At 43.7% G+C, this 57671-nt stretch carries 40 protein-coding genes and 2 pseudogenes (1 of these 42 running past the window's edge); 24 read left to right on the plus strand and 18 right to left on the minus strand.

The genetic code is table 11. From position 1 onward, the window contains the following. Nucleotides 1-346: 346 nt before the first annotated feature. A complete protein-coding gene (locus tag BTW00_RS11900; RefSeq protein ID WP_058025844.1) occupies nt 347-1246 on the plus strand; it encodes a LysR family transcriptional regulator in 900 nt (299 codons plus the stop codon). Between the two features lie 108 nt (nt 1247-1354). Here BTW00_RS11900 and BTW00_RS11905 read toward each other — a convergent pair whose 3' ends face one another. Both BTW00_RS11905 and BTW00_RS11910 read right to left on the minus strand, forming a co-directional pair. Beyond that, nucleotides 1355-2536 (minus strand): aspartate aminotransferase family protein, encoded by a 1182-nt coding sequence (locus BTW00_RS11905; protein WP_075107584.1) that lies wholly within the window; start codon nt 2534-2536, stop codon nt 1355-1357. A 41-nt stretch (nt 2537-2577) separates the two neighbouring features. Further along, nucleotides 2578-2769 carry a DNA gyrase inhibitor YacG gene (locus BTW00_RS11910; protein ID WP_058025847.1) on the minus strand — a complete coding sequence of 64 codons (192 nt, stop codon included), beginning with the start codon at nt 2767-2769 and terminating at the stop codon, nt 2578-2580. Between the two features lie 182 nt (nt 2770-2951). On the opposite strand from BTW00_RS11910, the gene BTW00_RS11915 reads away from it, so the two are divergent. Beyond that, complete coding sequence (locus tag BTW00_RS11915; protein ID WP_075107585.1) at nt 2952-3608, plus strand: DUF938 domain-containing protein; 657 nt, start codon at nt 2952-2954, stop codon at nt 3606-3608. A gap of 156 nt (nt 3609-3764) precedes the next feature. Here the strand turns inward: BTW00_RS11915 and BTW00_RS11920 are convergent, their stop codons facing one another. Together BTW00_RS11920 and purD are read right to left on the minus strand one after the other, a co-directional pair. Further along, on the minus strand, nt 3765-5159 hold the full coding sequence (locus BTW00_RS11920) for an AarF/ABC1/UbiB kinase family protein (RefSeq protein ID WP_075107586.1): 1395 nt from the start codon (nt 5157-5159) through the stop codon (nt 3765-3767). 388 nt (nt 5160-5547) lie between these two features. Continuing rightward, a complete protein-coding gene (gene purD / locus BTW00_RS11925) occupies nt 5548-6861 on the minus strand; it encodes a phosphoribosylamine--glycine ligase (protein WP_075107621.1) in 1314 nt (437 codons plus the stop codon). Nucleotides 6862-7422: 561 nt separating this feature from the next. On the opposite strand from purD, the gene BTW00_RS11935 reads away from it, so the two are divergent. Beyond that, nucleotides 7423-12267: an NAD-glutamate dehydrogenase gene (locus BTW00_RS11935; protein WP_075107588.1), complete on the plus strand. Its 4845-nt coding sequence runs from the start codon at nt 7423-7425 to the stop codon at nt 12265-12267. 135 nt (nt 12268-12402) lie between these two features. On the opposite strand, the gene BTW00_RS11940 is transcribed toward BTW00_RS11935, so the two are convergent. From BTW00_RS11940 to BTW00_RS11965, 6 genes are all read right to left on the minus strand, one after another. Next, nucleotides 12403-16278, minus strand: a complete 3876-nt coding sequence (locus tag BTW00_RS11940) for an SbcC/MukB-like Walker B domain-containing protein (protein WP_075107589.1) — start codon at nt 16276-16278, stop codon at nt 12403-12405. Nucleotides 16279-16364: 86 nt separating this feature from the next. Continuing rightward, on the minus strand, nt 16365-17936 hold the full coding sequence (locus tag BTW00_RS11945; protein ID WP_075107590.1) for an exonuclease SbcCD subunit D C-terminal domain-containing protein: 1572 nt from the start codon (nt 17934-17936) through the stop codon (nt 16365-16367). Between the two features lie 153 nt (nt 17937-18089). Then, the gene (gene cysG / locus BTW00_RS11950) at nt 18090-19718 is read right to left on the minus strand and encodes a siroheme synthase CysG (protein ID WP_075107591.1); all 1629 of its coding nucleotides are present in this window, start codon (nt 19716-19718) and stop codon (nt 18090-18092) included. Between the two features lie 536 nt (nt 19719-20254). Then, entirely contained in the window at nt 20255-20893 is a 639-nt protein-coding gene (locus BTW00_RS11955) for a phosphoadenosine phosphosulfate reductase family protein (RefSeq protein ID WP_075107592.1), read from the minus strand. 58 nt (nt 20894-20951) lie between these two features. Beyond that, the gene (locus BTW00_RS11960) at nt 20952-21542 is read right to left on the minus strand and encodes a DUF934 domain-containing protein (protein ID WP_075107593.1); all 591 of its coding nucleotides are present in this window, start codon (nt 21540-21542) and stop codon (nt 20952-20954) included. After that, nucleotides 21535-23220, minus strand: coding sequence for a nitrite/sulfite reductase (locus BTW00_RS11965; protein ID WP_075107594.1), 1686 nt, complete (start codon nt 23218-23220; stop codon nt 21535-21537). The genes BTW00_RS11960 and BTW00_RS11965 overlap by 8 nt, the downstream gene beginning before the upstream one ends. A 355-nt stretch (nt 23221-23575) precedes the next feature. On the opposite strand from BTW00_RS11965, the gene sat reads away from it, so the two are divergent. Then, nucleotides 23576-24844: a sulfate adenylyltransferase gene (gene sat / locus BTW00_RS11970; protein WP_143506607.1), complete on the plus strand. Its 1269-nt coding sequence runs from the start codon at nt 23576-23578 to the stop codon at nt 24842-24844. Nucleotides 24845-24984: 140 nt separating this feature from the next. Here the strand turns inward: sat and BTW00_RS11975 are convergent, their stop codons facing one another. After that, nucleotides 24985-25503: a hypothetical protein gene (locus BTW00_RS11975; RefSeq protein ID WP_075107595.1), complete on the minus strand. Its 519-nt coding sequence runs from the start codon at nt 25501-25503 to the stop codon at nt 24985-24987. Nucleotides 25504-25869: 366 nt separating this feature from the next. Between BTW00_RS11975 and BTW00_RS11980 the strand changes: the two genes are divergently transcribed. The 5 genes and pseudogenes from BTW00_RS11980 to BTW00_RS12000 form a co-directional block, all read left to right on the plus strand. Then, complete coding sequence (locus BTW00_RS11980) at nt 25870-26997, plus strand: sulfate ABC transporter substrate-binding protein (RefSeq protein WP_083603647.1); 1128 nt, start codon at nt 25870-25872, stop codon at nt 26995-26997. Between the two features lie 268 nt (nt 26998-27265). After that, nucleotides 27266-28357 (plus strand): sulfate ABC transporter substrate-binding protein, encoded by a 1092-nt coding sequence (locus tag BTW00_RS11985; RefSeq protein ID WP_075107624.1) that lies wholly within the window; start codon nt 27266-27268, stop codon nt 28355-28357. Between the two features lie 223 nt (nt 28358-28580). Further along, nucleotides 28581-29465, plus strand: a complete 885-nt coding sequence (cysT, locus tag BTW00_RS11990; RefSeq protein WP_075107596.1) for a sulfate ABC transporter permease subunit CysT — start codon at nt 28581-28583, stop codon at nt 29463-29465. A 1-nt stretch (nt 29466) separates the two neighbouring features. Continuing rightward, nucleotides 29467-30405: a sulfate ABC transporter permease subunit CysW gene (cysW, locus tag BTW00_RS11995; RefSeq protein ID WP_075107597.1), complete on the plus strand. Its 939-nt coding sequence runs from the start codon at nt 29467-29469 to the stop codon at nt 30403-30405. Nucleotides 30406-30502: 97 nt separating this feature from the next. Beyond that, nucleotides 30503-31222: pseudogene (locus BTW00_RS12000) on the plus strand (sulfate/molybdate ABC transporter ATP-binding protein); the annotation flags it as partial. A gap of 130 nt (nt 31223-31352) precedes the next feature. On the opposite strand, the gene BTW00_RS12005 reads toward BTW00_RS12000, so the two are convergent. After that, nucleotides 31353-31682 (minus strand): helix-turn-helix transcriptional regulator, encoded by a 330-nt coding sequence (locus BTW00_RS12005; RefSeq protein WP_075107599.1) that lies wholly within the window; start codon nt 31680-31682, stop codon nt 31353-31355. 306 nt (nt 31683-31988) lie between these two features. Between BTW00_RS12005 and BTW00_RS12010 the strand changes: the two genes are divergently transcribed. From BTW00_RS12010 to bfr (BTW00_RS12020), 3 genes are all read left to right on the plus strand, one after another. Further along, nucleotides 31989-32180: a bacterioferritin-associated ferredoxin gene (locus BTW00_RS12010; RefSeq protein ID WP_075107600.1), complete on the plus strand. Its 192-nt coding sequence runs from the start codon at nt 31989-31991 to the stop codon at nt 32178-32180. 377 nt (nt 32181-32557) lie between these two features. After that, a complete protein-coding gene (gene bfr / locus BTW00_RS12015; protein WP_075107601.1) occupies nt 32558-33046 on the plus strand; it encodes a bacterioferritin in 489 nt (162 codons plus the stop codon). A gap of 62 nt (nt 33047-33108) precedes the next feature. Further along, nucleotides 33109-33591 carry a bacterioferritin gene (gene bfr, locus BTW00_RS12020; protein ID WP_075107602.1) on the plus strand — a complete coding sequence of 161 codons (483 nt, stop codon included), beginning with the start codon at nt 33109-33111 and terminating at the stop codon, nt 33589-33591. A 156-nt stretch (nt 33592-33747) separates the two neighbouring features. Here the strand turns inward: bfr (BTW00_RS12020) and BTW00_RS12025 are convergent, their stop codons facing one another. Beyond that, complete coding sequence (locus BTW00_RS12025) at nt 33748-35124, minus strand: DHA2 family efflux MFS transporter permease subunit (RefSeq protein WP_075107603.1); 1377 nt, start codon at nt 35122-35124, stop codon at nt 33748-33750. Nucleotides 35125-35484: 360 nt separating this feature from the next. On the opposite strand from BTW00_RS12025, the gene yghU reads away from it, so the two are divergent. From yghU to uvrA, 5 genes are all read left to right on the plus strand, one after another. Then, nucleotides 35485-36324, plus strand: coding sequence for a glutathione-dependent disulfide-bond oxidoreductase (gene yghU / locus BTW00_RS12030; protein WP_075107604.1), 840 nt, complete (start codon nt 35485-35487; stop codon nt 36322-36324). Nucleotides 36325-36567: 243 nt separating this feature from the next. Beyond that, nucleotides 36568-37653, plus strand: a complete 1086-nt coding sequence (locus BTW00_RS12035) for a DUF1176 domain-containing protein (protein ID WP_083603648.1) — start codon at nt 36568-36570, stop codon at nt 37651-37653. 565 nt (nt 37654-38218) lie between these two features. Continuing rightward, nucleotides 38219-39883, plus strand: coding sequence for a DEAD/DEAH box helicase (locus BTW00_RS12040; protein ID WP_075107605.1), 1665 nt, complete (start codon nt 38219-38221; stop codon nt 39881-39883). A gap of 263 nt (nt 39884-40146) precedes the next feature. Then, nucleotides 40147-41391 carry a DUF819 domain-containing protein gene (locus BTW00_RS12045; protein WP_075107606.1) on the plus strand — a complete coding sequence of 415 codons (1245 nt, stop codon included), beginning with the start codon at nt 40147-40149 and terminating at the stop codon, nt 41389-41391. Nucleotides 41392-41625: 234 nt separating this feature from the next. Continuing rightward, nucleotides 41626-44193 (plus strand): excinuclease ABC subunit UvrA, encoded by a 2568-nt coding sequence (gene uvrA, locus BTW00_RS12050; protein ID WP_075107607.1) that lies wholly within the window; start codon nt 41626-41628, stop codon nt 44191-44193. Nucleotides 44194-44243: 50 nt separating this feature from the next. Here uvrA and BTW00_RS12055 read toward each other — a convergent pair whose 3' ends face one another. The 3 genes and pseudogenes from BTW00_RS12055 to BTW00_RS14275 all read right to left on the minus strand — a co-directional run. Then, complete coding sequence (locus BTW00_RS12055; RefSeq protein ID WP_075107608.1) at nt 44244-44984, minus strand: peptidase; 741 nt, start codon at nt 44982-44984, stop codon at nt 44244-44246. A gap of 42 nt (nt 44985-45026) precedes the next feature. Next, entirely contained in the window at nt 45027-45812 is a 786-nt protein-coding gene (locus tag BTW00_RS12060) for a transglutaminase family protein (protein WP_075107609.1), read from the minus strand. Nucleotides 45813-46665: 853 nt separating this feature from the next. Continuing rightward, nucleotides 46666-48222 (minus strand): annotated as a pseudogene (locus BTW00_RS14275) (circularly permuted type 2 ATP-grasp protein); the annotation flags it as partial. Nucleotides 48223-48521: 299 nt separating this feature from the next. Between BTW00_RS14275 and BTW00_RS12070 the strand changes: the two are divergent. The 3 genes from BTW00_RS12070 (at nt 48522) to BTW00_RS12085 (ending at nt 52085) form a co-directional block, all read left to right on the plus strand. Next, the gene (locus tag BTW00_RS12070; RefSeq protein ID WP_075107611.1) at nt 48522-49160 is read left to right on the plus strand and encodes a GDSL-type esterase/lipase family protein; all 639 of its coding nucleotides are present in this window, start codon (nt 48522-48524) and stop codon (nt 49158-49160) included. Between the two features lie 256 nt (nt 49161-49416). Continuing rightward, complete coding sequence (locus BTW00_RS12080; RefSeq protein ID WP_075107612.1) at nt 49417-51168, plus strand: autotransporter domain-containing protein; 1752 nt, start codon at nt 49417-49419, stop codon at nt 51166-51168. Between the two features lie 161 nt (nt 51169-51329). Then, nucleotides 51330-52085, plus strand: coding sequence for a zinc-dependent peptidase (locus tag BTW00_RS12085; RefSeq protein WP_075107613.1), 756 nt, complete (start codon nt 51330-51332; stop codon nt 52083-52085). A 127-nt stretch (nt 52086-52212) separates the two neighbouring features. Here BTW00_RS12085 and BTW00_RS12090 read toward each other — a convergent pair whose 3' ends face one another. After that, nucleotides 52213-52881, minus strand: coding sequence for a hypothetical protein (locus BTW00_RS12090; protein ID WP_075107614.1), 669 nt, complete (start codon nt 52879-52881; stop codon nt 52213-52215). Nucleotides 52882-53092: 211 nt separating this feature from the next. Between BTW00_RS12090 and BTW00_RS12095 the strand changes: the two genes are divergently transcribed. Continuing rightward, nucleotides 53093-53578, plus strand: coding sequence for a hypothetical protein (locus tag BTW00_RS12095; protein WP_075107615.1), 486 nt, complete (start codon nt 53093-53095; stop codon nt 53576-53578). Between the two features lie 631 nt (nt 53579-54209). Here the strand turns inward: BTW00_RS12095 and BTW00_RS12100 are convergent. Beyond that, nucleotides 54210-54572, minus strand: coding sequence for a hypothetical protein (locus BTW00_RS12100; protein ID WP_075107616.1), 363 nt, complete (start codon nt 54570-54572; stop codon nt 54210-54212). 400 nt (nt 54573-54972) lie between these two features. Between BTW00_RS12100 and otsB the strand changes: the two genes are divergently transcribed. The 3 genes in view from otsB to BTW00_RS12115 are tightly spaced (at most 21 nt apart) and all read left to right on the plus strand, a layout consistent with a single transcriptional unit that may run on beyond the window. After that, on the plus strand, nt 54973-55860 hold the full coding sequence (gene otsB, locus BTW00_RS12105; RefSeq protein WP_256714070.1) for a trehalose-phosphatase: 888 nt from the start codon (nt 54973-54975) through the stop codon (nt 55858-55860). 21 nt (nt 55861-55881) lie between these two features. After that, nucleotides 55882-57444, plus strand: coding sequence for a trehalose-6-phosphate synthase (locus tag BTW00_RS12110; protein WP_075107618.1), 1563 nt, complete (start codon nt 55882-55884; stop codon nt 57442-57444). Nucleotides 57445-57463: 19 nt separating this feature from the next. After that, nucleotides 57464-57671 carry the beginning of an acyl-CoA dehydrogenase family protein gene (locus BTW00_RS12115; protein ID WP_178379305.1) on the plus strand. Its footprint extends 878 nt past the window's final position, so 208 of the gene's 1086 nt are visible here — the first part of the coding sequence; its start codon is at nt 57464-57466; its stop codon lies off the right edge, out of view.

The following is a 57671-nucleotide window of genomic DNA, read 5'->3' on the forward strand; positions in this document are numbered from 1 at the left end:
GGGCTGATGCTAAAATTGCCCCATACTGCGTTACAAATCTCGCTAAGGCATCTGCATTATCGTCGCTTTGTGCCTTGTCTGGAACAATTTTAGCGATCAGCAGTGCCTATTTGCGAATGTTCAACACGCCCTAACCTCATTTAAAAATATAGATATGTTTTAGCAGTGGTTTTATATAAAATATCAAGGTGATATTGTGCTATCGCCTTGATATTTTTTTTGTTTTTATTGAATAAGCAATTTGCTTCCTTAAAAAATGAAAAATATTTAATAACGATAATATAAATTAAAATTCGTTATAATGGTTAAGTTATATTAAAAACTGAAATGAAGTTTAGGTGAGAATATGTTGGATAATTTACGCGGTATGGCTGTGTTCGCCAGTGTGGTCGGACACGGCTCTTTTAGTGGTTCTGCTCGCGAGCTTGGTATTACCACCAGTGCAGTCAGTCAGCAAATTCGTTCACTAGAGAATGAGCTTGGCGTTGTGCTATTGCATCGCTCAACTCGTAAGCTCAGCTTAACGGAAGCTGGTGAGAGCTTCTATGAGTCTGCAAAAGATGTGGTCAGCGCGGCTGAGCAAGGTCGAATCAAAGTTAATCAATTGCGTGATGAGCTAGCAGGTAGTCTACGGGTATCGACGACGCCTGAGCTTGGCGTGAATCATATATTGCCAGCGCTCTCCACATGGATGGCGGCACACGATGATTTGAGCGTGACCTATCTTGCAGACAACCACTATATCGATATGATTGATGAGCGTATCGACATCGCCATTCGCATGAGTCCATCGATTAATGACGCAAGCCTAAGTAGCCATCCTCTCACCGATGTGCGCCAGTTACTCGTGGCTTCACCCCAATATCTGCGTCAGCATCCTAAGATTAATACACCAAAAGATTTGGCTGATCATCAGCTCATTTGTATCGAAATCATGAAAGATGCCAATCAAGTCGATATGATCAAGACGGAAACGAACAAAAAAACGCGTGTGAAAATGAACTCGCGTATCTATACCAATAACGTTTTTATGGCGACAACGTTGGCAAAAGAAGGCCATGGGTTGGTTAGAATGATGGAGATGGACATCAAAAAAGAGCTTGAGAGTGGAGAGTTGGTAGAGGTATTGACTGGTTATCAGTTGCCGAGCTTTGTACTATATGCCGTTACCTTAAACCGCGACCAACAACCAGCTAAAATTACTCGTTGCCTAGAAGTACTGAAGAAATATTTTCATGCCAACTAAGTGTTGTTTAGACTAGATATTGGTTGTTTCAATGATCGGTCAGCAAAAAGCCTATGGATAGAGTTGTCCATAGGCTTTTTTATTACATGCTACATATTCAAGCAAGCTTTAGAATGTTGGCTTTAATAAGTTGATCAAGCGTTCAGCGACTTGTGTGCTTTCATCACGGCTCATATTGAGCGGCGGTAGCAAACGTACCACATGGCCACCTGTCACATTGATGATAAGTTTTTGCTCGTCACGGGCACGATCTACCAATTGGCTACAATCCATGTCTTCAGGTAGCGCAATACCAATCATCATACCGGCACCGCGGCTACTTACGCCGTGTTGTCCTAGTGCATTGACGAGACTTTCTCGGATAAACAATCCTTCCGTCACCGCATTCTCCATAATGTCGCTATTTGCAAGTACATCGTACACGCTATGTACCACGCGACTGGCTAATGGCGTACCACCGTAAGTAGAGCCATGACTCCCTGCACCAAACAAACCAGTAGCACGGCCTCGTACCATACAAGCGCCGACTGGAAATCCATTTCCCAAGCCTTTGGCAGTGGTTAATACATCAGGGCGCGCATTGCTATGCTGATAGGCAAAATATTTGCCAGTACGACCATTGCCGGTTTGCACCTCATCAAGCATGAATAACCAGTTGTGAGCGTCACATTCTGCTTGTAGCTCTTCTAAATAGGTAAAGCCATTGGCCGCAGTATTAAGACCACCTTCACCTTGGATCGGCTCTACAAAAATGGCGCAGATGTCCTCATGGTCTAAAGCCGCTTGCTTTACCGCGGCAATATCATCAAATGGCACACGGATAAAGTCGTCATCTAGTGTATAAAACCCTTCGCGGGCTTTTGGGTTAGCAGTGGCCGATAGTGATAGCAATGTACGGCCGTGGAATGACTGCTCCATCACGATAACTTTTGGGCGTGCAAAGCCTTGTTGCGACGCATACAGGCGTGCAAGTTTTAATGCGGCTTCATTTGCTTCAGCGCCACTATTGGCAAAAAACACACTATCCATTTGAGCTGACGTACATAGTATCTCTCCTGCGCGCTCTTGCCAGTCAATACCGAACAAGTTGCTGGTATGAACCAAGGTCGCTGCCTGCTGTTGAATAGCGTCAGTCACTTGTGGATGGCAGTGTCCTAGTCCACATACCGCGATACCAGTTAAGGCATCTAAGTATGGCGTATCGTCTTTTGTGTAGAGCCAACTGCCTGCACCGCGGGTAAAGCTGATGGGTTGACGATTATAAGTGGGCATTAGGTAAGTAGCAGACATGTAAAACATCCTTGGTATAATAAATTGAGTAAAGGGGTAGGTTATAGCTCGTCAGAAAAAGGTGTGGTTTCTGCAGGTAACGTGTAGTCTTCATTTGCCCAAGCACCTAAGTCGATCAGCTTACAGCGACCACTACAAAATGGCTTATATTTGTTGTCTTGCCAAGCAGTTTGAGTGCCACAACGTGGGCAAGGGTAGGTTTTGGGTGCAGTGTTGGTATTAGAGTCAGTCATAATAAAGGTGGGAGTATCCTTGATGTTATTAGTATCATTTGCGCACGATAGTTATTTATTATCATATAAATTGTGATGAATTGAGGAGTACTAGTTTTCGTTATATTACTATTCAATTAGATTGGCTATATAATAGCATGGGGCAGAATAATGACAAAAGACAAATGCTTTAAGGATAGTAGATGACAGACAATATCGAGTTCACACATCAGCAAGCGCGTGCCTTTCAACCACAACGACTCTCCGCACCGCGCGACTTTATGATTCCAAAAATCATCAGTGATAATAAAGACGAAAAGCCGTTAATCTTGGAGATTGGAGCAGGGAAGGGCAAGCATGCACTTAGCTTTGCCCTGCAAAATCCTGATAAGCATTTGATCGCCATTGAGCGCACACGCAATAAGTTTGATGCTTTCTCAAAGCTGGCTACACTGCAAGACCTATCGAACCTAGATGCGATCCATGCAGATGCGTTTGCTTGGACGGTGCATGCGCTAAAACCCAATAGTGTGGCTAAAATATTTATTCTTTATCCCAACCCTGAACAGCATAATCCCAATCAGCAATGGCTAAATATGCCCTTTTTTGAGTTTCTACTATCTCGCTTGCAAGTAGGGGGGGAGATAATACTGGTCACCAATATTCAATCCTATATGGACAATGCAGAGCATCAAGCAGCTAAGCTTTGGTGCCTACCAAATACTCGCTACCGAGTGCCTGTCGACAGCCAGCGTACGCATTTTGAAGTGAAGTACCTAGCGCGGCAAGAGGTATGCTGGGAGTTAAGCATCCGTAAGCCAAAATGGTATAAAACAAGGTTTGATAATTGGCAAGCTTAATAATAGACGAAAAATAGCCTAAGTAATAAAAAATATAGTTAAAAGTGTGTCATTACAATATAATACGAAGATTAAATATAAAATAGCCTAAGCAAAAAAACGTAAATCAAAAAAAGCCGTCACTAAAGGACGGCCAAAATTCCGCACTATTAAAAACTATAAATAAGGTTTGACCAAGGTACTAGGGTTGGTATGTGCGTCAAGCACTGTTAAAAAAGTATATGCACCAATAAATTTGCGGCTAATAAACATGAATTCTTTTGGAGGAAGGTTAAATTCAAAAGATTGCATCGCACGAGTAGCTTTAGTGGATAAGCGTGAATGCAATTTGCTATTGGCCCAAATATAGCGATTTTGCTCATCCAAACAATCTGTAGGGATGTCATCGTTTTTCTCAGGATCACTGAATGGCTCGGTAGCCAATAGGAACAATGAGGCAATATCAGAGCGTACTTTATCACTCATACTATCGAAGAAATCATAACCCGTCATCGCTAGAGTCATCGCCTGATGGTTGTGGTGATATCCTGCCCTCAATAGTCCACGGGCAATCGTAAGCAAATTACTGTCAAATTGACGAATTGCACCAAAATCTAGCAAAACAAGTTTATCGATATCGTCTGTATTTTCACTAACTCGAACTAAATAGTTACCAAAATTAGGGTCCGTCTGCATTTCGCCCCAGACAAAAATCTCTTGCATCATAATTTCGATGGCAGCTTGACCAATTGCACTGCGGCGCTCCTGAGGCAACAGCTGTAGTGCTTCAGACACGACAGTGATACCTGGCTCATATGACATACATAGCAGACGTTTTTTTGAGTAGTTACGATTAATTTTAGGCACGATATAACGTGGATCATTGCTTAGACGATCGTAGAAACGCTCTGTTGTTGCTGCTTCTGCTTCATAATCGACTTCATGGTGGAGTAGGTCCCGTATTTCCTCAAACCAAGCATCGAGAGCGCGCGTTTGGGGGACGATGTTACTTACCTTTAGTAGTCGCTTAAATAGGGCGAGATCAGAGTTGATGGCATCGGCCACCCCCGGATACTGAATTTTCAACACGACTTGTTCACCAGTTGCTAATACTGTCGCCCGATGGACTTGGGCAAGAGAAGCCGTTCCAATAGGAACAGGGTCAACATCGAGCTCATTTAGTTTTTCACCCAATAGCTGGCGCAATGTTTGCTCAATTGTCGGCCAGGTAAGCGTCGCCGTATCATCATTGAGCGTTTGCAAGGCACGCGTAATCTCTGGTGGCAATATATGTTCACCATAGATGGCTAGCATTTGACCAATTTTGACAACTGAACCTTTCAATTTACCAAGCTCTGATGCCAGATAACTCGCTTGAGCTTCCATAAATGCTTGGTTACGTGCGGTCCGTGCTTCTTTATTCAAAAACATGCCAGACACACTATTACCCGCCCAACGACGACCAATATTTAAGGAGGTTTTAGCAATCGACATGCGGCGATCAAACCCTGAGGTTTTTAGACTATCGATTGATTGCTTATTGTTAGAAGGTTTAGACGTATCATTTGCCATAAATATAATCATTCATCCAGTTGGTATTGATTTGCGGGTTCGAGACCTACAATACAAGGGAGATGTGATGCACGGGTATAAAATTGTATCATATAAAGTGCATGGGTTTTATGAGCGCACACAGGCTGTTGATAGTTACTTTGTAAGTCAAAATAATTGCGTGATATTTTACCGATTTAATGTTGAGAGTTGTGCTCATGTCTGGTCTATCGTTAAGCCGCCATCTCATTTTTTATGAGCATTTCATCAAAAATAGACACAAAAATGACTGTCAAAAAATAAGACCTAGCATGCATGATGCTAGGTCAAATAATGTATAGCGTATCAGTCATATTTGCTTAATCAGACATATGGAGTGAAAAATTCACGTTATCTGACAAGGATTAACTCACCAAGCATTTTCACGAGCAATGGCATGATGCCCGATATCACGGCGATATTGCGCACCATCAAAGCTAATCGCAGCAGTGACTGCTAGTGCTGCTTGCTGAGCTTCAGAAATATTATTTGCTAAAGCAGTCACGCACAATACACGACCACCGTTAGTCACAATTTCGTTCTCATTGTCATTCGAGAATGCCGTACCAGCATGAAATACTTTAACCGCATTATCGTTCGTAGTGTCCAGCTCTGGCAAGCCAGCAATCACATCGCCTTTCGATGATGTTTCAGGATAGCCTTTCGATGCAACTACGATACCTAGAGCAGGGCGGTTGTCCCATTTGGCTTCGCTAGGCAGTTGACCTGCCAACCCTTGTGCAACCAAGTCTACCATTGATGTCTGCAGGCGCATCAAAATAGGCTGCGTCTCTGGGTCACCAAATCGGCAATTGAATTCGATAACATAAGGGTCGCCTGCTTTATCAATCATAAGACCAGCATATAAAAATCCAGTATAAGGGTGTCCTGCGTCTTTCATCGCATCAACCACTGGCTGAATGACTTGTGACATCACTTTGTCATGTACTGATTGAGTGACGACTGGCGCAGGTGAGTAAGCACCCATGCCACCCGTGTTAGGGCCTGTATCCCCTTCAAAAGCACGCTTGTGATCTTGGCTGGTTGCCATTGGTAAGATGTTGTCACCATCAATCATGCAAATAAAGCTGGCCTCTTCACCTTCTAAGAACTGCTCAATGACCACACGGCTACCAGCATCTCCAAATTTGTTGTCCGCGAGCATGTCATCGATTGCATCATGCGCCTGCTCAATCGTCTCAGCGACGATCACGCCCTTACCAGCAGCAAGCCCATCGGCTTTGATAACGATCGGTGCGCCTTGCTCATCAACATAAGCTTTGGCAGCGGTAGCATCTGTAAACCCTTGATAAGATGCCGTTGGAATATTATTTTGCTCCATGAACTCTTTGGCAAAAGTTTTTGAGCCTTCTAACTGCGCACAGTAGGCAGTTGGGCCCCATGCTTTGATATCTGCATCACGGCACGCATCCACAATGCCAGTCACCAAAGGGGCTTCTGGCCCAACAATGACCATGTCGATATCGTTATTTTGGCAAAAGGTAATGACAGCATCGTGCTCACCAGCATCAGTCGGTGCTAAGACCACATTTTGGCATTTAGGTTCAAGGGCAGTACCCGCATTACCAGGAGCGACATAAACGTTTTTGACGTTGTCATCTTTTGCACACTGCCATGCCAGCGCGTGTTCACGACCACCTGAACCAATTACCAAAATATTCATCATACCTTTTGCCCTTAGCAATAACGTTAATAATGAGCGAGTCGCTCGCTCGTAGATATATCGGCATATTCTAACAAAAAAACAGGGCGGATTACTATGAGTATCCACTTGCCAGCGCCTAAACTTGAATATTAGGGCATTCAGCATCATTGTCTCATTAGCAAAGGTTATCGACATATCACTGATTCATGAAATGATGTTGTACGCTTTAGCTCGCGCCGCAGGTGCGTTAAACTTCACTATATTGATGGCATTAAATCCTGATGGCTACATATTCATAAAAATAAGAGTAAAAAAGGAGAAAATCTTTAGACGTCATAATAAAAGAATAAGTCGCGTGACTGGATATATTGCCATTGCATCACAAGTTATAGTCGAACCACTATTAAAGTGTTACAGCGTTAGACTCGTTTAGCCTACTACTGTAGTACTTGCACTCGTCTGCCTTGTACCACTTTTAATATTGATTGACTATATAAAGCCCTATATGCAATGACGGTAATTAACACAGATTGATAAACATAAATAGATAAACCAAACCTATAAAAAGGACGAAGGACAATGCCAAACTCCCTCAGTATCGCAAAAGAGCGCATTAGCCAGATAAGCGATATTGCTACCAGTTATGTACAAAAAGACAAATCGCTATTTGATCATTTTATCCATAGCTACTATGAGCCGCTGCATCAAGAAACTGCAGAGGCGATCAGTAATGCTGATTTGGCGGGCATGGCGCTACATCACTTTACATTGCTCAAAGCCTATGATTGCAGCAAACCACAACTGGCAGTATTGAATCCCTTAGCAGAAGAGCAGCACTTTCATAGCTCACACACGGTCATTCAGATCGTGGCATATGATAGACCATTTTTAGTCGATACGATCTTGATGAGCCTTGAAGCTGAAGGTATCGATGTGCATCGTACTTACAATATCATCGTAAGTGTTAAACGTGATGAGGACGGCCAGATTACTTATGTTGAAGGCGCACATGAAAGTGCCACTTCTCATATGTCGTTGATTCATTGTGAAATTGCTTATCAAGATAATGAAAACTTGGAAGCATTACAACAAATGCTTATGTCTAAAATTGACACGCTTGATACCGTCGTTGGCGACTGGAAACAAATGCGTGCTCAGTTAAATGACATTAAAGCTGAGCTGTCTAACAAACCACTTCCAGAAGTGTTCTACTCACAACAAGAAATCCAAGCATTTTTAGATTGGATATTAGATGACCACTTTATCTTCTTAGGTTATCGCGAGTACCGCTTAGAAGGCGGTCACGAAATCGAAGTCACCGAACCTACTAATTTGGATTTATTTGCCATTGGTAATAGCGGTCTTGGTCTATTGCGCGGTTCTGAAGAAGACAAGCTATCAGAGAGCTTCAACCAACTGCCTAAAGGATTAAAGCAGCTACTGACCGAGCCACGTGTGTTGATGCTATCTAAATCCAGCCGTGTATCGCCGATACATCGTTCAGTATATATGGACTTTTTGGGTATTCATAAGTTTGATGATAATGGCAAATTGGTTGGTGAATATCGTTTCATCGGTCTATTAACATCGCAAGCCTATCAGCTGACCGTACAGCAAATACCGCTACTACGCGAAAAAGCCAACCAGATTATGGCCATGGCAGATTTACCACGCGATGGCCATGCGCATCATAAAATGATGCATGTGATTAATACCTTGCCACGTGATGATCTGTTCCAAGCCAGCGTCGAAGAGCTGTACCCAATTGTCTCAGGTATTAGCCAATTACAAGACAAAAAGAGCTTACGCTTATTTAGCCGTATCGACCATTACCAACGTTTTGTCTCGTGCTTAGTTTATATTCCACGTGATAAGTTCAACACTGAGCTACGCATCAAAGTACAAAACGTTCTAAAAGATGCTTATAACGGTCTGTCTTCAGGTTTTACCACTGAATTCAATGAATCTGCGCACGCCCGCGTCCATGTCCATGTGCGCACAGTGCCAGGTCAAGTGAATGACGTTAATATCGCAACACTTGAAGCCAAATTGTCAGCACTTATGCAGTCATGGGATGACAATTATCAAAAAATGCTGCTTGATAATGTGGGTGAGCAACAAGCCAACGCTTTGACTCGTCGCTTTTTAGACTATATTCCTGCTGCGTACCAAGAGCGTTTTGATGCTCGTACCGCAGTCGAAGATACGAAGCGTCTGGCGGGACTGACCGCAGAAAACCCAATGATTTGGCATTTATACCAGTCGACAGGCGATGCACGTAACCAACTTCACCTAAAGCTATACGGTCGCGAGCAGCCTGTTATCCTATCAAAAGTGCTACCAATACTTGAAAACTTTGGTGTATCGGTTATCTCAGCACAGACTTATGAGTTTGATTTGCCAGAGCAGCCAATTTGGATGCAAGAGTACGAGCTGACGCTAGAGCATGTCGATACGGTCAATATGCAAGTCGTGCGTGGTCAGTTCGAAGATAGCCTCAAGCAAATTTGGGCAGGCCGTGTTGAGAGCGATTCGTTCAATGAGTTGGTACTAACGACCAAGCTCGACACTTACGATGTCGTCGTATTACGTGCGCTGTCTCGCTATATGCTACAAGCTCGTGCGCCATTCTCTAGCGCCTATATCCAGCAAACTGTTGTTAAAAACAGTGATATCAGTGTGGCATTGGGCAGCTTGTTTGATGCGCGCATGAATCCTGAATATAGTGATGAGACGCGCCAAGAAAAAACAACCAAATTCCAAGAGCAGATCACAGCCGCACTCGCAGATGTGGATAGCCTAGACGAAGATCGTATCTTGCGCTGGTATTTAGATTTGATCAATGCGATGGTACGTACCAACTTCTATCAAGTAGATAGCGACGGTCAACGCAAAGATCGTTTGTCGTTTAAGTTCTTGGCAGCAGACATTCCAAACCTGCCAAAACCAAAGCCAATGTTTGAGATATTTGTGTATTCACCGCGCGTTGAAGCGGTGCATCTACGTGGTGGCAAAGTCGCCCGTGGTGGTCTGCGCTGGTCAGATCGTATGGAAGATTTCCGTACCGAAGTACTTGGCCTTGTCAAAGCACAGATGGTCAAAAACGCAGTAATCGTTCCTGTTGGCTCTAAAGGCGGCTTTATTGTCAAAACCAAAAGTATGGCTGATGGTCGTGAGGCGTTCCAAGCAGAAGGCATTGCCTGCTATCAAACGTTCTTACGCGGTATGCTTGATGTCACAGACAACATTGTAGATGGCAACATCGTCCCGCCAGCCAACACAGTACGTCATGATGAAGATGATCCGTACTTGGTTGTCGCAGCGGACAAAGGCACAGCGACTTTCTCTGATATCGCCAACGCGCTCGCAGCAGAGTACAACTTCTGGCTGGATGATGCCTTTGCTTCAGGTGGTTCAGTAGGTTATGACCATAAAGCAATGGGTATTACAGCGCGCGGTGGTTGGGAGTCGGTCAAACGTCACTTCCGTATGCGCGGTATGGATATCCAAAACCGTGATGACTTTACCGTGGTCGGTATTGGTGACATGAGTGGGGATGTATTCGGTAATGGTATGCTGCTCTCAACGCATACTAAGCTCGTTGCTGCCTTTAACCACCTGCATATCTTTATTGATCCTAATCCAGACACGGCGGCCTCATACGCTGAGCGCGCACGCTTGTTTGAGCTACCGCGCTCATCATGGGCAGATTATAACGACTCCTTAATCAGTCAAGGTGGTGGGATATTCTCACGCCAAGACAAGACTATCGCTATCAGTCCTGAGATGAAATCGCTCTTTGATATCAGTGCAGACAGCCTTGCACCGAATGATTTGATTAGCGCGTTACTACGTGCACATGTCGATCTCATCTGGAATGGTGGTATCGGTACTTATGTCAAAAGTGCGAACGAGACGCATGCCGATGTTGGCGATCGTGCGAATGATTCGCTACGTATCGATGGTAATGAGCTACGCGCAGCTGTCGTTGGTGAAGGTGGTAACTTAGGTCTAACCCAGCAAGGTCGTATCGAATATGCTCAAACGGGCGGACGCATATATACAGATGCCATCGATAACTCAGGCGGTGTGAACTGCTCGGATCATGAAGTCAATATCAAAATCTTACTTGGCAAAGTGGTCGAGCAAGGCGACATGACGCTGAAGCAACGTAATGAATTGCTTGAGAGTATGACTGACACCGTAGCAGAATTGGTACTACGTCAGAACTACTTGCAACCACAAGCCATTGAGCTGAGCCATATTCGTGCCGCAGCCAATCTAAGTGATCACCAGCGCTTTATTCAGATGTTAGAGGGTGAAGGGCGTCTGGATCGTGCGATTGAGTATCTACCATCAGACGAAGAGATTACGAAGCGTCAAAAAGCGGATACTGGTCTGACCAACCCTGAGCTCGCAGTCGTCTTGGCTTATGGCAAAATGTGGGTCTATGACAATCTGTTATCATCTGATTTACCAGATGATCCGTACTTCATTAATGAGCTACGTAAATACTTCCCAGATGAGCTTGCGTCACGCTTCTTTGATGAGATGACTGAGCACCGTTTGCATCGTGAAATCATCAGCACTTATTTGACCAACAGTGTGGTCAACCGCTTAGGTATTGAAGCGCTATTCCGTCTGTTTGAGGAAACTGATCAATCACTAGCGACTATCGTGCGTGGTTATGCGATTAGCCGTGATGTATTCAACGTATCGCGCGCTTGGCAAGCATTAGAAGCACTAGATAACCAAGTTGAAGCAACACTACTGCTGAATCTTGAGCTGCGTCTACGTGATGCGCTTGAGCGCGGTGTGGTCTGGTTCATCAACGCCTTCGGTCAAAACTTGCAAGTTGCTGATATGATTAGCCGCTTTAGTGAAAGTGTTGAAAAACTCACTAAGCCAAGTGGTTTTATCGAGCAGCAGTTTGCACAGTATCTGCAAGAAGACACCGAGCGTTTGATGCAAAAAGATCTGTCTGACAACGATGCTACTTTATTTGCAATGCTACCGTATCATGTCGATGCGCTGGATGCTGCATTGCTGGCTGAGCAATATGAGCGTCCTGTTGATGAGATTGCAACCCTATACTTTGAAGCCTATCAAGTGTTGCAGTTAGATTGGATGATGGACAATATTGCCAATTTACCGCAGCAAGACTACTGGGATCGCCGTGCACGCCATGCGTTAGTGAACGAGTTGTCACGTGGCTTGCGCCTACTAATGGATGCGGTACTGTCTAAACCAGATGCCAAGCAAGCATTTAGTGAATGGAAAGCAAGACACGTCGATCAGCTTGCAGCAGTCACGACAGAGATGAATAAGTTAGATGAGCTGCATAGCAACGATGAAGAAGGTCAAATTGGTCTGTCAACGCTGTCAGTATTGATGAGTGAGCTGAGTGGTTTAGTCACTAAATAATTAGTTATTCAGTAAGAAATAAATATCTGTATGTTCAAAAAAACCACCGTTCTTAATGTTCGGTGGTTTTTTATTGTCTAAACGAAATCGTTTAATCGAAAGTAGAGTAGAAAGTAGCACACTGACTAGCTTAAATTACGAGGCTTTTTCACTGACAACTTTGTGACATCCTTGACCACTAATTCGGCTAAATCCGCCCGAGAGCTTTTCGACCTTAATTTGGGTTAAGATACGATCTTTTAGCGCCTGTACATGGGATATCACTCCGATTAATTTTCCTTCTTGCTGCAAATTGGTCAACGTATCTAGCGCAATATCTAAAGACTCTTCATCCAAGGTACCAAAACCTTCATCTAAAAATAGCGAGTCCACGCGAATATTTTGGCTGGCCATTTGTGATAGCCCCAGTGCTAGAGCAAGACTGATAATAAACCCTTCACCACCTGAGAGATTTTTGGTACTACGAATCTCACCGCCTTGATAATTGTCAATGATGTTGAGCTCAAGCGGGCTATTGTCATCACGAGCCAGCAGGTAGCGATCACTCATCTTTTGCAGCTGAGTATTGGCATGATTAACCATCAGATCAAAAGTGAGGCCTTGAGCAAAGGTACGATACTTTTTGCCATCAGACGAGCCAATCAATTTATGTAGCTGTTGCCACACTTGTAACTTATCCTTTTGGGCATTGATGGCATCAATTTGCAGCTGTTGGGTGCTTTTCTTATCCTCATTGTCTCGTAACTGCTGACTGATTGCACCAATAGATTCAATGCAGCTATTAAACTTCTCTTGGACTTGCGCTTGCTGCTGGATAAGCGTTTCTTTATCGTCTGTTGTCAGCGGATTAGCTTGCTTATCTTCTAATGCTTTCTCGGTTTCTTTCAATAAGGATTGTGCTTGCTTGAGTGCATAATCAATATGTTCTTGCTGCTGTTTGAGTGCATTACGCTCATCCATAGGTAAGCGCGCCGCCAAAAAATCGGGTTCTGCGTAAAAACTTGAGGAGGCAAGTGCCGTTTGGAACTGGTTTTCTAGAACCTGCACGGTATCAGCTGCTGCTTTGATTTGCTGCGTGATCTGCTCTCGTTGGTCTTTTAGCTGCTTGAGCGTGTATTCAGCACTGTCTAGTTGTCTTTGGGCAACGGACTGATCGGTTTTCGCTTGTTCTAACGCCTCGCGCAAACGCTGCTCTTCTGCATCGGGATCTTTGTCGGCGAAGACATTGATTCTGTGTGTTTGTAGCTGCTCAAGCGCCTTTATTTTTTCAATCACGAGTTGAACCAGACTATCAAGCTCCTGTTGGTCTTTATCCAACTGGGTTTGTTTGGTATCGATCTGTATTTCTAGACCGCCTAGTTCTGTCACTAGCTTTTGCTGATGCTCTTTATAATTATTAAGCTCATTTTTTATGGTTATAAGCGCTGCGTGTTGCTGACGCAATGTTGTGATATGCGTATGATAATCCGCCTCGTTTAGGATAACTTGGCTATCAATACTTTCCATCAGGGGATGTAAAGTTGGCTTCGAGGCGCGTATCTGCGCGATTTCGTTTGACTGAAACGTGCCAGCGGCGTATCTTTCTAAGAGCTGAATGATGTCATTTTTAAGGGTGGTTAATTCAGAGAAATTATCGTGAATGTGTTTATCTGTATTATCTATACTCACGGATGTTATTTTGATATTCGTCTCAATCCCATTAATATCGCTTGCCAGCTTATGCTGCTGTTGTGCTAATGCGCTAATGTCCTCGCGCATGGTAGCGAGCTTCTCGCCAAGCCTCTGATAATTGGACAGCGTGCCTTTAAGTGATGCTTTACGTTCGGTCAATTGATGTTGAGTGCTCTTTAACACCGGTATTATATCTACATGTGTCTCAAGTTGCTGCAATGGTTGTATCATTGCCGCGATAAAAGGTGAGTAGTTTTCCTTCAGGACTAAACTCACTGACTGCTTGATATCAGCTGCTAGTTTTTGTGCTTGATCTTGTAGTAGGTTTTTCTGATTTTGCTGTCGCTCAAGCTGCTGCTGTTTGGTTGCTCGACTGATACGATGTACAGATAAGGTGTTTTCCAAATCGGATATAGTGGTGTCCAGCTCTATCATTTGTTGCTGAATCTGATCTGCTTCGGTATCTGATATCAAATGCGGGTGGTTTGCGCCATAAGGATGCTCAAGCGATCCGCACAGCGGGCACGGATGACCGTCTTTTAGATCAGCAATGTGGCTTTCTAGAGTGGCTACTTTTTGTAGTAGATATAACTGTGTTTGTTTGTCTTGCCGCTTGTCTTTAGTGGATTGGATAGTGGATGCTTTATTAGTAATGATATCAGCCAGCACTACCAAATCGTCTTGTATTACTGGTAGCTCAGTGTCTATATCTTTGATCTGTGCGCGAAGCTCATTGAGCTTATCTGCTTTTGACTCTATTTGTTCAAGCTGACGATCGAGGCCATCTATCTGTTCTTGTTCGCTGCGTATCTCAGGTAGAGACTGTCTTTCACTTAATTCGGCTTGCTTTTGTTGTAATTCCTCGATCTGAGCTTGCAGAGCTTTTTCTTTAGCCGCTTGATCCTTTTGTAGTGGATACAAGGTTCTAAGATGGCTTTGATACTGGTCTGTATTGTGTTTTTGGTTGGCCTTGTTGATATTTAAATCAGCATTGTCTTGGAGCAGTGCTTTTAACCTGGTGCAATAACTCTTAAAATTAGCAATATCGCCGTCGATGTCATTTAAGTCATTTGCACTATCAAGATTGCGCTCTATATCTGCTAATTGGGATTTATTTTGTACTGCTTGTTGTTGATGGTGATCAATCTCTAGGCGTAAGCGCTGAGTATGGTCCGATAAAGTATTCTCCCTTTGCTGCGCTTCTTTTAATCCCTGCGTTTGCTGCGTAATGTCGATATCTAGTCTACGCGCTTCTCTAATATTAGGTAAGGTGGATCGCAGCGCTTCATCAGCGGCTTGTACGCGAGTTTTTACGGTATCTAGCAGCACGTTCGCTTGGTGTAAGTTATTCTGTGTTTGCGGCAGCGTATCGTTAATTCCTTGCTGTTCATTTTGTAAACGTTTTAGATTATTGCGGTCAGAGGCAAGCTTTCCGTATTGACTATCAATCTCCAACGCCTTATTGGCAGCGGTTAAGCGTCTAGCGTCATGGATAAAGTCTTGCTGAGCCTGCTGAGCCTGCGCTAGATCATTTTGATAAGTATTCAGTTTTTCTTTCGATTCTGTGACGCTATCTAGCCACTTTATCTTTTCGACCAAATCTTGAATTTCTCGCTGCTGCGTACTCTGGGTGCTTTGATATGACTGCAAATCGGCTCTTAACTGACCTTCTTCTTCGGTATCTAAAAGTGCCAAGCCATCTAAACCATATTGCAGTTTACTCAATATCTCTTCTTCAGTGCGCTTCTTATTATGAACATGTGTTGAAATGGTGGCATAAATATCAGTACCTGTAATTTTTTCTAAAATATCGGCACGCTCGTCAGCTTTTGCCTTCAAAAAAGCTGAAAAACTGCCCTGAGCCAGCAATATAGAGCGAGTGAACTGCTGAAAGTCCATCCGAGTCAGTTCAATTATTTTATTTTTGGTATGTTTTAGCGTGCTCTCTAATAGCTCATCTTTTTTTGACGAGTCATCAACGTTTATCTTAGCAATTTCATGAGTTGCGTCTTGCAGATTGCCATCTGCCTTATTATAAGCACGGCGCTGTCCCCAACGGCAGCGGTACTGCTCACCATTTAAATCAATCACGACTTCAGCGAAGCATTCCGCTGTTTGCCGCGTCATTACTTCATTGCTGCTTTTGCTGATACTGTTGATCCTTGGTGTTTCACCATATAGCGCCAGACAAATCGCATCCAATATGGTGGTCTTGCCAGCGCCAGTCTGTCCTGTGATCGCAAAGATACCTTCATTGGTAAAAGCGGTGTCAGCAAAATCAATGTGCCATTCACCTTTGAGAGAATTGAGGTTTTTGAGTCTGAGTTCGATTAGGCGCATGGATATATCTTATTATTAGTGATAGCAGCAACTGCAAAAATTTAGAAAGATAGAAAATAGAAGTGCGATAATGATTCACACTTATATTATTCTGCCTGTTTGTCCTCATGATGTAAGTGATAAAGTATCTGACCATAGGCATCACGCAACGAGTCTTTTTGAGAATCAGCCACCTCATTAATCGTCAAGCAGCGCTCAAATACTTCCATCTCATTCAAGTCTTGCAAATTCTCCGAGGTTTGCTGTTGGTTAAGCACTTTATTATAAGTGCGGGTGTTCTTAATCTTTAATACCTCACATGTCAGCCCATCTACCATCGCTTGTACTTGCTCACGTAAGTCACTGACAATCTCGTCACCCGTATAGACCACCTCTAACCAAACAGAATCCGTTGGTGTGAGTGATTTTATCGTTTGTGAGATTGTGGTTAGGTCACCAGATATCTGCGCTAGCTGTTGGAACTTTGGAATGGGTAGGGAAACTACTTGCATCTGATTGTGGTCATCATGATGCAAAACTTCGTTAGAAGTAATGGAGTCGTTAGGCTTGGGTTTATGCTGTTTTTGATCGTCAGTGTTCGCTTGAAGAGCCGCTGTTGTTATCTCATGATTATCAGCTGGCGCGGCAAATCCAAATAAGTCATCCATATAGGCAGTGGCTTGACTCGCTATTTTCTTAGCAGTCTTTTCTGCTGATTTTTCAACCTTAGTAACCGTATTAGATAGATGAGGTACAACGCTATCAGATGTGATGTTTACTTCTATGATTTCATTATCAACATTAGCTATAGCGCCAAACTGTACCAGCAATACCTGTTTTTGCTGTTTTGCCTCCCCAAAGCCCATTGCAATGGGTGAGCCTGAGTAGCGAATACTCTCACGACCGCCAACGCGCTGTGGCACGTGCAAATGCCCAAGGGCGACATAGTCAAATCCCTCATCAAACATATCAGCGGAGATTTTGCCAAGTGAGCCAACATAGAGATCGCGCACGCCGTCATCATCGGTTGTTTTGCCACCAGCGGCGAATAGATGACCTGTGGCAATGATAGGGATATGCCGTTGATGTACCTCGATTAATTTGGCCTGCTGTTCTCTAGCAATCGCTGCTACTTCATCATAGTGGGCGCGAATACCTTTGATAACATTGGCGTCTTTGCTATCCGCAGACTCGCCAGCGCTACTGCTACGTACATCACGGTCGCGCAGGTAGGGTACAGCGGCGATAATGCAATGAGGATTGTTATCATCATCACCTAAGACCAATACCTCATCTTCTAAATCATCACAAGCAGTCCCAATCACATGGACATTCAAAAATTTGAGCACATTGCTTGGCGCATCCAAAAACGTCGGTGAGTCATGATTGCCTGCGACAATGACCACATGCTGACAGCAGGAACGTGAGACCTTACCCAAAAACTCATAATATAGCGCTTGGGCTTTATTGCTGGGCGTCATGGTATCAAAGATGTCACCTGCAACAATCAATATATCTACTTGCTGTGCGCTAATGGTGTCTTTTAGCCACTGCAAAAATGCCTCAAACTCTTCATAACGCAGACGACCATAAAGCCTGCGCCCCAAGTGCCAATCGGACGTGTGCAATATTTTTAAAGGTCTAACAGAGATATATTTAGAAGCAATAGATAGGGGCATAGTTTGGCTTATCATTAAACGTCAGAACATTAATTAGGTAGCTTCCATTCTAGCAAGAATCGTTGAGATTTTCTCTGTTGCCAAAAGAAAACCCTACCAATAGATAATTGACAGGGTCGCTTTGCGGTACAGGTAATAATAAAACACAGAAGATTAATCGATGATGAGCTGCTCTAGATCGTCCCCTGAATTTGTCGCAAGATTTGCAATCATCGATAGCGCATGAGCTTGTTGATCTATGGGCTGTTTGACTGCTTCACCTCTTGAGCCTTCACGTAACCAGTTTTTAGCTATGTCATCGCTGCTTTGGTTGTGCTGCTGATTCTGTAAATTGTACCAAGCCAAATCATGATGCAAGCTGACCACGTCGCCCATAATAAGCAGGGCAGGCGTCGGCAGCTGAGCGGTTTCTTGCTGACTGACGATGCTGGCAAGCGTACCTGTTAGGACTTGCTGATTGGGCATACTGGCATTAGAGACAATGGCAATTGGCGTATCAGCGCTACGACCAGCGTCAACCAAACCTTCAGTCAAGCGCGCCAGCGAATGCAGACCCATATAAAATACCACCGTCTCATCGGTGTTCAAGAAGTTTTTAAAGTTGTTGTTGGGCGTGCCTGCCTTCAAGAATCCTGTCACAAAACGTACGGACTGTGAGTGGTCACGGTGAGTTAAGGGTATGCCAGCATAGCTAGCAGCGGCATTGGCAGCGGTGATCCCTGGTACGACCTGATACGGCACACCATGAGCGCGCAGGCTTTCAATTTCTTCACCGCCACGACCAAAGATAAATGGATCGCCACCTTTTAATCGAACCACACGCCGACCTTCTTTGGCGCTGTTGACCAACAACTCATTGATGCCAAGCTGGGCGACCGTATGGTTGCTGCGTTTTTTACCGACAAACACTTTGTCCGCATCACGGCGGCAAAGATCCAGCACTTGTGGCGATACCAAGGCGTCATAGTAGACAATATCTGCTTGCTGCATCAATCGTAATGCTTTGAACGTCAAAAGCTCTGGATCACCAGGGCCTGCGCCAACGATATAGACTTCGCCTACGGAGGGTAATTTTTTTTCTGACTCGTCTGACAGAGTAGGCGTTGTATTTTCCGCAGCATCAGGGTGGGCTTTATTATGAATAGCAGCGGCAGTGCTATCTAAATCCGCTTGTAGCTTGGCAGCTGCTTCTGTTTCATTACCGGCAAACATCAGCTGGCTGACTTGACCTTCAAACGCACGCTCCCAAAATTGACGACGTCCAGTCAGCGTTGGTATTTTGGACTTTACCTCACTGCGAAAATCCCCTGCCAACTTGGCCAATTTACCATAGCCTTGCGGGATTAAGGTTTCAAGGCGTGCTCTTAATAGACGCGCCAATACAGGCGCTTTACCATTTGATGAAATGCCGATGACAATAGGGTTACGATCAATAATGGCTGGAAAGATAAAATCGCACAATGGCGGCGTATCGACCACATTGACCGGGATATTTAGCTCAGTCGCATCTGCGTGAATCTCATGGTTAAGCGTTTCATCGTCAGTCGCGGCAATGATCACGCGAGCGCCCGACATATAGGATTTGTGATAGTTTTTTTCAATCAACTCGTGCTTATTGTTACTCAGTAACTCTCGTATTTCGTGGCTGATATCAGGCGCAAGAATCGTAATGCACGCGCCAGCACGGCTGAGCAAGTCCGCTTTACGCAGTGCCACTTCGCCGCCGCCCACGATGAGCACTTTACGGCCTTCTAATTTAAAAAATAGCGGGAAGGTGTTCATAGTGTCACCATATATTGAATTATTTATTATAAAAGTAGAAAAGATATAAAGAATGCCGCCATTATGAGGTATCACAGACACACTCTCACCTAATGAATTGGCATTAGTATATTCATTTTTGAAATATTAATTGATATTTTTCTAGCTAATAGGAATAGATTAAATGACTTTTTTAAATCAATAAATTATCTAATACACGCTAACATATCCCAAAACATCGAATCGTCAAAGATATTACAGATAACAATCAAGATACCATCTTTGTAAAAGCTGATGTAACACAAAAGAGTGATATTCAAGCCGTAGTTGATAATGCTGTTGAGCTAGAAGAAGATTTTTACGATAAATTGATGGCGATTAATGTCAAAGCGCCTTATCTGGCTTCCAAAATAGTGATTCCGCATTTATCAAGCAAGGTGGCGGCGCTATTATTTAGGTCGCAAATAGCTTTAGTAGTTGCAAATATGATCGTCAATCATAAAAAAGCCCTCTCTTAAATTAAAGAAAGGGCTTTTTTCATTCAGAAAACACTAAAATTACAGCTGCGTGTGCAGACCGCACTCACGGCTTTCTTCTACTTTAGTTGGATCAAAGTAGTCATGCTCGTTTGGCAAGTTGTGCTCATCTAAGTACACATCCAAATCTGCATCGGTTTTTTCAAACAATGGTGCTACTTTCAATACACCGTCTTTTGATAAGCTAAGTACATCAAGCCCTTGACGGAACTCGGTTTGGTCTTTACGAATCGCGTTAAACCATACGTCAGGCTTTAGCTCGTCTAGTGCACGGCGGAATGGCTCAAGTTTCACTTGTTCAGTGAACTCGCCATGTTGCGGGTTGTCAATGCCTGGGATGCCATTCATGGTGGCGTCACGATGGGCAGCGGTTTGTTTTGGAATATACGTCACGACGTTGAGATCAAGATCACGAATCAATTTGTTGGCAAATTGATAGGTCGCATCGGTGTTATAGCCTGAATCTACCCACAATACCGTGATGTCAGGGCGCTGCTTGGCAACCAAATGCAAGATCGCTGACTCATAAGGACGGAAGTTGGTGGTGATGATTGGGTTTTTGGCTTGCGTCAATGCCCACTCAACGATTTGCTCAGGTGATTTACCTTGCAAATCTTGGTTTGCTTGGTCGATATCTAGGTTTGGGTGTAATTGGCTCATAATACATTCCTTAATAATTGTTAATATAAAAATAGCGATTTGATAGTGAATAATAAAATCAGTTTTTTGAGAACATCGGTAATGCTGAAGCGTCTCGACCATCATAGCTACTGGCTAGGGCAGTGAAGGCTTGGCTAATATCAGATTTAGCATCATGCTCATTGAGTACAAAGCTAGTAGCACCAGCGCGCAGCAAATAAGCGATTTGATCACGACCAAACGCGCCTGCCATGCGAATATCACCTTCATAACCAAGCTGACGCAGGGTCTGTGCAAAACTAAAACCGCGACCATCCACAAAACTTGGGACATGAATGACGATCACATCTTGCGTCAATAAAAAGTCTTTTACATCAGTCAGATCATCAGCATCGGTGTTGGATGTGATCCACACACCCAATCGGCTGCTGTGCTGCTTGAGGATATCCAATACTTGCGCGAGCAAACCGTTTGCCAGTTTGCCATCAGCATTTAATAAATCTGCTAGTGGGACAAGTACATCAACTTTTTCTTGTTTGTGTAACAGCTCAAGCAAGGTCAGGCTTGATAACGCGATACCGTCAGGCAGCTGCGCTGTCGCTAGCGCTTGCCAAGTATCTTCGCCACTGATGTCTGCGCCATGGCTATCGAGCACATGATGATTAGCCATAGACCTTCTCCTTAAAGGGGGCGATACCAACGCGGTCAATCACGTCACCAAAACCCTCAACATCTTGTTCGTTAGTGCCGCGTATATCGAGATACACATCTAAAATGGTTTGTAAGGTGCTGGCCACATCATCCGCTGGCACCGCTTTTCCTAAGATTTTGCCCAATTTGGCGTCATTACTAGAGTTACCACCAAGGCTAATCTGATACCAGTGCTCGCCTTTTTTGTCCACACCCAAGATACCGATATCACCTGTGTGATGGTGGGCGCAGGCATTCATGCAGCCTGACATGTTCAGGCGAATATCACCAAGATCATACAAGTAATCTAAATCATCAAACTGCTTTTCGATTTGCTCAGCAATATTGTGGGTGGTAGCATTGGCCAGCGAGCAATAATCCCAACCTGGGCAGACAATCATGTCGGTTAGGGTGTTGATATTGGCGCGTGCTAAATGCAAATCTGATAGCTGCTGCCACAATTCATAAAGCTCATTGGTTTGCACATCAGCGAATACCAGATTTTGCTGATACGTACCGCGCAACTCACCAAAGCTATAACGATCAGACAAATCGGCAAGCGCATCCATTTGCGCATCACTCAAGTCACCTGATGGCACATAACGACCGTCCACCAGTCCGGCTTTTAAAGAGATTACGACCGCACGGTAACCGTCCACCTTATGTGCCACAGTATTCTGGTTATACCAGTTGGCAAAGTCTTTATCAGCGTTTAGTTGTTGTTGTAGCTCAGACTGTACTGCGAGCGCATCAAATGACTGATAATCAGGCATGCTGAAATAGCTGGCAGCGGTGTCAAAATTCTCTTCAGTCAAAGTAAGCGGACCGTCTTTGGTGTGTACTTCCCACTCAGCTTCTACCAGTTTGGCAAACTGATCGCCGCCTAAGCTGTCGACCAAAATTTTAATACGGGCTTTGTACTTGTTATCACGGCGACCATGCAAGTTATAGACGCGCAAAATGGCATCAAGATAGCTGAGTAAATGCTCACGAGGTAAAAACTTGCGAATCGTTTTACCAATAATAGGCGTACGTCCTAAGCCACCACCAACGATCACTTCAAAGCCAAGCTCGCCTGCGTCATTGGTAACGACGTGCAGACCCACATCATGTACTTGCGTTGCCGCACGATCCGCTTCGGTACCGATCACTGCAATTTTAAATTTACGTGGTAAAAAAGCAAACTCAGGATGAAAGGTTGACCACTGACGGATAATCTCACAATAAGGGCGTGGGTCAGCGATTTCTTCCTTATGGATACCCGCATAAGGATCCGTTGTGGTGTTACGAATACAGTTGCCTGAGGTTTGGATGGCATGCATCTGTACCGTTGCCAATTCTGCCAAAATGTCTGGCACTTCTTCTAGTTTTGGCCAGTTCAGCTGAATATTGGTACGGGTGGTCATGTGCCCATAACCTTTATCATACTTACGGGTAATCTCAGCCAATTTGCGTAGCTGATAGCTGGCAAGCAAGCCGTAAGGAATGGCGATACGGAGCATAGGCGCATAACGCTGGATATACAAGCCGTTTTGCAATCGCAGTGGCAAAAACTGCTCTTCTGGCAGCTCACCTGCCAAAAATCGTGCGGTTTGGTCGCGAAATTGGGCAACTCGTTCGTCTACTAACGTCTGGTCAGCGTAATTATATTGATACATGACGTAATCTCAGTTTTGTTTTTAGTCTTAAAAGCAGCGATGGCAGCAATCTAATATCTGTGCTCGTAGGTGATAGACTTTACCACAAATCGCAATTTAAACAATTCAGGGTCACATCATATAAGCTTCTATCTATAAACATAAATTCCTTTCAGACATATCCATATCCAAACACAGCATAAATTTTCATAACGAAAGTTAGGTAGCCTATGCTTATCAAATTTAACGCCTGATCACTAGTACGCTACTTCTTATCTATCGACGGTTTTCTGCTCAGTTTTGTATATTTAATCACTTTCGTATTTTTGCTCATCTCTTCCAACCATTCTTTCTAATAAGAGGTTTTAATAACGATATGTCTCAGACCCAGATTCAGACCCAAAGCCAAACTCAATCCCAATCAAAGCTGGTTCCACCACATGGCAGTGCCGAGCTTAAACCACTGTTGTTAGAAGGCGAAGCACGCGAGCAAGCACTAGAGCTTGCCAGCACCTTACCAACCATTACCTTAAGCTCACGCGAGCGTGGTGATCTGATCATGTTCGGTATTGGCGGCTTTACACCATTAAATGGTTTTATGAATAAAGCCAATTGGCAAGGTGTGGTTGATAACATGCGCTTGCAAAGTGGGGATAATAAAGGTTTGTTTTGGCCCATTCCGATCACCTTGTCTGCACCAAAAGCGACGGCGGATAGTTTGAGTCAAGGCGACAAAGTGGCATTGGTCGCACAAGATGGCGAAGTTATGGGCATCTTAACAGTAGAAGAGACCTATACCATTGATAAAGAACACGAGTGTCAGCAAGTATTTACCACCACAGATCCAGAGCATCCAGGCGTCCAGCAAGTGTTGGATCAAGATGAGGTCAATATTGCAGGTAGCGTAGAAGTACTGAGCGAAGGCGAGTTCCCAACGCGTTATCCTGGTATCTATAAAACGCCCGCGCAAACACGTCAAATCTTTGAAGAGAAAAACTGGAAGACTGTGGCGGCTTTCCAAACGCGTAACCCGATGCACCGCTCACATGAATATCTGGCCAAAATCGCAATTGAGATCTGCGATGGTGTGATGATTCATTCATTGCTCGGCGCACTAAAACCAGGTGACATTCCAGCAGAAGTACGTCAAGAAGCCATCAAAACCTTGATTGATAATTACTTCAAGCAAGACACGGTGATTCAAGCAGGTTATCCATTAGATATGCGCTATGCTGGTCCACGTGAAGCCTTATTGCACGCGTTATTCCGCCAAAACTATGGCTGTAGTCATCTGATCGTTGGTCGCGACCATGCTGGTGTGGGCGATTACTATGGCGCGTTTGATGCGCAAACCATTTTTGAACAGGTTGGCAAAGACGATCTCATCACCCAGCCGCTAAAAATTGGCTGGACGTTCTGGTGTAATGCTTGTAATGCGATGGCATCTGACAAGACTTGCCCGCATGACGCGTCTGAACACGTTAAAGTATCAGGTACCAAGCTGCGTAAAGCGCTGTCAGAAGACATGGAAGTACCAGAGAACTTTAGCCGTCCAGAAGTGCTTGAGATACTACGTAACTACTACGGTAGCATCGCTCGTGAAGAACGTGCTGAAATCAAACTCACGGGCGCCTCTGCGGTGTAAACCCTAGCGTGTCAGCATAAAAAAGTGCCAGCGTAAAAAATCAGTGCTACATTAATAATAAAAAAGGTGTCAGACTTATGGTCTGGCACCTTTTTGTTTTTATCATTTTTAGCATCTCTCACCGCAGTTAGCGTGAGCTATCAAACCTCTAAATCTTCTGTCAGCTTTTGATATTCTCCCGCAAGTGAGCCACCGCCTGAGCAAAAATAATTCAGCGCATACGTATCTGGGCTATCAATCGTCAGCATATTGTCTTTAAATTGAAAAAAGACGGTGCTGTCATTTGCCTGTGCCTGAAAAATTGTACCGTGTGCCGCGTCTTGCCCCATTAATATCGCCTTACCATCAAACTGACAAGTCTGTTTTTTGATATCGCTACGTGAGCGAACTTTTATATCGATTTGTTGATCACTCTCTGCACGCACCATGACGCCAACCCAGTCATAGCCTTGTGCGCGTTTGTCATAATCTGCAGAAGCATAATCACCAGAAATATAGTCTTTCATAACATCCACTGGAATTGAATGAACCGCTACAGCATTGTTCGCAGAACTCTTCACCGCGGGCGTCACATTATGACAACCCGTTACGGCAGCTAGGGTAGTGGCTATCAATGTTAATGCTGCAATAGAATGAAAGCGATGGGACGAAAGAGTCATAAAAAGGCCTTTGGTTAAATAAGACGGTAAAATGGATATAGTATTGGCGCTTGGGCCCTACCATATAGAATGAGGGTACAGCCTAGCTAAATTATAGCCTATTTAATAAGCCTGCCTGCAATGATTTACCTCACGTTTCCCATAATTTCCTAAAAGCACATGCTAAGTGCTTATGCCAACATCAAGACTTGATAAGCGGATTCGTCACTAAGCGTTTGCTATTTGTGCTGCTAGCATAGCTTTCATCATCCGAAAACCGAAATCAACAGAGTAAAAGTCAAAAGAACCAAGCTCAAATGATTGTAAGCCCTATGATGATGATCAGAATTTTAACAAAACGCTTCTACCACCTTTATCGAGAGCATCATGCAAAAAAAATTCCAAAAATTCCGCATGGCTAGCATCCAGCCAACCAATAATAAACATATAAAAGCGCGGGTACTTACCACTAGCGGCATGCTCGCAGCAGCGATCATGATGACAGGCTGTAGCCCAACCGAAGGGACGCAAAACGAGGCAGTAAACAACGCTAATGGTGAGACGCAGGATGTCAATCTACTCAATGTCTCCTATGATGTGTCTCGCGACTTTTATAAAGAATATAACGCGCTATTTAGCACTGACTATCAAAAAGCCCATCCAAACAGCAAAGTAAATATCAATCAGTCGCATGGCGGCTCTAGTAAGCAGGCGCTCTCTGTTGCCAATGGTTTGCAAGCAGATGTGGTCACCTTTAACCAAGAGAGCGATATGAATCTGTTGGTGGAAAAAGGTCTGGTCGCTTCTGACTGGCAGCAAGCACTACCAAATAATGCCGTGCCGTACACCAGCACTATGGTGCTACTGGTTCGTGCTGGCAATCCAAAAAACATTCAGGATTGGTCAGATTTAGCCCGTAACGATATCGATGTGGTCACGCCCAATCCCAAGACCAGTGGTACAGCGCGTTATGCCTTTTTGGGGGCTTACGGCTATGGCTTGCACCAATTCAAAGAAAGCAGCAGTGACAACCCAGTTCAAACCAATGACTTTATCAAAAAGCTGTTGGCAAACGTGGTCACTTATGACAATGGCGCACGTGCTGCGACGACCAGTTTTACCCAGCGCGGCCTAGGTGATGTACTCATCACCACCGAAAATGAGGCGAATTTGGCCGCTCAGCAATTTGCCATGGGTCAGGTCGATATTGTCTATCCCAGTTACTCGATTACGATTGCCAACCCAGTAGCAGTCGTCACGGCAGTGACTGATAAAGTGGGCAAGACCGAAGCGGCAAGTGCCTATCTAAAAGGATTGTGGGACAAGCCTGCACAAGAGCTGATGGCAAAAATGTATATGCGTCCGAGTGATGAGCAAATACTTGTCGCCCACAAGGACACATTACCTGATATTGAAACGTTTGAACCTGTGGCTGTCTTTGGCTCGTGGGCAGAGATTATGGATGCCTTTTTTGTAGATGGCGGCCGTTTTGATCAGCTGGCAAGTACTAAGTAGTGGTTAATTTTTAGTTTATAGAACTATCTATCTTAGCTGCTTTCAATGAAACGCGGACAAGATAGATAGGGCACATGCCAGTATTAAAACCATCAATAAACAAACAGTCAGTTATACATATAGATTCTTTTAACAACTTATTGATATATCTGGCTTTGTTTACTGGTTATTCCCTTTTGGCAATAACATACGCATATTCATCATTAAACATAATAAGATGGCGCTGTTAGCATACTTGCATTACACAACAGACATCTTTGAGGTATTTATGACAGACGTAGCTCGTTATCAACAGAAAAGTAAAGCTCTTAGTGCCTTGAGTATTGCTGGCGTTGCTTTGACATTGGGTCTAGCTGGTTGTAGCAACAGTGAAACTACTGAGGCCGCAGCTGATGGTTCAGCGACGAATGAAGGGCAAAATATCGAGCTGCTTAATGTCTCATACGATGTGGCACGTGACTTCTATAAAGACTACAACCCATTATTTGTGGAACACTACAAAGCTGAAAACCCAAACAGCAATATCTTAATCAAACAATCACATGGCGGCTCAAGCAAACAGGCATTGTCTGTTGCCAACGGTCTACAAGCCGATGTTGCCACCATGAACCAAGGGTCTGATATTGAGCTGCTTGAGAAAAAAGGCTTGGTTGAGTCAGATTGGGAAAGCAAATTCCCAGACAACGCGGTTCCGTTTACCAGCACGATCGTATTCTTGGTGCGTAAAGACAATCCAAAAAATATCAAAGACTGGGAAGACTTGACCAAAGAAGGTGTTGAGATTGTCATGGCCAATCCAAAAGTGACGGGTAACGGTCGTTACGCGTTCTTAGGTGCATACGGTTATGGTCTACATGCTTTTAATCAAGATGAAACAAAAGCTAAAGGCTACGTAAAAGACATGCTAAAAAATGTCAAAGTCTATGAAAACGGCGGACGTGCCGCGACAACGACTTTCGTACAGCGCGGTATTGGTGATGTGTTGGTCACGTTTGAAAACGAAGCCAACCTTGCAGCGACTGATTTTGGTGCTGGTCAAGTAGACATCGTTTATCCAAAATACTCAATCAAATCAGAAAGCCCTGTGGCAGTTGTGAAGACGGTAACAGATAAAAAAGGCACTACAGACGCTGCCAAAGCGTATCTTGATTACTTATGGAGTGAGCCTGCTCAGCAGCTAGCGGCCAATCTATATCTACGTCCTAGTGTTAAGAGCGTGCTTGACAAAAATGGTGATAAATTACCGCCTGTTGAGACTTTCCGCCCGAACGATGCCTTTGGCACATGGGATGAGATCATGAGCACTTACTTCAGTGATGGTGGTGTGTTTGACCAATTAGCAATTAACGCGCCTCAGTAATCGCGAGCTAAGTACTTAGATTAGCTACTGCGCTAACTACTGAAACGGATTAACTTAGTTAATCGTGCAGTCAGTCATGAAGCACCCCGTAAAGGACATGGTCGTACGCACTATGTCCTTTATATCATAAGCCGACCAATAATAATTTTGATAACAATGGTAATAATGGTCTTACAGTGAGCACCCTCGCTAAGTACCATCAGTTAGGCAATAGGACATCACTATGAGTGCAACATCTTCTTCTGCCAGTAAGCCCGGCAACAAAAAAGGTTGGCTGACCCGTTTGCGTCAGCGCAATGTGCTACCTGGGTTCGGTCTGAGCATGGGTATTACTGTCTTTAGCTTGTCGTTATTGGTGGTGCTGCCGTTTGCCATGATGGCTTATACCACGACGCAGATGGGTTGGACGGGCTTTTGGGAAACCATCACCCAGCCGCAAGTCACTGCTGCAATTAAGCTCAGCTTATGGATGTCATTTTTAGCGATGCTGACCAATATGGTCTTTGGTACACTGGTTGCGTGGGTACTTGTCCGCTATGAGTTTTGGGGTAAGTCGTTAATTAATGCCTTGGTTGATTTGCCATTTGCACTACCAACCGCCGTTACAGGTATCTCGCTTGCGACGCTATATGCGCCTAATGGCTTGATTGGTCAATGGTTTGCCAAGTTCGATATTCAGGTCGCCTTTACGCCGATAGGTATTTGGCTAGCATTGGTTGTGGTGAGCTTTCCCTTTATCGTCCGTGCAGTACAGCCAGTACTGGCAGAGCTATCAGTTGAGTTTGAAGAAGCCGCCGCCGTATTAGGTGCCAATCGCTTAACCACTTTTCGTAAAGTGATTTTGCCAGAACTACTGCCTGCACTACTAATGGGTGCAGGTATGATGTTTGCCCGTGCTACTGGCGAGTATGGCTCCGTTATTTTTATCGCAGGTAATATTCCGATGCAGTCTGAGATTTTGCCGCTCATCATTATCAGTAAACTTGAGCAGTTCGATGTTCAAGGTGCTTCTGCGGTTGCGCTGTTTATGCTACTTATATCGTTTGTGATTTTATTGACCATCAATATCATGCAGTGGAAACTGTCGCGCCGCGTAGGAGCTCGCTAATATGCAAATATCTAATAGCTACGACTACCAAAGCAACGCTGCGACCAAAGACACGCCATGGATACGCCGTACCTTTATTGTGATCGCTGTGCTGTTTATGGTCCTAATGCTGGTGGTGCCATTATTGGCTGTGTTTTATGAGGCTTTTAAAAACGGCTGGCAGTTATATCTTGCGTCATTGGTTGACCCTGAGGCCTTACAAGCGATCAAACTGACATTGATCACAGCGGCGATTGTTTTACCGATCAACATGGTCATGGGTATTGCGATTGCGTGGTTGGTCACACGCTATCAGTTTAAAGGTAAGCAGCTGGTCACCACCTTACTTGATTTACCATTTTCTGTCTCGCCCGTCGTTGCCGGTTTGATGTTTGTGCTGCTATTTGGTCTGAACTCTACAATTGGTGGCTGGCTTGAGAGCATGGGTTTTCAGGTCATCTATGCGGTGCCTGGTATTATTCTGGCGACGCTATTTGTGACCTTTCCGTTTGTGGCACGTGAGCTGATACCATTGATGCAGACACAAGGCGACTCTGAGGAACAGGCCGCATTAACCTTGGGCGCGACTGGTTGGCAGACCTTTTGGCATGTGACATTGCCTAATATTAAATGGGCGCTGCTATATGGTTTGATTTTGACCAATGCACGTGCGATGGGCGAGTTTGGTGCGGTCAGTGTGGTATCTGGTCACATTCGCGGTGAGACCAATACCATGCCGCTATTGGTTGAGATTGCCTATAATGATTATAACTTTACCGCTGCATTTGCCTTATCGAGCTTACTTGCCGCACTTGCCCTAGTGACGCTACTGATTCAGCAAGTCATGACCAAAATACAAGAGCGAAAATTTGCTAAGTCTGAACGTTTGGCGGCTGCCCCTGAGCTACCAGTGAGTGCCAATGCGACGACGTCAACGGCTGAGAGTGCTAGTAAGCTATAAGTTGTTTGGGTAAGTATTCAGGATTGTTCAATCATATTGACACAGTCGTTAAGACATCAGTCTCAATACGACAAAAGATATTATAAGAGATACCATTATGAGCATTGAGATTCGCAACGTTAATAAAAAATTTGGTGACTTTACGGCTTTAGACAATATCAATATTACTGTGCCAACTGGCAAGCTGACGACCTTGCTAGGTCCATCAGGCTGCGGTAAGACCACATTGCTACGTATCATTGCGGGTCTGGAATATGCCGACTCTGGACAGGTACTGTTTGATGAGATGGATGTCACCAATACGCCAGTACAGAAGCGTCATATTGGCTTTATGTTTCAGCATTACGCGTTGTTCCGTCATAAGAACATCGCAGATAACGTTGCCTTTGGATTGACGTTACTACCAAAAAATGAACGTCCTAGCAAAGCGGATATCGATAAGCGCGTGGCAGAGCTGTTAGATCTGGTACAGCTCCCACAAGTTGCCAATGCGTATCCGCACCAACTATCAGGTGGTCAGCGTCAGCGTATCGCGCTAGCACGGGCACTTGCGGTCAAGCCAAAGCTGCTATTGCTGGATGAGCCCTTTGGTGCGTTAGATGCCAAAGTGCGTAAAGAGCTGCGCACTTGGCTAAAGAATATCCACCACGAGCTTGGTATCACAAGTATCATGGTGACCCATGATCAAGAAGAAGCCCGCGCCGTCTCTGACGAGATTGTCGTCATGAATCAAGGTAGAGTAGAGCAGGTAGGAACGTCAGAGGAGCTGATACACCAGCCAGCCAATGCCTTCATCAGCGACTTCTTAGATTTGGCTTAGCGGCTCAGCTTTTATCTCATTGTCATCCATAACTGATGAGCCAAAAAAAATCCTACTTAGGTAGGATTTTTTTTGGCTTGTTGAATCATACAGAATGCAATTAACTACACTTATCTATCTATAACATTTAAGCAAGTCTCGATTCATCTTTATCTGAATCACTTGGAGAGAGTTGATCATAAGTGATATTCAAGATGTCTTGACACCATTCTGGTAAGTCATCAGCGACTTCGTACCACATCCATGTACCGTCACGTACACAGCTTAAGATACCCAGTTTTTTCAAATGGTTCAAATGACGCGATATCGTTGGTTGCGGTTGATCAAGCATGTCTACCAAATCACCCACGCAACGTGCTTCTTTTTTAAAGAGAATTTGAAATATTTTTAGGCGTGTTGGATCAGATAAGACTTTGAACAAATCGATAGGTCGTATCGTAAAATTATTATCAGACATAGGAAAATTCCAATGGACTTCGTTTATAGGGGTTCAATATAATAGCAGTTATTTAGAAAATCGATTAAAAAATAAGCAAAATTACAGTTCATCGTTAATTTACTACCTTCTACAATATTCGGTTACATGGACGCTTATATCCACTTACATAGATGAGTGGTGCGAAATACAACTGTACCATCACACCAAAAAATGTTCCGAATGTTATTGAAAATGATAACAATTATCGTTATTATACTGCATGTAATCAGCGTGATACTAAGCAAGTAGTCGCTATCAAATAGTGGTAATCAGAGGAGCCAATCCATGTACGTATGTATCTGTAATAACGTCAAAGAAAAGCAAATCAAGGCAGCCATTGCTTCTGGTGTAGATACCCTTGATGGTCTAAAAGACACTCTCGACGTTGCAACTTGCTGTGGATGCTGTGAGCCTATGGTCAATGATTACTTAGACGAACATCACGCAGCACTCGATGTCTTAGCGTATGCAGTATAACTACTTTCAGCTTAGTCGATCTTATCTCTAATCCAACCAAATATATTCAATATATTGCATCTATTCTTTTATTATACATAAGGAGTAGGTAGCAGGCGTCCATATAACCTCATCGATACGCCAACATCGCTGCTATCAATATGTATCAAGTATCGTAACTGACAACTGTAGCTAATTACAATTCTCAATTAGCATCTTATTCTTAGTTCACAACATTACATGCCACGTGACGACTGTATGCTACTATATCTGTCAAAGATTGTAAGACGTTTTATTGATTTGACCCTTTACTGATCAGTTTACCGATTCCGCTGTCTTTATATGTAAAAATGTGGATATATAATGGTCTGTAAAAAACAAATAGAGGAGTGTACATTATGATAGGCAGTCAAAAAGTCATTGATTATTTGAATTTCTTGTTAGGCGGCGAGCTGGCGGCACGTGACCAGTATTTTATTCACTCAGAGATGTATGCTGAATGGCATTATGGCAAATTGTACGATCGTATCCATCATGAAATGGAAGACGAAACACTACACGCACAAGCAATTATCCGTCGTATCTTAATGCTAAGTGGTACGCCAAAAATGACGGTTGATACGATCAATATCGGCAGCACTGTCCCTGAGATGTTGCAAATTGATCTTGATTTAGAATACAAAGTACAAAAACATCTAAAAGAAGGCATTGCGCTTTGTGAAGCAGAGCACGACTATGTCACACGTGAGATGCTTGTTGAGCAGCTAAAAGATACTGAAGAAGACCATGCGCATTGGCTTGAACAACAGTTACGCTTAATTGACATGATTGGTCTGCCTAATTATCTACAGACCCAGATGGCTGAAGTCACTCCTAATCTTGTTTGATATCATCATAGATACGAATAAAAACTATAGTATTTAATATAAATAAGAAAGGGAGAGAGATTATGAAAGGGGATAAAGAGGTCATTCGTGCATTAAACAAGGTACTTGGTCAATCATTAATTGCGATTAACCAGTATTTCTTGCACGCGCGTATCGTCCGTCATTGGGGCTTAGAAGCGCTTAACGACTCACTTTATAAGCAGTCTATCGCTGAGATGAAATGGTCAGATGATTTGATTGCGCGTATCTTGCTGTTAGGTGGTTTACCTAACTTACAGGAATTGGGTAAGGTATTGGTCGGCGAGGATGTGCCAGAAGTTATTGATTGCAACTTGCGTTTAGAAAAACAAAAATTCAGTATCATTACGGATGCGATTACCCTATGCGAGACAAAGTCTGACTATGTGTCTCGTCACCTACTGGTTACGCTAAAAGATGGTAATGAAGAATACCAGGATTGGCTAGAGACGCAAGAAGATTTGATAGAAAGTATGGGTGCAGAACGCTATATTCAATCACAAATCAGTAATGATGACGAGCCATAAATAATTTGTCTTAATTAGCATTCGTCTCAATCAGCAATGAAACAAACTTGCCAGTGTGTGATTGGTTTTTAACCAAAATACACGCTGGCTTTTTACGTTTAGAAACCACTAAAGGTTTATATGCGGCAATCAGCTTTTAAGTATTTACCGAGGTAGTTAGTACAGACCGCGACCATCCTCTGGCTTTAGCCGTAAAAAACCCAGCCCTGAGAGAATAGTAAAGCCGCCCAGCACCCAATAAGTGACCTGAAAAGCAAGTAAGGTATCTACTTGAAACCGCTCACGTAACAAGTTGAGCAGTGCGGCACCAAAGGCAATACCCAATCCGATTGCCATTTGCTGATTGACGGCCATTAAGCTGTTGCCACTACTGGTCTGTGCCCCTTGTAGATCGCCGATAGTTATGGTATTCATGGCACTGAACTGGATTGAGTTACAAACACCAATCACAATCAGCACCGGAATCATCCATGGCCACTGCGCCGCATCTGAGAACAGTCCTAGTACAACGATCAGTAAACCCAAAATAAGGGTGTTGTATACCAATACCACGCGATAGCTGTAACGCTGGATAATTTTGCTGACAAAGGGTTTTATCCCAAGTGCACCAACTGCAATGGGTGCTAATAACCAGCCTGCCTGCGAAGGTGTGTATTCAAACACGACTTGTAATAGTAATGGTAATAAAAAAGGCACGGCACTGATGCCAATACGCGTGGATAGATTGCCAGTAATACCAATACGAAAAGTGGGCACATTAAAGAGTGTCAAAGAAAATAGCGGCGCAACATGGCGTTTGGCATGCCATACATAGGCCAGTAAAAAACCAATCGATGCGGCAGCTAGCAATAGTGCATTGTAACCGTGGCCCACTTTTGAACCCATCTCAACTGCCAAGGTTAAGGCGCACGCACCCAATGCGAACAGCCCAAAACCGACCCAGTCTAAAGACTGCTTATCCCCAAACAGCGCAGGTATGAGTTTTTTGCCAATGACAAACCCCACCACACCCATTGGAATATTGATCAAAAATATCCAGTGCCAACTGGCATATTGGACCAAATACCCGCCAAGCAAGGGTCCAACTAGCGGCGCGACCAAGGCAGGAATCACTGCAAAATTCATTACCGTCAATAACTGATTACGCGGGTAGGACTTTACCAAAATCAAACGCCCAACTGGGGTCATCATAGCGCCGCCAATACCTTGTATCACCCGTGATACCACCAAAAAGTTCAATGTGGACGCCAACGCGCACAGCAGTGAGCCCACGCAAAATATCACAATGGCTGATAAGAAAACACGGCGTGTACCATACTTATCTGCCAAAAACCCACTAATTGGGATGAAAATGGCTAAGGTGAGCGCATAGCTGATAACGGCCCATTGCATTTTTAACGGTGATTCATCCAACGCTAATGCCATTTGTGGCAATGCGGTGTTCAAAATAGTGGCATCTAAAATTTGCATAAATAACGCTACCGCTAGGACATAGGGTAGGTATTTATTTTGGGTTGGGGTGAGCGTCAGCATGTCAATCCCATTGGATATCTTATTATAAAATCGTGAGGTTCGCGTCTTTACGAACAGATTGCGCGATATAAGTTGAGTAGTATAAGAAAGCTTAGAGGGTAATTAAAGTGCCTCAAGGTAACGAAGCATTATGGCGGGCTTGGGTCATTGAGTGGTATGTCATTAATCACAGCAAAATCGTAACATTGATTACAAGAGAAGACTTTAATATCAGCAGAGGTTATCGTTATAGTAAAGCCTAGCTAACAAATAGCATAGCAATTGATAGAATGATTAGCATGGCTATCAAGAAAAGCAGTGCTAAGATAAGTAAAAGCTAATATGACCAAAAATAATGGCAATAATCACTAAGGATATTTTATGAGTAATGCATCAACCAGTGACACACAAAACGATAAATATGTACCGCCTAAAGTTTGGACACAAGACAAAGACAACGGCGGTAAGTTCGCAAGCATCAATCGCCCAACCTCTGGCGCTCGTTATGATAAAGAGCTACCAGTAGGCGATGCTCCGCTACAGCTATACTCACTGAACACACCCAATGGTGTTAAAGTTAATATCTTATTAGAAGAGCTGGCAGAGCTTGGTATTAGCGGTGCTGAGTACGATGCTTATAAAATTGATATCTCGCAAGGTGAACAGTTTGGCTCAGGGTTTGTAGCGATTAACCCTAACTCAAAAATCCCAGCGTTGGTCGATCATTCTGCTGATACCGCTGGCGAGCCAATTGCTCTTTTTGAGTCGGGCGCTATCTTGATGTATCTGGCAGAAAAATTTGATAGATTCCTACCTTTATCGCTAGGAAAAGCGAGAGCGGATTGTCTGTCGTGGATCATGTGGCAAATGGGTAGTGCGCCTTTTTTAGGTGGCGGTTTCGGACATTTCTATGCCTATGCACCAGAGCCGTTAGAATATCCAATTAATCGTTACACCATGGAGACTAAACGTCAGCTTGATGTATTAGATACCCATCTAAAAGACAGTGAGTATTTATGCGGTAATGATGAGGCTGATTATAATATTGCCGATATGATTATTTGGGCATGGTATGGACAGTTGGTACTCGGTAAGCTATACGATGCGGCAGAGTTTTTGCAAGTACAAGACTACAAACACATACAGCGCTGGGCGAAAAAAATTGCTGAGAGACCTGCCGTTAAGCGTGCTGTGGAGCTAGAACTAAAGCCAATCGATTAATTATTATCACGAGCATCATTTAATTATTTTCAGTGACAGTTGGGCCGGTAAGTTTAAGTTACTCACTTATCGGCCTATTTTTATTATATTTAAAATAATGAATGTAAAGTCGATGACCACTTTCTTTTGTATTTACATAATGGTACATTAGCACAACAGATAGAAACATTAATGCGTTAAGATAACCGCTTATCACTGTAATAGACAGATGTTTATAATTATTTGATTGATGAGTAATGGATTATGAAACACAATAATAAAATGCGCTTACCTATGCTTGCAGCAGTTAGTATGGCTTTGTTTGGTACAGCGAGTATGGTGAACGCCGAAACTGAGTTTACCAGCCAAGATTGGCAGGTAGTCTGTGATAATACCCGTACTTGTCGGATAGCAGGCTATCAAGCAGAAAATAATAGTGAATTTCCTGTCTCTGTCTTATTGACCCGCCGTGCAGGGGCAAACGCCGTTGTAGATGGCAAAGTCAAGCTTGGTGGTGCTAAAGACAGCTCTTCTAAAGCCTTAATGCAATTAGGTAACCGTCACCGGATATCACTATTTATTAACGATCGAAATTATGGTGAAACCAAGCCGTATTCTGCAGCCGCAGGCAGTGCTGAGCTTACTCAAGCGCAAGTTACCGCCTTAGTTAGCGCCCTTCAGCGATCAAGCAAAATCACATTCGCATTACGTAACTCGCGCTGGCAACTCTCAGACAGAGGAGCTAGTGCGGTCATGTTAAAGGCCGATGATGTCCAAGGACGCGTGGGTACGCCAAGTGCGCTGATGAACCATGATAATGCGACCAAATCTAATAGTAATGTCTTACCCCCTAAAGCAGTACCTGTACTACGTTTTGTAGAGCCTGCCGGAAAATCTGATACCAATAATAGCAAAAAGTTTGTGATGAGATCTTCTCAATTGGCATCCCTAATGAAACGAACCATGAAAGATGCGGACGCGGATTGTCCAAATCTATCAGATGATTCATCTTGGCGTGTCAGTCGCCTAAATGATTCACAGCTGCTCGCACAGCATGATTGTTGGACAGCTGCTTACAATGCGGGTAGTGGGGTGTGGGTGATCAATGATAGCAAACCTTACAAGCCGACATTGGTCACGACTAGCGCCACCAATTACGACAAAGGTAAGCTTAGCTCAGTACAAAAAGGTCGCGGTATTGGCGACTGTATGAGTCAAGTCGATTGGGTGTGGACGGGCCGCGCGTTTGAAAAAAGCCATGAAAGCACCACTGGACTGTGCCGTCTTATCGAAGCGGGCGGGGCATGGCAGCTGCCGACTTATGTCACGGATGTTAAAGTAGTCAAATAATCACCGATTTTTTATTGAATGAGACGTTTAGCATGCTCAATAGAGGACTTATTCGGGCTATTTACTCAGTAATTGAATAAATGGCTACACATAATTTTTTATTGTGCTATACTGCGTCGCCACGTTAGCTTAGGCTTTCGTGAATTATGAGATTGATAACATCGCCTGCGATTTTGGGTCTAGGATGACCATAAGTAATTGTTGCCGATGATTTTGTGTACTTAAATAACGCCTTAAATATATCAGTTATTTTTGACTCATATCTTATCTACTGACCTATATAGGGTCTAGATTGGTTGCTGTTTGCGATTATCTGCTTTGGACAAAGCATTGATAATATGCGTATATCAAGCATGGATAAGACACTCGGCACTACCACCAAAATACGTCAGACAGCACGAACGCATTTATTATAAAGACGCTAAGCTCTATTGGCTTGGTTTCTGATTATCGACACTTTTATGTTGCTCGGTAACCTTTAATAAAAGCAGCGTGATGAACGGTTATCAGTGGTATGCATCAAGTTTGCTGAATTTACAGCAGCTTATACTTACCAAGGATTACTATGACTGACATCTTATCTGCAATCGCTGCTGAAAACGGCATCATCGAAAGCAACGACACTACTGCAAATACTGACACCAATGCTCAAGCGGCTACTACTGACGCTGCTGAAGAAAACAAAGTCACCTTTACTGATCTTGGCATTGCTAAGCCAATTCTTACTGCACTTGATCGCAGTGGCTATACCAATCCAACCCCTATTCAAGAACAAGCCATTCCTTTTGCACTAGCCGGCCGTGACCTTTTATTGTCAGCGCAAACGGGTAGTGGTAAAACAGCGGCATTCGTGATCCCAGTACTCGATCGTTTGAGCCGTGCGACCAGCTTTGACAAACTAACCAAAGCACTTATCCTAACACCAACGCGTGAACTTGCTCAGCAAGTACATGATAGCGTCCGTACGTATTCTAAAGACATGCGTGGTCTATTTTGTGTACCACTCGTTGGCGGCGCACCATACAACGGTCAGATCACTGCTTTGAAAAAAGGCGTTCAAGTAATCGTTGCAACACCTGGTCGTCTACTCGACCATATCAATGCAGGCCGTGTTGATCTATCAAACCTAGAAGTATTGGTACTGGATGAAGCGGATCGCATGCTAGACATGGGTTTTGCTGATGATATCAGTGACATTTTGCGCGCCGCTCCTGTGGATCGCCAGACCGTCATGTGTTCAGCAACTTGGGATGGCCCAGTCGGTAAAATCGCTGCCAGCTTCACTAAGAATCCTGAGCGCGTATCAATCAAAGTAGAATCTGCACACATCGAAGAAAAAGTGTACTACTGTGATGATTTTGATCACAAAAACCGCTTGCTTGACAAAATCGTTTGCCAACAAGAGATGGATCAAATCATTATCTTTGCTGCAACCAAACGCAGTACTGAAAAATTGGCAAAACAACTACAAGAAGCGGGCCATAAAGCAAGCTTCCTACATGGTGACCTGCCACAGAGCAAGCGTAACCGCATCGTTCAAGATTTGCGCAATGGCAAATGCAAAATCCTAGTGGCCACTGATGTTGCGGCTCGTGGCCTAGACGTGCCAGCAATCTCACACGTCATCAACTATGACTTACCACGTCAAACTGAAGATTACGTCCACCGTATTGGTCGTTGTGGCCGTGCTGGTCGTACTGGTGTGGCTATCAGCCTATGCAGCATGGATGATCGTCCACAATTGGCCGCCATCAACCGTTACTTAGATCGCAAGATGGAAGTCTGTGTTATTGAAGGTATGGAGCCTAAGAAAACCTACGTACCTAGCGAAAACAAAGGTAAAGGCCGTGGTCGTGGCCGTGGTCGCTCTAATGGCGGTGGTCAAGGCCGTGGCCGTTCAAGCGGTGGTTATGCTGGCAAATCTAGTGGCGGTGGTCGTGGTCGTTCAAGTGATGGCGCACTAACTGGTCAACGTGCAAGCAACGACAGCGGTTATCAAGGTAAGCCACGTGACACGTCAGGCAAACCAAATGAGCGTTCAGGTTGCAAGCCGTATCAAGGCAAGCGCACTGGTGGTCCAAGCCGCGGTGATAGCAATGGCGTTCCACGTGGTGAGCGTGCTGCGACAGGTCGTGGTCGTCCAAGTGGCAGCCAAGGTCGCCCAGCAAGTCGTTCTGACAGCCGTGGCCAAGGTCGTCCAAACGGCGGCAACCGTGGTAAAAACTCATAATATCGCTATAACGAATGATTAAAGTTACTAATTCATTAATCGTCTAAAGATAGCAGCAAAAAGCCAGATACTTGTTATCTGGCTTTTTTATGTTTGCTCTAGCCATCATAAACCTTAAAGTGGATATCTCGAGTGAACGACGGCGGTTTACTGAAGTGATAGACCCATTGGTCGTCAAACCAAGCATAATGTCTGCTTGCGCGAGTTTTTTAGCTTGTCTATACTGATTCACTTTTGCCAGTTGTTTGCCTCGGAGCGCCTTGATGCCTACTACCTCCTCTTTAGCAATTGATAGCCTGCCATTAGCTTTCGGTATCATTATGGCAATCATTGGCCTAGTGTTCTATACCCAAGGTTTGCCGAGTAAATTCTGGCGACGGTTTTATGCGGTATTGCCCGGTATTGTGCTGTGCTGCTTTATACCTGCTACTTTGAATAGCTTAGGGGTGTTCGCCGATGGGGTGGGTTCACAGATTTATGGATTTACCGCGACGTATCTGCTGCCAGCCAGTTTGCTATTGATGACCTTATCCATGGATGTTCCCAAAATACTAGGATTGGGTTGGAAAGCGATTGCCATGTTCTTTGCCGCCAGTATCGCCATTATCATCAGTGGACCTATTAGCTTAGGAATCGCCAAATGGGTGTCACCTGAGATGTTTGTCGACGATACATTATGGCGTGGATTTTCAGCCGTGGCAGGCAGTTGGATCGGCGGTGCAGCTAACCAAGCGGCAATGAAAGAGCTGTTTGGGGTCAGTGATGATTTGTTTGGTATGATGATCTTGGTGGATGCCACTAATGCCTCATTGTGGTTATTGGCAATATTAGTAATGGCAAAACACAGCGCAAAGATCGATCGATTCTTGCGAGCTGATACCAGTAGTATTGATAAAGTTATCAAAGCCGTCGAAAGCTATGAGCGCGATCATGCCCGTCCAGCCACCATCAATGATTTGATGGTGATGTTTGGTTTGTGCTTTGCCATGGTAGGAGTCACGCACTTTGTTGGTGGACAAATTGCTGACTTTTTTGCCCCATATAAATGGGCGGTGCAATATAGTTTTGCCAGTTCATTCTTTTGGATGGTAGTCATTATTACTCTGTTAGGTGTCATTTTTTCTTTTACTAAGATTCGCAGACTCGACCATGTGGGCGCGTCCAAAATGGGTACCGTATTTATCTTCGTGCTGATTGCCGCGATTGGTATGCAGATTAATTTAGCGGGTATTGTCTCGCAGTGGCGGCTATTGCTTATCGGCTTTTTATGGATGAGTATTCACGTCGTAATTATCTTTGCTGTTGCCAGACTTATCCGTGCGCCGTTTTTCTTTTTGGCGGTAGGTTCTAATGCCAATACGGGCGGTGCGTCCTCTGCGCCGATTGTCGCGACGGCTTTTCATCCATCGCTTGCGCCTGTTGGGGTATTTTTGGGTATTATGGGCTATGCGGTGGGTACGTTTGGCGGGTATATCAGTACCCAATTGATGCGCTTGGTAGTGGGTTAGTATTTAGGTTATCCATATTCTGATAGCATTTTTTCCTCAAAAAACCTGCAATGATTGCGGGTTTTTTTATTATAAGGTGCCTAATGACTTAAGTTGTCGTTTTGTCTATCTATGCTATTGATACGTAAGCATTGCCACACCCCTGCATGAGTACGTGTTAACCTTCCTGCTACTCAGATGAATAATAATAAATACGTTAGCAATAAATAGTGTCTCAATAGGAAAAATAGCGTCATGGCCAATCCTAAACAATTAGAAGCAACAGAAAATAAGACAAGTGTCGTCAAGAACGCTCTATATAACCCTAATCAAGAAAATATTCAGGTCAGAGGTGCCCGTGTTCATAATTTAAAGAACGTCGATGTGGATTTACCGCGCAATGCCTTAGTGGTCTTTACGGGTATATCTGGATCGGGAAAATCATCACTGGCATTCGGTACGCTATTTGCCGAGTCACAGCGCCGCTATCTTGATTCAGTATCGCCTTATGCCAGAAGGCTCATCGATCAGGTTGATGAACCCGATGTCGATACTATAGAAGGGTTACCGCCAGCAGTTGCCTTACAGCAGCAGCGGGGTACGCCGTCAGTACGCTCGTCCGTCGGTAGTGTAACAACCATATCTAATGGTCTTCGTATGCTGTACTCACGAGCCGGAGAGTATCCCGCCGGCCAAGAGATACTGTATGCCGATGCGTTCTCGCCCAATACGCCAGATGGTGCCTGTCCCACGTGTTCAGGCATCGGCCGTGTGTTTGAGGTCACCGAGGATCTGCTGGTACCAGATAATACCAAGAGCATTCGCGAGCGTGCCATTGCGGCATGGCCACCGGCATGGCAAGGTCAAAACCTGAGCCGTATATTGACCACACTAGGCTATGATATCGATAAGCCTTGGCACACCCTGCCAAAGAAGACCCGCGACTGGATCTTGTTTACCGATGAGACACCAACAGTGCCTGTTTATCCTGAGTATGATATAGAACAGACACGGGAGGCAATTGAGAAAGGGGAAAAGCCAAACTATATGGGTACGTTTACCAGTGCCAAAAACTTTATTTTGCATTCTTTTGCCACTACTCAAAGCCCGCGCACCAAAAAACGCGTGTCGCAATTTATGCAGATATCCGAGTGTCCAGAATGTCACGGCAAAAAACTTAAGAAAGAATCACTGTCGGTTAAATTTGCAGGACTCGATATCGGTGAGCTATCGCAGCTCACATTGACGGATATGGCCATCAAACTTGAGAAAACAGCACACACCAAAGTAGCTGATGACACACCAAACCGCGAAAAAGCCATCGTTGCCCAGCGTATTGCCAGTGATATTCTCTCTCGTATTGAGGCACTAACACGGCTTGGGCTCGGTTATCTGTCACTTGAGCGTACCACGCCAACGCTATCGCCTGGTGAACTGCAACGATTGCGATTAGCGACCCAGATTCGCTCGCAACTGTTTGGCGTGGTTTATGTCCTTGATGAGCCATCAGCAGGTCTGCACCCTGCTGACACGCAGGCGCTACTTGGGGCGCTAGATGATCTGATCGCGTCTGGTAACTCGGTGTTTGTGGTTGAGCACGACGTGAGTGTGATTGGGCATGCTGATTGGGTAGTAGATGTCGGGCCACAGGCTGGCACGCATGGCGGAGAGATTGTCTATAGTGGGCCTGTAGAAGGGCTACGTGAGGTTGCGCAGTCGCATACGGGTCAATATCTCTTTGCTAACGACACGGCGAATCATCAGTCAAAATCTGACACAAGGCAACCGACAGCGTGGCTGAAACTCGCAAATATCGAGCGCAATAATATAACAGGCTTGGGTGTTGAGTTTCCGCTTGGGGTGATGACTAGTGTCACGGGTGTCTCAGGGTCAGGTAAGTCGAGTCTTGTCAGCCAAGCATTGGTAGAGCTTATCAGTGAAGTATTGGGGCAAAAGACGGTTACTGAAGCGCCTGTAGGTGAGGCAGATTTGCTTGAGCAAGAGCTTGAGACAGTCACTGGTGGTGAAATTGTCGCTGGCATGGAGCAAGTCCGTCGTCTTATTAATATCAATCAAAAGGCGATTGGGCGGACACCGCGCTCAAACCTAGCAACCTATACAGGATTGTTCGATGATGTGCGTAAGCTGTTTGCCGCAACTAAGCAAGCAAAAGCACATGGCTATGACGCTGGACGTTTCTCGTTTAACACCAAAAAAGGCCGCTGTCCAAATTGTGAAGGTTTGGGTTTTGTCAGTGTGGAGCTGCTATTTTTACCAAGTGTCTATGCACCTTGTCAGGTCTGTCATGGGCAACGCTATGACGAAGAAACACTTACCATCACGTATCGAGATAAAAACATTGCTGAAGTATTAAATTTAACTGTTGAAGCGGCTCATGAGTTCTTTGTTGATGAAGCGCCTATCTTGCGCGCATTGGATGCATTGCTGCAAGTGGGGCTTGGTTACTTACGTTTGGGGCAGCCCGCCACTGAGCTATCAGGGGGTGAAGCACAGCGCATCAAGCTTGCCACTGAACTACAACGCACGCAACGAGGCGATACGCTCTATATCTTAGATGAGCCAACCACAGGTTTACATCCTGCTGATGTATCCATGCTGATGGCGCAATTAAACGGTTTGGTCGATGCGGGGAACACCGTCATCATGGTTGAGCATGATATGCAAGTGGCCAGCAATAGCGACTGGGTGATTGATATGGGGCCAGGGGCAGGTGATGAGGGCGGGTTAATTGTCGCTCAAGGTACGCCAGAAGACGTGGCCCAATCAGAAGACAGTCGCACCGCACCGTTTTTATTGGTGTGATTTTATTGATGTGACGACCAGTTTTCAAATGGGGTCTAAGAGTGAAGGGGCTATCCCCAATAATTATCAGGGCATTTGGGCAATTCAACTAACGTGCGACGTAACGCATCTGACCATTGATGACGGATGGTATTAAAGTACTCATCACGCTCATCAATACGGCGACCTTTGGGTAAGATCAAACTGTCATTTTTATAAAGCACAAAATCTATCGGCATACCGACTGATAGATTTGAGTGAATAGTCGAATCAAATGACAGCATCAACGCACGTGCCGCGTGTCTTACATCCATGTTATAGCTGACAGAACGATCCAAAATAGGTTTGCCATATTTGCTTTCGCCCAATTGAAAGAAAGGCGTATCTTCTGTGGCTTTGATGCAATTGCCTTCAGGATAAATCAGGTATAACTCAGGCAGATGTCCTTTAATTTGACCACCAAGCATAAACGAGCTAGTAAAGGCCCCATCGCGACTAGAATTAGCGACTGCTTTTGCATGATTCATAATATCACGCATACATTCGCCAACCATTTGCGCCGCATCAAACAACGTCGCTACCGTATTGAGGTTGCTCTCAGCACGCTGGTCAATGTCGTTTTGTAGTTTATTGAATACGGCTTGCGACGTCGCTAAGCTACCCGCTGTCTGTAGCACCATAAAGCGCTCGCCCTCAACGCCATATTGATATAACTTTCTAAATGTCGATATGTGATCAACACCGGCATTGGTGCGCGTGTCACTGGCAAAGACCATACCGTCTTTTAGACGAATGGCAGCACAATAGGTCATAAGATACCCTTGATAAAGAAAAATTGTAGAAAACAGCAAACGCTATGATAGCTTTTTGACTAATACTAAACTGTAAAGATTTTCGTAACCGCCACCCATACGCACGCCGCGAACAGGTGCCGTATCTAGATAATCTCGCCCAATCGCCACATACACATGTGAGTTTGGGGTAAATGCCTGATTTGAGATATCAAAAGTATACCAGTAACCATCTAGCCAAACCTCAGCCCATGCGTGACTGGCCATGTGATTTTCGGTATCATCATACAGATAACCAGATACATAACGCGCTGGAATCTGTTGATCGCGCAAGATGCTTAAAAATACATGCGTATGGTCTTGGCACACACCGGCACTTGTCGCAAATGCCTCAGCAGCGGTCGTGCCCACATGCGTGACGTCTTTAACAAAAGGCATTTTCATAATCAGTGCATTTGCCAACGCCTTTAGGCTATCGTGAGTAGGGGTTTTCAGATAAGGTGCTGCAAACTCTCGCATCTCTTGTGAGCATTTGGTTAACGGGGTTTGTACGGTAAATAGCAGGTAGGGGACATGATCCATATCCTCTAAACGTTCGGTTTCGGTATTGATCTCAACGACACCCGATGCTTGCATTTGTAAGTTGTTATGTGCCTCGTTACGACTGAGCGTGAGCCATGCATTACCAAAGCCGTCCTTTTGGTTGGTCGCCACTTTAGGGAGCATGACATCCCATTTATGAATGGTTTGGTGCGGCATTTGCATGGGGGTCATGCGTATGTACTGTACACTGCGCTGCGCCAGCTCATCGTAATAATAGTTGGTTTGATGACTGATTTGAAGTTTCATAATATCTTCTCCTTTTTCTGTTTATTCCATATGTCTCATGAGCCATTATTATTGGTTTTTGGCTAGACACCTTCTATACACCTTGACGCAATATGAGATTGAACTCTTTGCTAATCAGCGCAAAATCACTAAATTTCTTTGACCTAATCATCTGGTTGGTCAAGCGGATAAGCTCACGCCAGCGCGTATTTTCCGGCAACTCATTAATCCAGTGTCTGAATTCAAAACTGACCTCTGTTGAATCCTCTCCCAACAAGACGGCACGCTCAAGCTGCTCAAAGTGACGCCCTAATTGCCAAAAACAAGTCACTGTCGGATTTTCTTGTTTCATCGCAGCGTTACACGCGTGTAGCTGCAAGGTCGCCGCTCGATACGTGCCAGCACTCGATAGACGCTTGATTAAGTTATACAGCTCAGCGGTATCTTTACCAATGACACCTTTGGCCTCTTGGACATTGTCCTCAATCGACTGCACAATATTGGGTATGATGTTTTGTTCCAAATCAGACATCATTTGTGCTTTCATGGTGGTAAGCGACGCTTCACTATCAACGGCAAACCCTAAGTGACTGATTAAATGTTTGATCTGTGATTTTTCAAGATCGCCTTTGATGAGTTGTTTCATGACATCGTCATAGTGATACAGGCGCTCACTATATCGGCCTAGCCATATTAAGTGACTGGCGGTAGAGAGTAGCAGTATCATGGGCGCATCATCTAAGCTCTCGTAACCGGTTTCTAAGGGCTGGACGCGATTATAGTAGTTCGCATGCCCTAAAGCGTTGCCTGTAGAATTGACACTTACTGAGGATAAAGGCGCGCACTTGTCGGCTTGCTGGCTGTCTAAATCACTGTCATCAATAATCCATGTGTCTTTGATACCGCCGCCTTGCGATGAATTGACGACCAACGAGCCTTCAGCCATGGCCACTCGTGTCAGACCACCAGGTACGATATCTACCGTGCCATCACCATGACTGAGAATAAAGGGACGCAAATCAATATGACGCGGTGCGATACCATCGCTCACGGCAGTAGGGTTGGTAGATAGTGAGATGGTTGGCTGAGCAATAAAGCCGGCTGGATTTTCAAGCAGACGCAGGCGATATTCTTCGATTTCTTCTTTGGTTGATGTCGGACCAATAAGCATCCCATAGCCGCCTGAGCCTTGCGTTTCTTTTACCACCAGCTTGTCCAGATTATCAAGCACATATTTGAGATCATCAGGCTTACGGCACTGGTAGGTCTCAATATTAGGTAGGATAGGCTCTTCATTTAAGTAGAACTTAATCATATCTGGTACAAAAGGATATAAACTCTTATCATCGGCCACGCCCGTACCTGGTGCGTTTACGATAACGACGTTGCCAGCGCGATACGCACTCATGAGCCCTGATACACCCAAGATAGAATCTGAGCGGAATGCTAAAGGATCAATATAAGGGTCATCAATGCGGCGGTAGATGACATCGACCTGTACTTTACCGCGAATACCTTGCATGTAGACTTTGCTGTCCTCAACGACCAAATCATAACCATGAACGAGTGGTACATTCATCTCATGCGCTAAAAAAGCATGCTCATAATAGGCACTATTAAAGCGACCTGGCGTTAAAATGACGACTTGCGGATCATATTTGGATGTTGAGCTGGCAAGACAGGCTTTGAGACGGTTGGGATAATCACTGATGCCCATAATAGGGGTGTCAGCAAATATATCAGCTAAGAGGGTCTCTGATATATTGCGGCTCTCAAGCATATATGAGACGCCTGACGGGGTGCGCAAGTTATCCTCTAAGACACAGAACTTGCCAGACTCATCACGGATTAAATCGATACCACTAATGTGAGAGTAGATTGGTTTGTCGAGCTCAATGCCCATCATCCACGGTTCATAGCAGCCACTGGCATACACATAGCTGGCAGGAACAATATCGGCCTTCATAATGGCTTGATCATGGTAGATATCATGCAAAAAAGCATTGAGAGCAGTGATACGCTGTTTGCAGCCTGCTTCTATCTGTTGCCATTCGCTCGCTGCAATAATGCGTGGAATGATATCAAATGGAATCATACGCTCGATGTTTTTGGCATCGCTATAGACCGTAAAAGTAACCCCTTTACGGTAAAAGATGTTTTCTGCTTGTTCGTTTAGATAATTGAGGGCATCCATGTTGATGTTATCAAGCCAATGACCAACGGCTTTTGCAACGGGACGATACTGACCTTTGCCTGTTTGGAGTTCATCAAAACTTGGTGCGCGTGATGGGGGAGTGTCTGCTGAATAATTGGCGGGCGTGTCCTGCGACTGGTTTTGTGATTGCTCCGAGGCGTTATCCTTGTCTGTTACACTGGTTTCAGGGGTAGCCGTATCCTCATTTGTATTTTTATTCTGACTTTGGTCTTTGATTTGACCTATTGACTGCTCTTCTTGAGGTTGATTTTGGCTCTGACCCTGACTTTGAGATGATTTTTTATTCATAAGTACCTCACGTATCCTTGGTAAAGTTATACTTTATGATGACTACACCCTCTATGCTAAGCAAGGGGTCACTTGTATTTCGCCAAACAGGTAGTCTATCTCCTGTATGAACTATACAACGGTTGCTGAGTAACATACAACAAGGGTTAAGTAATAGGTTTTTAGTAATATCAACTTAATTCTGATAAATTTAACTCAATTTGTATGAAAAAAGGAAAAGAGTGGACATGAAGATACGAGGTAAGTTTTTGGTGCTGGCTAGCATGGGATTGGTCGCGACTCTCAGTATGACCGGCTGTGATAGTGAGCCACAGCAAGAAGCCGTGCCAGCTGGTAGCATAGTGATTGCCCTTGGTGACTCGCTGACTTACGGTTATGGCGCGAGTCTAGATGCAGCTTATCCTAAGGTGCTTGCCGATTTGAGTCATTGGACCGTTATTAATGCAGGCGTCAATGGCGATACCTCCGCAGATGTGCTGGCTCGTGTCGATGATATCACTACTCAAAATCCCGACTTGGTACTGTTTGGCGTGGGTGGTAATGATGTATTGCAACGCGTTCAGCCTGAGACTACACGTGCCAATATCACCGCTACTATCGACACCTTGAAATCTGCAAATATCGATGTGGTCCTTATTGCTGAACCTCACTTTAGTGCCAGTGCACTGTTTGGACGAGTGAGTGATAACCCATTATATGAAGATATTGCTGATGCGAAAGAGGTGCCTTTATATTCAGGTGGTTGGTCTGCGGTATTGTCGGATGACACTCTAAAATCTGATCGCATCCACGCCAACGCTGCGGGTTATCGGCAGTTTGCAGAAGGGTTGCATGATTATCTGCAAGAGGAGGGCGTGGCGCGATGAAGAATAGCTACTTACTGATGGTAATAAGCGCAGTGGGGGTTTTTTGTTTGTAGATTTTTTACACCGTAACGGACGCTTACTCAATGATAAAGGTGAGATGGTGATCAATAACACAGGTCTTGCTGCTTTGACATTATTGGTGGCTGAGTCTGACCCGAATCAAAAGGAAACCTTAATCAAGTTGATTATGAACATGTTGTCGTTGGAGATTTGATTTAAAAAATGCGTTGTTTCTTTAACGAGTAATAACATTATTGTGACCCAAAAAGGTGTTGCTGATACCAATAAGACACTATTTGTCGGCGCACATTATGACTCTGCAGTAGCCTACCCAAATTATCAAAATCTAGAAGCATTAGATGACAACGCCTCTGGGTCTGGCGTGTTGACTGAATTGACAAGAAACCTGAATGGCATTGACACAGAACATAATATTCAGTTTGTGGCGTTTGGTGCAGAGGAGGGCGGCCTCAATGGTTCAAAGGCGTTTGTTGATCAGCTCACTGACGAAGAAAAATCGACAGCACTGGGTATGATCAACTTAGATAGCTTGATTACAGGCGATAAGATGTATGCCAATGCAGGACGAAATGCTTATGACGATGACGGCAATGAAGTAGCTGCCAATGTAGGACTGCGTGAAAATGCGCTGCGTATTGCAAAAGAGCTTGGTATCACACTCGAAGTCAATCCAGCCATCATTGCACCTGGCACGACAGAACCCTACGAGCCTTATGGTGTTGGCTGTTGTAGCGATCAAGAGTCTTTTGACAACGTAATGCCCGTCGTAGGATTTGAGGCGACCAACTGGGCTCTTGGACCTGATTATGATGGTTATACGCAAACGGAAAATCCGAATATCCCAGGTGGCTATACGTGGCACAATCCCGAATTAGACAATGAGGAAGTGCTGATAGCTGCATTCGGTGAAGAGCGCATCACACAAAGAATGCGTGACTATTCGCGTATTATTAGTAGATTGATTGTTGAGCAAACCAATGCTGATATCATTGCCACAAACAAAAGCGCGCTTAATCTTCAAAATAGAATGGGGGCTGCGTTAAAGGACAGTGCCACTGATTCGCATTCAGCTATTCTTGAGCGTGCCAATGCTTTGGCTTTACCTGCTATTGATAACAATGACACCTTTGATGCTTCGCGTGCTCAGGTCTGGGTAGACGGCTCTCAAAGCTATGTCGATTCTGATAACGTCCAAGAAGGTGCTCGCGCCAATATTGGTATCTATGGTGAATACGTTGTGCAACCTAGCTGGCGTGTTGGTGCAGGTCTCAAAGCCGCCAATCACAACAATAAAAATGTAGAAAACGGTATCAAAAAAGACACCAGCTATGGCATTCAAGCTTACTCGTTACTGGGCGGCAAAAACACGGCTTGGTGGAATACAACTTCTGTAAGCTTATCTAAACATGATTTAGATGTTAATAGCACCGTCAGACTGGATGGTAATAATGGTATCAACATTATTAACAATAGCGAACGCGGTAATACTGATGCCGATGTGTTTAGTGCTTATAATGAGCTTGGCTACAATTTTCTTATTAAGAAAAACATCGCTCATGGCGCTTTTTTAGGTTTAAATTATATTGATACTGACATAGACGGCTACACAAGTGGCAATGCCAACTCTCGCACAGCCTTAAAAATTGATAGCACATCTAGTGAGGCATGGGACTCGGAGATTGGTTACCAGTTGCAATATGGGTTTGATTTAATGGGTACACCCGCCAAGCTTCAAAGCAAACTCGCTTACGTACATGTCATCGAAGATGGCTTAGTGGATCGTTTATCGACAAGGTCTTTTGCTGATGGGCAAAAAAGAGACATTAGTATCACTCAAGCAGACAAAGATGATGACTATGGACGTTTTGAGTTGAGTGTTAGCAACAAGGTTGATAACAATGTCTATGCTTATCTGAATGGCGATACTACCTTTGCACGTGATGATAAAGACAGCTCAGTACAGTTAGGCTTACAGTATCAATTTTAAAACATAATGTATGGATGATAGTCTGCGCCGCTCAGTAATGTATTTATGAGCGGCGTTTTTATACATTTTAATATAGTAATTATCATGGCGTGCTACTGGTTATCGCTATAATATACGTAGAACGGCTGGCCTATATACTAAGAAGAATAGGGATAAAGTGTATGTTTGACATCATAAAAGACTGGCGTGAGCAGCGTATATTGGACAACAGCAAGTTCACGCATGAAGACTGGGCGCGGGCGGCTGAGTGTATCATGATATTGGATAGGTTGACTGAATACGAGCTAAGCCGCTTGTTTGATTTGGCGACTTTGTTTTTGGATGATAAGTCGATTGTGGGCGCACAAGGTTTTGAGATTACTGATGCTGTCAGACAATCCATTGCACTACAGGCGTGCTTGCCTATCTTAAACCTCAGCCTTGAGTGGTATAGCGGTTGGTCATCTATTATTATTTATCAAGGTTCGTACAAAAGTGAGAGTACAACGGTAGATGAATTTGGTATCGTCCATAAGGGCAGTCAGCACCGTAGTGGGGAAGCATGGCAACGTGGCCCAGTCATTCTCTCATGGAAGGATGCCAAGCACTCAGGTGAGCGTGATGGACACAATGTGGTCATTCATGAATTTGTGCATAAGCTTGATATGATGAATGGCCGCGCTAATGGCTTTCCACCGATGCAGCCTGACATGGATCCTGCACGTTGGACACAAATTATGTCGCGAGATTTCGAAGATTTTCAAACGCACCGAAAGTCAGGTTTAGACCGTTATGGTGCGACCAATCCTGCCGAGTTTTTTGCGGTATTGAGCGAGGTGTTTTTTGAGACGCCGCAAAAGCTGGTAGATGCTTATCCTGACATTTACGATATTATGGTGAAGTTTTTTAAGCAAAGCCCGCTTCAGTCAAAAGCATAATTTTAAATTTATATATCAAAAATTGAATATAATATGATAAAGAAACAAAAAGGGCAGTGCTTCATATATGACGCATTGCCCTTGTTTAATATAATTTATCTGACCATCCAGATGCTTACGCTGTTATTTAAACCGTCCACTGATCGTTAACGACAGCGACGAGATAGCGTTTCCCTTGATATTCATCAAACACCAAGCGCAACACCCGCCAGTCTAAACCGCTGTATTCATCACTACCTTTATAGTAAAACTCAACGACATCAGAGTTTTGGTATATATCTTTTAAGTTATTGATTGAATTGCCATTATTGGTAATTTTATTGACACTGATATTCACATTATTGAACTTCCTGCCATCCACCCAAGTGTCCAAGTATGTCGGCAGCGGTATAATTAATGGCTCACCAGAGCCGTCACGTTCACCCCAAGTAAAGCGGATTTTGGACTGCTGCAAATACTGTGCATATTGCGCGCGGCTAAAAACCTTGTCTGACTCAGGGCGTACGTAAGCATACATGGAGAAACGCACACCACGGGTAGGATGAATGTCTTTGGCTATTCTAGAAAAATTTTTATTGGCCAAAGCATGCTGTATGCGCAGTGCCTGCTGTATAAGGGTTGGTTGACTGATATCGGTGCTAGTAGGGGTTGATGAGATACTAGTCGGTTGAGCGACAATGGCTTCACTGGGCTCAGAAGCGGACTGGCAACCAGTCGCGGTCAAAGTAAGCAATAAAAGGCCACTAGAAGCCAATGCCGCAGATTTCTCCTTAAAAAAGCTAGGTAGTATTATCATAAAAGCATCCTTACCACAGTTATTAGCGAAATAAACGTCACGATAAGCCACTAAAAGTTGTCATCACAATAGATAAAAAGAGTATACAAGCGCTATGTAATCGGAATTTTGATGTGTGAACCTGAATGATACGATAATACAGCAGAGTCGTTATATGGCTATGATGTAATAGACCGTAACACTTATAAGATAAGATCTCGTAGAGAACGACATGCCAACATACAAATCGCTGATATTACTATCAACCATAGCACTGACAATTGTCGGTACTGCCACAGCAGATGTGACAAAAGCATCTCAGAAACAAGCTGCTGCGGCTGATATGAAAATCACGACCATCACAAAAATGTACCAACAAGATATCGATGATCAAGGTATGAGTAATCCTATAGTGCTACAGCAATATGCCAATGCTGACTTACAAGCAGCCATGCAGCTAGAACAAGATTACTTTGATAAAAATCAAATATCCTGCAATGTTGATTATGATGTGCTGTGGGATTCTCAAGACCCTGATTATACTCAAGACAAGAAGTTTTCGATGACTGATAAAGGATTAGTTCAAGTCAGCTTGGCGCAAGGTAGCAATATTTATTATGACTTGACATGCAATGATAAGGATTGCCAAATCGCAGATGTTAGCTTAAATGAAGATGGTGGAACTTTGAGTAAGCATTTACTTGAAACTTGTCGTTAGTAGAAAACTGAATTGATATTAAAAATGTCAGCGCCAAGCTATTTTAAATTTAAAAATACGCAGTTAAATATAGAAACGATATGGCGCAGATTGATATTTACTCTTATATTGAAACCGCTGGTATGTTTTCGCATAATGTATATTATGTTAAATAAAGCCTATAAGAGAATAAGTTCGTGCTTAACTTATTACTTATTCTTATGTCAACTTATGCTAAATGGCTCAAGCACGAAATTACGATACTCTATCGAACATCTCAATAATGAGTCCGCTGCTTGTCGATGCCTCCTTTCAAACAACCATATATTTTTTTGAGTCAGATAGTCAGTCGTCTATAACTATAAATGTGTTTGATAATTGCTTTTACCTTGTGAAATATTGAGCTTACTCTGGTATGTTACGCTTTTTATCGGATAGGCTTTTTTAGTACCCAACAGAATTATCTTCGACATCTCAACAAAAAGACGGCTTTACTATATTAAGAAAATTACTTTTCTCGTTATAGTAAAGCCGTCGATATTTCTAAGTATTCAGCACACAACTTATTAGTTTTTGTGAGCTTAAGAGAAGTTGTTATCCCTACTTTAAGTTTAATCCAAATATAGGTCGATTCTACTCTGACATCTACGATTTATTGAGCACTTTCTACTGGGTCTTGATTGAAACTCGTATTGTCTTCGTCTACCATTGTTGTATCACTAGTGACTGAGCCATCCATCATTTCATCGGTAGTGGTACTATCCATCATTGTGTCGGTAGTGGCTGTACCAGCTGGATCCATAGGACTGTTTGTATCGGCCATGTCCATATCCGTGGTTGTTTCACCCATAGTAGAGTCCGTCCCTACTTCAGCAGCAGTAGCTTCAGTCGTGTCCATCGTACTATCTGGCGTCTCTTCCACTTCATTACTACAAGCACTAAGTCCTACAACGCTGACCAGTAATGCCATCCATAGTTTACTTTGAAGTGAATGGCTAGAGATTGTTGTCTTCATTTTAATATCCTTAATAAAGTTAAGATAAACCATTAATTATGGTATTGAATATTTCTACTTAACTATTACTTTAAATGAATTCCAATATTAATACATATGCCGACTAAGATGTTTTTGTTAAATTTTAATAGCTTTTTTAAGTAATATAGTTATATCAGGCTATTAAAATAAAATTTATTACAGTATTTTAAATAAGCCTTAACTTAAAAATAAAACTGTGTAATAAATTTAATTAATTACAAAAGTCTAGTAATTTTACTATAAAAGCTGACAATGTTTGGCTTTTTTTATGACTATATTATTAAAAAACTTACTCATTATCAATTTTTATCTATAAGCGTTTGGAATCTATAAGCTAAAAAACATATAAGGAAGTATTACTTCAGGAACTATTTTTAGTATGGAAAGTCACCCTATATATATGCAACCGAATTTACTAGTAGATTATCTAAAACATCAGAAAAATTGCTATTTATTTTTAGATATAGACGGTACGCTTTCAGATTTTACCCTGAACCCTAAAGATAGCATCGTACCATATTCAACTTTAAGTATATTACGGAAACTACAAAAACATGGCATCGTAGTCGCTATTGTAACGGGTCGCAGTCTTGTTGAAGCTAGAAGTTTACTGGCACCTATAGAGTTACCGATTGCAGCAACTCACGGTCTAGAAATAGCATTAAATAGTAGTTTTAGTAAATTCGAAGACGAAGATCTGAATGAGGTAAATACGCTTTTTATTGATACCTTAGAACTAGATAAAATAAAGCAAGATATCCTCCGCTCTTGTGCCCTCTATGACGACTTCTTCGTAGAAAGTAAACCTTATTCCGTCGCTTTACACTTCAGAAAGAATCCCATTTTGGCTGATGAGGCTTATCGCCTGATGAAGGAAGTATTAAAACCCTATCCTGATTGGGTGTTAAAACCTGGAAAATATGTTTGGGAAGCGGTACCAAAAGGTGTAAATAAAGGGACTGCCATTCTATACCTACTAGGCAAAATAATGAACAAAGCTAGCAATGATACTTGTGCAATTTTTATTGGTGATGATATTACTGATGAAGCCGGTTTCAGAGCCATACAAGATTCAAAAAAGATAGTAGAAGGCTTAGAACAACCACCAAAAGGGCTAGGCATTAAAGTAGGAAGGGAGTCGACCTGTGCTCATTATTATGTCAACGATATTAAGGAAGTAACAAACTTACTCCGTAACCTTCTAAGTTTTTGCCAAACACGTGATAGGTCACCATCTGGAGTAATGAAAGTCAATTCTCACTATTAAGGAAAAGTTGAGGTCCATTTTATGAGCCGTTTAATTGTCTTATCAAATCGGGTTAAGGTGCTCGACAACAAACCGATGGCTGGCGGACTGGCAGTAGCTCTACAAAACGTATTGATAGGGAACTCAGTAGTTTGGATGGGTTGGAACGGTAAAGTCGTAGAGAGCCGTAATAATGCTAGTGGTTCTACTGACTTATTTACTAGCAAGCAAGCCAGTTTGACAGGTGAAGGCACTTGTATCACTTATATGACCACAGCTCTTACCACTGAGCAATATAATCAATTTTACTGTGGTTTCGCTAACAATGTCTTATGGCCACTATTGCACGAACGAATCGACTTAATCAGTCAAAAATCCCAAGATTACGCAGGCTATCAAGACGTAAACCGGCTTTTTGCCAAACAATTAAAGAAAATCATTGGGCCTGATGATGTGATTTGGGTGCATGATTATCACTTTTTAAGCGTGGCATATCATTGTAGACAATTAGGCTTGTCTAATCGTATCGGATTTTTCTTACATATTCCATTTGCTTCATTACGCTTTTGGCAATCGCTTTCACAAAGTTCTGAGGTTATTCATCATTTGGCCCATTATGATTTGTTGGGTACGCAGACTCAGCAAGACAGGACTCATTGCTTGAATGTCTTGCAGTATTACTTAAAAGACCATTTTATACACGACCAGCTTGTAGCAAGCGCACCGATAAATGTGTTAGACATGAAGCGAAATTTTGCTCAGCCCTATACCTATACTAGAGCAAAAATGACGCTCGATTTAGCGCTAAAACCTCAGCACGCTTTAATGGTTGATGCTTATCCAATAGGCGTCAATGTGACACAAATTCAGCAGCAGGTTAAACACTTATCTTCCGCTATCCCCTTGCACTCCACCCCACTTTATAAAAGTAAAAACCTTACTTTTCAACAGATTATTGCAGTTGATAGGATTGATTATTCAAAAGGGCTGTTAAAACGCTTTGCAGCATATCGTGATTTTTTAGCGCAAAATCCATCGTATCAAAATCACCTGCAGTTATTACAAGTCGCCTGCCCTAGTCGTTTAGATTTGCCGACGTATCAAAGTCTTTACGATGATGTCAAAAAAGAGGTCTATGACATCAATCAGCAATATCTGTCTGAGAATAGCAATTGGCAAGCCATTAACTATAGCGAAACCGCATTGAGCCATGAGAAATTGATGACGATGTTTTGGCAAAGTAACGTCGGTTGGGTGAACTCGCTTAAAGACGGTATGAACCTGGTGGCCAAAGAGTATATCGCTGCCCAAAATCCTGATAATCCTGGTGTTTTATTACTGTCCCGTTATGCTGGAGCCGCTGAACAAATGCAGGCTGCCGTCATCATAGATCCCCATCAGCCGCAAAGCATGATAGAGGGCTTAAAAACGGCCCTCAAGATGCCGTTGGAAGAGCGTCAGTCTCGTTATCGGTCATTATTGCAAGGACTACAGAAAGACAATTTGCAGATTTGGCAGCAGAGTTTTTTGGATGATTTATACAATGAAAGCAGCAGTCAAATAAGTAGCATGGAGCCCGCCAATGTTCAAATGTCTGACTCATAAGGATAACTAGGAGACTCTGATGCGATCGACAAATATAAAAAACGATTTATTAAAAGATATTAAAGTCGCTGTCGATAAAATAATAGCTACTGACACCCAAGCAATGAGTACGCTTAATCTTACCGCTGCATTACGCCATAAAATTTTAGATATATTAGTGTCTTATAGCAAAGATATCCCTCATCCCGCAAGCGGTATGGCTGAGCATAGCGGGCTTTCAAATACTT

The organism is Psychrobacter sp. C 20.9 (genome assembly GCF_001921765.1).
In the GTDB taxonomy this organism is placed as follows: Bacteria; Pseudomonadota; Gammaproteobacteria; order Pseudomonadales; family Moraxellaceae; genus Psychrobacter; species Psychrobacter piscatorii_B.

What these genes read in the sequence shown, in the direction of transcription:
- BTW00_RS12025 (WP_075107603.1), bottom strand. Translation starts at nt 35,124, where the DNA reads ATGCTGACGCTCACCCCAACCCAAAATAAATACCTACCCTATGTCCTA.
- BTW00_RS11955 (WP_075107592.1), bottom strand. Translation starts at nt 20,893, where the DNA reads ATGAGCCAATTACACCCAAACCTAGATATCGACCAAGCAAACCAAGAT.
- BTW00_RS11945 (WP_075107590.1), bottom strand. Translation starts at nt 17,936, where the DNA reads ATGCCCCTATCTATTGCTTCTAAATATATCTCTGTTAGACCTTTAAAA.
- BTW00_RS11985 (WP_075107624.1), top strand. Translation starts at nt 27,266, where the DNA reads ATGACAGACGTAGCTCGTTATCAACAGAAAAGTAAAGCTCTTAGTGCC.
- BTW00_RS11910 (WP_058025847.1), bottom strand. Translation starts at nt 2,769, where the DNA reads ATGACTGACTCTAATACCAACACTGCACCCAAAACCTACCCTTGCCCA.
- purD (WP_075107621.1), bottom strand. Translation starts at nt 6,861, where the DNA reads ATGAATATTTTGGTAATTGGTTCAGGTGGTCGTGAACACGCGCTGGCA.
- BTW00_RS12070 (WP_075107611.1), top strand. Translation starts at nt 48,522, where the DNA reads ATGAAGATACGAGGTAAGTTTTTGGTGCTGGCTAGCATGGGATTGGTC.
- BTW00_RS11965 (WP_075107594.1), bottom strand. Translation starts at nt 23,220, where the DNA reads ATGTATCAATATAATTACGCTGACCAGACGTTAGTAGACGAACGAGTT.
- BTW00_RS12040 (WP_075107605.1), top strand. Translation starts at nt 38,219, where the DNA reads ATGACTGACATCTTATCTGCAATCGCTGCTGAAAACGGCATCATCGAA.
- bfr (WP_075107602.1), top strand. Translation starts at nt 33,109, where the DNA reads ATGAAAGGGGATAAAGAGGTCATTCGTGCATTAAACAAGGTACTTGGT.
- BTW00_RS12005 (WP_075107599.1), bottom strand. Translation starts at nt 31,682, where the DNA reads ATGTCTGATAATAATTTTACGATACGACCTATCGATTTGTTCAAAGTC.
- otsB (WP_256714070.1), top strand. Translation starts at nt 54,973, where the DNA reads ATGGAAAGTCACCCTATATATATGCAACCGAATTTACTAGTAGATTAT.
- BTW00_RS11935 (WP_075107588.1), top strand. Translation starts at nt 7,423, where the DNA reads ATGCCAAACTCCCTCAGTATCGCAAAAGAGCGCATTAGCCAGATAAGC.
- uvrA (WP_075107607.1), top strand. Translation starts at nt 41,626, where the DNA reads ATGGCCAATCCTAAACAATTAGAAGCAACAGAAAATAAGACAAGTGTC.
- BTW00_RS11920 (WP_075107586.1), bottom strand. Translation starts at nt 5,159, where the DNA reads ATGGCAAATGATACGTCTAAACCTTCTAACAATAAGCAATCAATCGAT.
- sat (WP_143506607.1), top strand. Translation starts at nt 23,576, where the DNA reads ATGTCTCAGACCCAGATTCAGACCCAAAGCCAAACTCAATCCCAATCA.
- BTW00_RS12090 (WP_075107614.1), bottom strand. Translation starts at nt 52,881, where the DNA reads ATGATAATACTACCTAGCTTTTTTAAGGAGAAATCTGCGGCATTGGCT.
- bfr (WP_075107601.1), top strand. Translation starts at nt 32,558, where the DNA reads ATGATAGGCAGTCAAAAAGTCATTGATTATTTGAATTTCTTGTTAGGC.
- BTW00_RS12085 (WP_075107613.1), top strand. Translation starts at nt 51,330, where the DNA reads ATGTTTGACATCATAAAAGACTGGCGTGAGCAGCGTATATTGGACAAC.
- BTW00_RS11915 (WP_075107585.1), top strand. Translation starts at nt 2,952, where the DNA reads ATGACAGACAATATCGAGTTCACACATCAGCAAGCGCGTGCCTTTCAA.
- BTW00_RS11940 (WP_075107589.1), bottom strand. Translation starts at nt 16,278, where the DNA reads ATGCGCCTAATCGAACTCAGACTCAAAAACCTCAATTCTCTCAAAGGT.
- BTW00_RS12095 (WP_075107615.1), top strand. Translation starts at nt 53,093, where the DNA reads ATGCCAACATACAAATCGCTGATATTACTATCAACCATAGCACTGACA.
- BTW00_RS12100 (WP_075107616.1), bottom strand. Translation starts at nt 54,572, where the DNA reads ATGAAGACAACAATCTCTAGCCATTCACTTCAAAGTAAACTATGGATG.
- BTW00_RS11900 (WP_058025844.1), top strand. Translation starts at nt 347, where the DNA reads ATGTTGGATAATTTACGCGGTATGGCTGTGTTCGCCAGTGTGGTCGGA.
- BTW00_RS11960 (WP_075107593.1), bottom strand. Translation starts at nt 21,542, where the DNA reads ATGGCTAATCATCATGTGCTCGATAGCCATGGCGCAGACATCAGTGGC.
- BTW00_RS11975 (WP_075107595.1), bottom strand. Translation starts at nt 25,503, where the DNA reads ATGACTCTTTCGTCCCATCGCTTTCATTCTATTGCAGCATTAACATTG.
- cysW (WP_075107597.1), top strand. Translation starts at nt 29,467, where the DNA reads ATGCAAATATCTAATAGCTACGACTACCAAAGCAACGCTGCGACCAAA.
- yghU (WP_075107604.1), top strand. Translation starts at nt 35,485, where the DNA reads ATGAGTAATGCATCAACCAGTGACACACAAAACGATAAATATGTACCG.
- BTW00_RS12055 (WP_075107608.1), bottom strand. Translation starts at nt 44,984, where the DNA reads ATGACCTATTGTGCTGCCATTCGTCTAAAAGACGGTATGGTCTTTGCC.
- BTW00_RS12110 (WP_075107618.1), top strand. Translation starts at nt 55,882, where the DNA reads ATGAGCCGTTTAATTGTCTTATCAAATCGGGTTAAGGTGCTCGACAAC.
- BTW00_RS12035 (WP_083603648.1), top strand. Translation starts at nt 36,568, where the DNA reads ATGAAACACAATAATAAAATGCGCTTACCTATGCTTGCAGCAGTTAGT.
- BTW00_RS11980 (WP_083603647.1), top strand. Translation starts at nt 25,870, where the DNA reads ATGCAAAAAAAATTCCAAAAATTCCGCATGGCTAGCATCCAGCCAACC.
- BTW00_RS12045 (WP_075107606.1), top strand. Translation starts at nt 40,147, where the DNA reads ATGCCTACTACCTCCTCTTTAGCAATTGATAGCCTGCCATTAGCTTTC.
- cysT (WP_075107596.1), top strand. Translation starts at nt 28,581, where the DNA reads ATGAGTGCAACATCTTCTTCTGCCAGTAAGCCCGGCAACAAAAAAGGT.
- BTW00_RS12060 (WP_075107609.1), bottom strand. Translation starts at nt 45,812, where the DNA reads ATGAAACTTCAAATCAGTCATCAAACCAACTATTATTACGATGAGCTG.
- cysG (WP_075107591.1), bottom strand. Translation starts at nt 19,718, where the DNA reads ATGAACACCTTCCCGCTATTTTTTAAATTAGAAGGCCGTAAAGTGCTC.
- BTW00_RS12010 (WP_075107600.1), top strand. Translation starts at nt 31,989, where the DNA reads ATGTACGTATGTATCTGTAATAACGTCAAAGAAAAGCAAATCAAGGCA.
- BTW00_RS11905 (WP_075107584.1), bottom strand. Translation starts at nt 2,536, where the DNA reads ATGTCTGCTACTTACCTAATGCCCACTTATAATCGTCAACCCATCAGC.